This window comes from Paenibacillus sp. MSJ-34 (genome assembly GCF_018918005.1).
GTDB lineage: Bacteria > Bacillota > Bacilli > Paenibacillales > Paenibacillaceae > MSJ-34.
The window spans coordinates 57,672-101,207 of the sequence record NZ_JAHLPR010000016.1 but is presented as its reverse complement, the minus strand read 5'-3'; the positions used below and the strand labels follow the sequence as shown (position 1 = coordinate 101,207).

At 51.1% G+C, this 43,536-nt stretch carries 45 protein-coding genes and 1 other annotated feature (1 of these 46 cut by a window edge); of the genes, 9 read left to right on the top strand and 36 right to left on the bottom strand.

Features of this window, described 5'->3' with window-relative positions; all coding sequences use genetic code 11:
- Positions 1 to 279 precede the first annotated feature (279 nt).
- The 11 genes from KQI79_RS10320 to KQI79_RS10270 form a co-directional block, all read right to left on the bottom strand.
- Positions 280 to 933 (bottom strand): class D sortase, encoded by a 654-nt coding sequence (locus KQI79_RS10320; RefSeq protein WP_216538152.1) that lies wholly within the window; start codon positions 931 to 933, stop codon positions 280 to 282.
- 77 nt (positions 934 to 1,010) lie between these two features.
- On the bottom strand, positions 1,011 to 1,256 hold the full coding sequence (locus KQI79_RS10315) for a hypothetical protein (RefSeq protein WP_216538151.1): 246 nt from the start codon (positions 1,254 to 1,256) through the stop codon (positions 1,011 to 1,013).
- 28 nt (positions 1,257 to 1,284) lie between these two features.
- Positions 1,285 to 1,968 (bottom strand): DUF4956 domain-containing protein, encoded by a 684-nt coding sequence (locus KQI79_RS10310; protein ID WP_216538150.1) that lies wholly within the window; start codon positions 1,966 to 1,968, stop codon positions 1,285 to 1,287.
- A 23-nt stretch (positions 1,969 to 1,991) separates the two neighbouring features.
- Positions 1,992 to 2,696, bottom strand: a complete 705-nt coding sequence (locus KQI79_RS10305) for a polyphosphate polymerase domain-containing protein (RefSeq protein ID WP_216538149.1) — start codon at positions 2,694 to 2,696, stop codon at positions 1,992 to 1,994.
- The gene (locus KQI79_RS10300) at positions 2,668 to 4,368 is read right to left on the bottom strand and encodes a CotH kinase family protein (protein ID WP_216538148.1); all 1,701 of its coding nucleotides are present in this window, start codon (positions 4,366 to 4,368) and stop codon (positions 2,668 to 2,670) included. Before KQI79_RS10300 ends, KQI79_RS10305 begins: the two co-directional genes overlap by 29 nt.
- Positions 4,361 to 6,154, bottom strand: coding sequence for a CotH kinase family protein (locus KQI79_RS10295; RefSeq protein ID WP_216538147.1), 1,794 nt, complete (start codon positions 6,152 to 6,154; stop codon positions 4,361 to 4,363). Before KQI79_RS10295 ends, KQI79_RS10300 begins: the two co-directional genes overlap by 8 nt.
- Positions 6,141 to 7,556, bottom strand: coding sequence for an exopolysaccharide Pel transporter PelG (gene pelG / locus KQI79_RS10290; protein WP_216538146.1), 1,416 nt, complete (start codon positions 7,554 to 7,556; stop codon positions 6,141 to 6,143). Before pelG ends, KQI79_RS10295 begins: the two co-directional genes overlap by 14 nt.
- Before the next feature lie 5 nt (positions 7,557 to 7,561).
- A complete protein-coding gene (pelF, locus tag KQI79_RS10285) occupies positions 7,562 to 8,974 on the bottom strand; it encodes a GT4 family glycosyltransferase PelF (protein ID WP_216538145.1) in 1,413 nt (470 codons plus the stop codon).
- The gene (locus KQI79_RS10280; protein ID WP_216538144.1) at positions 8,971 to 10,806 is read right to left on the bottom strand and encodes a DUF2194 domain-containing protein; all 1,836 of its coding nucleotides are present in this window, start codon (positions 10,804 to 10,806) and stop codon (positions 8,971 to 8,973) included. The genes pelF and KQI79_RS10280 overlap by 4 nt, the downstream gene beginning before the upstream one ends.
- 12 nt (positions 10,807 to 10,818) lie before the next feature.
- Entirely contained in the window at positions 10,819 to 11,712 is an 894-nt protein-coding gene (locus tag KQI79_RS10275) for a hypothetical protein (RefSeq protein WP_216538143.1), read from the bottom strand.
- Positions 11,705 to 13,876 (bottom strand): NAD-dependent epimerase/dehydratase family protein, encoded by a 2,172-nt coding sequence (locus tag KQI79_RS10270; protein WP_216538142.1) that lies wholly within the window; start codon positions 13,874 to 13,876, stop codon positions 11,705 to 11,707. The genes KQI79_RS10275 and KQI79_RS10270 overlap by 8 nt, the downstream gene beginning before the upstream one ends.
- Positions 13,877 to 14,079: 203 nt before the next feature.
- Here KQI79_RS10270 and KQI79_RS10265 point away from each other — a divergent pair, with 203 nt between their 5' ends.
- Positions 14,080 to 15,144 (top strand): spherulation-specific family 4 protein, encoded by a 1,065-nt coding sequence (locus KQI79_RS10265; RefSeq protein WP_216538141.1) that lies wholly within the window; start codon positions 14,080 to 14,082, stop codon positions 15,142 to 15,144.
- Positions 15,145 to 15,234: 90 nt separating this feature from the next.
- Here the strand turns inward: KQI79_RS10265 and KQI79_RS10260 are convergent, their stop codons facing one another.
- Positions 15,235 to 16,371: a response regulator gene (locus tag KQI79_RS10260; RefSeq protein ID WP_216538140.1), complete on the bottom strand. Its 1,137-nt coding sequence runs from the start codon at positions 16,369 to 16,371 to the stop codon at positions 15,235 to 15,237.
- A 256-nt stretch (positions 16,372 to 16,627) separates the two neighbouring features.
- On the opposite strand from KQI79_RS10260, the gene KQI79_RS10255 reads away from it, so the two are divergent.
- Positions 16,628 to 19,627: a hybrid sensor histidine kinase/response regulator gene (locus KQI79_RS10255; protein WP_367398164.1), complete on the top strand. Its 3,000-nt coding sequence runs from the start codon at positions 16,628 to 16,630 to the stop codon at positions 19,625 to 19,627.
- 104 nt (positions 19,628 to 19,731) lie between these two features.
- Here the strand turns inward: KQI79_RS10255 and KQI79_RS10250 are convergent, their stop codons facing one another.
- Both KQI79_RS10250 and KQI79_RS10245 read right to left on the bottom strand, forming a co-directional pair.
- The gene (locus KQI79_RS10250; protein WP_216538138.1) at positions 19,732 to 20,175 is read right to left on the bottom strand and encodes an NUDIX hydrolase; all 444 of its coding nucleotides are present in this window, start codon (positions 20,173 to 20,175) and stop codon (positions 19,732 to 19,734) included.
- A gap of 12 nt (positions 20,176 to 20,187) precedes the next feature.
- Positions 20,188 to 20,649, bottom strand: a complete 462-nt coding sequence (locus KQI79_RS10245; RefSeq protein ID WP_216538137.1) for a nucleoside deaminase — start codon at positions 20,647 to 20,649, stop codon at positions 20,188 to 20,190.
- 314 nt (positions 20,650 to 20,963) lie between these two features.
- Here KQI79_RS10245 and KQI79_RS10240 point away from each other — a divergent pair, with 314 nt between their 5' ends.
- Positions 20,964 to 21,128: a hypothetical protein gene (locus KQI79_RS10240; protein WP_216538136.1), complete on the top strand. Its 165-nt coding sequence runs from the start codon at positions 20,964 to 20,966 to the stop codon at positions 21,126 to 21,128.
- An 870-nt stretch (positions 21,129 to 21,998) separates the two neighbouring features.
- On the opposite strand, the gene rpiA is transcribed toward KQI79_RS10240, so the two are convergent.
- Complete coding sequence (gene rpiA, locus KQI79_RS10235; RefSeq protein ID WP_216538135.1) at positions 21,999 to 22,667, bottom strand: ribose-5-phosphate isomerase RpiA; 669 nt, start codon at positions 22,665 to 22,667, stop codon at positions 21,999 to 22,001.
- A 94-nt stretch (positions 22,668 to 22,761) separates the two neighbouring features.
- Between rpiA and KQI79_RS10230 the strand changes: the two genes are divergently transcribed.
- Positions 22,762 to 23,193, top strand: a complete 432-nt coding sequence (locus tag KQI79_RS10230) for a FixH family protein (RefSeq protein WP_216538134.1) — start codon at positions 22,762 to 22,764, stop codon at positions 23,191 to 23,193.
- Positions 23,194 to 23,209: 16 nt separating this feature from the next.
- Here KQI79_RS10230 and KQI79_RS10225 read toward each other — a convergent pair whose 3' ends face one another.
- The 4 genes from KQI79_RS10225 to KQI79_RS10215 form a co-directional block, all read right to left on the bottom strand.
- Entirely contained in the window at positions 23,210 to 23,869 is a 660-nt protein-coding gene (locus tag KQI79_RS10225) for a sulfite exporter TauE/SafE family protein (RefSeq protein WP_367398163.1), read from the bottom strand.
- Between the two features lie 10 nt (positions 23,870 to 23,879).
- Positions 23,880 to 26,072: a heavy metal translocating P-type ATPase gene (locus KQI79_RS10220; RefSeq protein WP_216538132.1), complete on the bottom strand. Its 2,193-nt coding sequence runs from the start codon at positions 26,070 to 26,072 to the stop codon at positions 23,880 to 23,882.
- 131 nt (positions 26,073 to 26,203) lie between these two features.
- A complete protein-coding gene (locus tag KQI79_RS28455; protein ID WP_483311379.1) occupies positions 26,204 to 26,338 on the bottom strand; it encodes a WCX domain-containing protein in 135 nt (44 codons plus the stop codon).
- A gap of 19 nt (positions 26,339 to 26,357) precedes the next feature.
- The gene (locus KQI79_RS10215) at positions 26,358 to 26,843 is read right to left on the bottom strand and encodes a VanZ family protein (RefSeq protein WP_216538131.1); all 486 of its coding nucleotides are present in this window, start codon (positions 26,841 to 26,843) and stop codon (positions 26,358 to 26,360) included.
- A 138-nt stretch (positions 26,844 to 26,981) separates the two neighbouring features.
- On the opposite strand from KQI79_RS10215, the gene KQI79_RS10210 reads away from it, so the two are divergent.
- Positions 26,982 to 27,632, top strand: coding sequence for a helix-turn-helix transcriptional regulator (locus KQI79_RS10210; protein ID WP_216538130.1), 651 nt, complete (start codon positions 26,982 to 26,984; stop codon positions 27,630 to 27,632).
- 1 nt (position 27,633) lies between these two features.
- On the opposite strand, the gene KQI79_RS10205 is transcribed toward KQI79_RS10210, so the two are convergent.
- From KQI79_RS10205 to KQI79_RS10185, 5 genes are all read right to left on the bottom strand, one after another.
- On the bottom strand, positions 27,634 to 28,149 hold the full coding sequence (locus tag KQI79_RS10205; RefSeq protein ID WP_216538129.1) for a DUF2179 domain-containing protein: 516 nt from the start codon (positions 28,147 to 28,149) through the stop codon (positions 27,634 to 27,636).
- A 327-nt stretch (positions 28,150 to 28,476) separates the two neighbouring features.
- Positions 28,477 to 28,605: a hypothetical protein gene (locus KQI79_RS10200; RefSeq protein ID WP_483311377.1), complete on the bottom strand. Its 129-nt coding sequence runs from the start codon at positions 28,603 to 28,605 to the stop codon at positions 28,477 to 28,479.
- 117 nt (positions 28,606 to 28,722) lie between these two features.
- Complete coding sequence (locus tag KQI79_RS10195) at positions 28,723 to 29,451, bottom strand: ABC transporter permease (protein WP_216538160.1); 729 nt, start codon at positions 29,449 to 29,451, stop codon at positions 28,723 to 28,725.
- Between the two features lie 13 nt (positions 29,452 to 29,464).
- Positions 29,465 to 30,217, bottom strand: a complete 753-nt coding sequence (locus tag KQI79_RS10190; RefSeq protein ID WP_216538128.1) for an ABC transporter permease — start codon at positions 30,215 to 30,217, stop codon at positions 29,465 to 29,467.
- A complete protein-coding gene (locus tag KQI79_RS10185; RefSeq protein ID WP_216538127.1) occupies positions 30,217 to 31,128 on the bottom strand; it encodes an ABC transporter ATP-binding protein in 912 nt (303 codons plus the stop codon). The genes KQI79_RS10190 and KQI79_RS10185 overlap by 1 nt, the downstream gene beginning before the upstream one ends.
- 168 nt (positions 31,129 to 31,296) lie before the next feature.
- On the opposite strand from KQI79_RS10185, the gene KQI79_RS10180 reads away from it, so the two are divergent.
- Both KQI79_RS10180 and KQI79_RS10175 read left to right on the top strand, forming a co-directional pair.
- Positions 31,297 to 32,007: a response regulator transcription factor gene (locus KQI79_RS10180; RefSeq protein WP_216538126.1), complete on the top strand. Its 711-nt coding sequence runs from the start codon at positions 31,297 to 31,299 to the stop codon at positions 32,005 to 32,007.
- Between the two features lie 2 nt (positions 32,008 to 32,009).
- Complete coding sequence (locus KQI79_RS10175) at positions 32,010 to 33,386, top strand: sensor histidine kinase (protein ID WP_216538125.1); 1,377 nt, start codon at positions 32,010 to 32,012, stop codon at positions 33,384 to 33,386.
- 176 nt (positions 33,387 to 33,562) lie between these two features.
- Here the strand turns inward: KQI79_RS10175 and KQI79_RS10170 are convergent, their stop codons facing one another.
- Complete coding sequence (locus tag KQI79_RS10170; RefSeq protein ID WP_230191567.1) at positions 33,563 to 34,048, bottom strand: pentapeptide repeat-containing protein; 486 nt, start codon at positions 34,046 to 34,048, stop codon at positions 33,563 to 33,565.
- Between the two features lie 407 nt (positions 34,049 to 34,455).
- On the opposite strand from KQI79_RS10170, the gene KQI79_RS10165 reads away from it, so the two are divergent.
- Positions 34,456 to 34,668 carry a hypothetical protein gene (locus KQI79_RS10165; RefSeq protein WP_216538123.1) on the top strand — a complete coding sequence of 71 codons (213 nt, stop codon included), beginning with the start codon at positions 34,456 to 34,458 and terminating at the stop codon, positions 34,666 to 34,668.
- A gap of 201 nt (positions 34,669 to 34,869) precedes the next feature.
- Positions 34,870 to 35,502 (top strand): TetR/AcrR family transcriptional regulator C-terminal domain-containing protein, encoded by a 633-nt coding sequence (locus tag KQI79_RS10160; protein WP_216538122.1) that lies wholly within the window; start codon positions 34,870 to 34,872, stop codon positions 35,500 to 35,502.
- 48 nt (positions 35,503 to 35,550) lie between these two features.
- On the opposite strand, the gene KQI79_RS10155 is transcribed toward KQI79_RS10160, so the two are convergent.
- From KQI79_RS10155 to KQI79_RS10105, 11 genes are all read right to left on the bottom strand, one after another.
- Positions 35,551 to 36,306 carry a GNAT family N-acetyltransferase gene (locus KQI79_RS10155; RefSeq protein WP_216538121.1) on the bottom strand — a complete coding sequence of 252 codons (756 nt, stop codon included), beginning with the start codon at positions 36,304 to 36,306 and terminating at the stop codon, positions 35,551 to 35,553.
- 94 nt (positions 36,307 to 36,400) lie between these two features.
- A complete protein-coding gene (trpS, locus tag KQI79_RS10150; RefSeq protein WP_216538120.1) occupies positions 36,401 to 37,399 on the bottom strand; it encodes a tryptophan--tRNA ligase in 999 nt (332 codons plus the stop codon).
- A gap of 132 nt (positions 37,400 to 37,531) precedes the next feature.
- Positions 37,532 to 37,812, bottom strand: a binding site (T-box leader).
- 57 nt (positions 37,813 to 37,869) lie between these two features.
- Positions 37,870 to 38,655 (bottom strand): ABC transporter permease subunit, encoded by a 786-nt coding sequence (locus tag KQI79_RS10145; protein ID WP_216538119.1) that lies wholly within the window; start codon positions 38,653 to 38,655, stop codon positions 37,870 to 37,872.
- Positions 38,652 to 39,551: an ABC transporter ATP-binding protein gene (locus KQI79_RS10140; protein ID WP_253298065.1), complete on the bottom strand. Its 900-nt coding sequence runs from the start codon at positions 39,549 to 39,551 to the stop codon at positions 38,652 to 38,654. Before KQI79_RS10140 ends, KQI79_RS10145 begins: the two co-directional genes overlap by 4 nt.
- A gap of 7 nt (positions 39,552 to 39,558) precedes the next feature.
- On the bottom strand, positions 39,559 to 39,786 hold the full coding sequence (locus KQI79_RS10135; protein ID WP_216538117.1) for a PLD nuclease N-terminal domain-containing protein: 228 nt from the start codon (positions 39,784 to 39,786) through the stop codon (positions 39,559 to 39,561).
- A complete protein-coding gene (locus KQI79_RS10130; RefSeq protein ID WP_216538116.1) occupies positions 39,783 to 40,340 on the bottom strand; it encodes a helix-turn-helix domain-containing protein in 558 nt (185 codons plus the stop codon). The genes KQI79_RS10135 and KQI79_RS10130 overlap by 4 nt, the downstream gene beginning before the upstream one ends.
- A gap of 77 nt (positions 40,341 to 40,417) precedes the next feature.
- A complete protein-coding gene (locus KQI79_RS10125) occupies positions 40,418 to 40,954 on the bottom strand; it encodes a phosphatase PAP2 family protein (protein ID WP_216538115.1) in 537 nt (178 codons plus the stop codon).
- A gap of 295 nt (positions 40,955 to 41,249) precedes the next feature.
- Positions 41,250 to 41,876 carry a bis(5'-nucleosyl)-tetraphosphatase (symmetrical) YqeK gene (yqeK, locus tag KQI79_RS10120; protein WP_216538114.1) on the bottom strand — a complete coding sequence of 209 codons (627 nt, stop codon included), beginning with the start codon at positions 41,874 to 41,876 and terminating at the stop codon, positions 41,250 to 41,252.
- A 49-nt stretch (positions 41,877 to 41,925) separates the two neighbouring features.
- Complete coding sequence (locus KQI79_RS10115) at positions 41,926 to 42,300, bottom strand: rhodanese-like domain-containing protein (protein ID WP_216538113.1); 375 nt, start codon at positions 42,298 to 42,300, stop codon at positions 41,926 to 41,928.
- Between the two features lie 154 nt (positions 42,301 to 42,454).
- Positions 42,455 to 43,300: an MBL fold metallo-hydrolase gene (locus KQI79_RS10110; protein ID WP_216538112.1), complete on the bottom strand. Its 846-nt coding sequence runs from the start codon at positions 43,298 to 43,300 to the stop codon at positions 42,455 to 42,457.
- Positions 43,301 to 43,328: 28 nt separating this feature from the next.
- Positions 43,329 to 43,536 carry the 3' portion of a hypothetical protein gene (locus tag KQI79_RS10105; protein ID WP_230192758.1) on the bottom strand. 149 nt of this gene lie beyond the right edge of the window, so the window shows 208 of its 357 coding nt (coding positions 150-357); its start codon lies beyond the right edge, outside the window — the gene reads right to left on this strand; its stop codon occupies positions 43,329 to 43,331.

The following is a 43,536-nucleotide window of genomic DNA, read 5'->3' as shown; positions in this document are numbered from 1 at the left end:
TTCATGAAAATCACCCAATTCATTAGAAATAAAAAAAGCCTTCTCGGCGATTATTGGGGTGATTTTGAAAAGTCAAGAGGAATGTTTGTTCGCACCCCATGTTTGGGGGTGAAACAATAGAAGACCCTAGCTAGGAAGCTAGAGTCTGCAACGGAATGTGAATTCCGAGAAGCTTATTTTACTATAAAGGAGGGCACTGAATTTTTTCTGAACATTTCATGAAAAAATGAAAAAGAGCCGTTCATCCCCATTCCTAGGCGAACGACTTCTATAAATTCGCTAGCTTGCTGCCGAAGAATCTTCGGTCATCTTTCCTTTCACTATGAGGCGGTGGGTCGATTTACCCATCGGATGGCAAGTGACTAGAGTAATTTCCTTATCCTTCCCGTTTCCCTCCAATACCCAAACTTCATCCGGTTTGACGTATAGCTTTTCCACGACCGTGTAGGTATACTTTTCTTCCCCGTTGTCCACTTCAATCATATCCCCTTCTACCATCTCGTCCAGCCGATTGAAGTTTCGTCCGTAAGTGCGGTTTCGATGCCCGGCGATCGCGTAATTGCCGATTTGCCCCGCCTGTCCGGTATTGTCGATGCTCGCTACGGTTGTTTTCATATTTTCCTGCGTAGCCCCGTGCAATATCGGCAGATTCAAATCGATTTTCTCAATATGCAGCATGCCCTCCAGCCGATCGTCTTTCTCCACGTTTTCGGGCGGCGTTTCCGGCGCAGGTTCCGATTCAACCGCAACATCGACCTGCTCCTCCGTCCCATCCTGATCCGGCTCGTCAAGATCGATATTTTGAAAGCTTGCCTGCCATTCCTGGATCAATTTCTGTTGTTGGTAGTTGTCGTACGTCTCTGAAAGCTTCGGGTAAAAGAAGATCAAAATTCCTGCAATAATGAGCGCAAACGGCCATATTCTGATTCTCATCGTTCCTCCCCTTCCACGCCGGACAGCGCCAGTGCGCCGTATTCGCGGCAAAGCTCCTGACAAGGGCTTCCTTCGGACTACGTTTCCGCTCCTCCCTTTACATAGCAGCATTCGAAACTGTACATCACCATAAGCCCGCGCCGCACCAGAGCGAACACCGTATTGGTCGTGCAGTACCATTCCGGGGTCGGCGAACCGCAATGCCGTTCCCCGCTTGGTCTCGCCCCTTCAAACGTCCAAAACCCGCCCTTCCAGCGAATCAATCGCCCGCCATGTTTTTTCGCCATTTCGAGGGCTTCGCTTTGCATCTCGGATAACGGCATCGATAACTCTCTCCTTGAAGCAACGCCATTACGGCGCATAATCGCCATTATAGCTCACCAACATGACGTCGCGAACCCCTGCAATATTGGAAAGCTCGTTGACGAAAGCCGTGTTGTCGTCGCGCAAGCGCGTTTCTACCGTCATTTCCGTCAAATGTTTACTCACGGTTTTCGATTTCAGTACATATTGCAATTTGCGGAGACGAACCAATACTTCGTCCTGGGCGCTTTCCTCATATTTTAATATAAGCAAATAGGGACTGTCTTTCATTTTCCGGCGGGACAACCAATAAATGACGATCCCTACTCCGAGCGACCCGACGATGGAGATGGGATAGATATGAGCTCCGTTCGCAATGCCGACCGAAATGGCCCAGAACATATACACAATATCCATCGGATCCTTGACGGCCGTACGGAAACGAACAATGCTCAGCGCGCCGACCATCCCTAGAGAAAGGACGATATTGCTGCTGATCGTCATAATAATCAACGTTGTGATCATCGTCATCAATACGAACGTTATATTATAGTTATGGCTGTATACGACGCCTCTGAAGCATTTTTTATAAACCCAATAAATGAACATGCCGATCAAGAAGGATGATAACAATCCCCAAAAAATATCTACCCATGAAACTTTGTTAAACGCTTCTAATTGAAGAACGCTTTTTTTCAAAAAATCTGAAAAATTTAAAGTCGTAGTATCCATTGATTACAACCCCTTTCCCATCGTTAATAGGAGTACACTTTCCGGCTTTCCTTGCATATCGCGTATTTCGAAATCGTCGAACGCTGCTGCGCCGACATTTGCAACAGCTGAAAGATATGGCCCGGAACGATCTCGTTATATTTCACTTCCAGGATCGTCCGCGGGCCGTCGATCATGCTGCGGGTCGTCAAGTACGGGTCGAAGATGTCGAAAGACTGAATCCCGGCGGATAGTTGCTTGTCAAACGTAATTCTTACATCGGACACGTTGTAAACGTACGCTTCGCGTATATAATCGACGATAACGGCCGGTTTCATAAAGCCGTGCTGTACCGCATAGTAAAATTCCCGTTTCAAATCCGACTCCGAATCGGCGATAACTTCTGTTTTCCCTTGCAGGATCGCTTCCACTTCCGCCCGCGTGAGGGAAGCCGATTCCTTCGAAACGTATTGATTCCATTTGTTTTTCCGTTCCAGTTTGATCACGGAGTCGCTTTTATTGTAAATGCGGATGCGGTATTTTTTCCGGTCCAGAATCCCGTCGTTTTTCTCATGCAAAGCCGATTCGTAAACATTGTCGAAATAAAGGCTGCGGATATGGTAACCGTTCGCGTCGACGGAGTTCTCGTCCAATTTCAATATGGATTTGACCCGTTCCCGCAGCCCTGCGTATTCATGATTATGGATGTAAAATTTCAATTCATGCCTCAGCTTTCGTCTGTCTTGCATTGCTTTCCCTGCCTTCCGCATCATTTCGTCCGTAATATACCGGTTCATCGATCAATTGCGACCCTTCGCGCAGCTTTCGCTCCATCTCGGCAAAACCGAATTGACCCCATTCTTCGGCCGTCATGCCGAACACTTGCCGCAATTCTTCCATCAACAGAAGCGGACGCCGCTGTACGAACGTTTCCATCTCGGCCACCGCCGCTTCCCAACGATCGACGGAATCCCCCCATCGTTGGGCATGCCGCGGCATTTCGGGTGCCAGCGCCTCTTTCGTTTCCTCGATCGCGGATAGAACGCGTTGGGCGGAAAAGGTGCCTTCCAGCCTGAAAGCAAAGCGGCGCAGAAATTGCTCGCGTAACGCAGGCTGGCTCATGAGAACTTGAAACAGTCGGATCGACGGGTACTTGCTCATCTTGTCGGACATGACCTTAGCCGTTGCGGGATATTCTGCGTTCAGAAAACTCATATCCCCGTCATAGAAAATCCAGCGCCACTTGCCATCCTCTTTCTGCGGCTTCCAGTAGCGTATGTTATGATCCGGCCAATCCTCGTTGGCAATGTACAGTTCGCCGATCATGTAATCGAAGAAATTGTCAAGATCGATGTCGCGTTCCGCGAAGGAGAAATCGACCGACCGGCCGAGCCTGATCCGCTCGACTCGTTCCATCAAGGCGTCGAACGCCTCCCCCGATCCTTCCTTCACCGTACCGGACGATTCCAGCAAATCAAGTTTGCTCGCTTTCACTCCATGGCGCTGTTCCAAAAATTTATCCGATATTTTATCGCGTAAATCGCAAATACCGTAATATTCCCCGTTAATATAAACAACAACAGGGCGGTAATACTGTGCGTCGACCTCCGTATCCTGGAACAGCAAGCCGGAGATCGCGTCCCGCATATGCGTTTGCCCGAAATCCTGGCCGCCGTTGCGCAGCACAAGAGAGCTGTAACGGTGATTCGCCGCTTCGGGAAAGAAGGGGTATTCAAACCGTTTCGGGCCGTATTGTTTCTTCGCATACAGGGCCAACGATTTTTGCGGCTTTTCCCGCGATTCGCCGCCCATCACCCGTACGCCCGCTCCCGCTTCGTAACCGAGCGTTCCGTCGGGCTCATACCATTGGATATGAGCCGCAATGCGCGTATCGTCGCGTACGCCGCCCTTCGCGCCGTTCTCGGGACGCAATATACCCGCCTCGGGCGACCATAGATCATCCGGTTCGGCCGTTATGGAGACGACAGGCAGCGAATGGCGCTCGCCGGCGAAATATACGCCCGTCCGCACGTCCCCCATCGATCCGTCGCCGCGTATCATTCTTGCCCGGATGACAACCGTCTCGGTTACGGATATGGGCTCCGCATATAAATCCGATTCTTTGCCCGGCTCCGAACCGTCCGTCGTATATCTGATCTCGCTATCCGCATCCGTCCCTCTGCCTTCGATTTCCAAGGCAAAAGGCTTCTCAAAATAACCCGGATCGGCGGAAAAGACAAGCTCCTCCCTACCGGCCATCTCCATATCCGCCATTTCCCGCTCCTGCTCCTTTTCCGACTCGTTCTCCAAGACGGAGATTTCGGGCGGTTGCCCCCCCTCTTGATTCCACGCCCATAGGAGGGCAGCGATGATTACGCAAACGAGAAAACAAACAGCCGCAATCCGTTTCGCATTATTCATCTTCCATATCCCTTGGATGCATGACAACGGGTTGTGCCGCAGTGCCCGATATATAAAACTCGCGTATACCGTAGTATAAATGGCTTTCCAGCGTGTCAAACGCGACTTGCCGGTTGCCTTTGCTATCGGTAATCAATACCCGCCAATAATATTTGCCCGGCTGCAGCGTGTCTACTTGTTGCGACAGCACGGTCAGCCCGTCCCGATCCTCGACAAGTTGGGCGAAATCCGGCGTCCGGCTAACCTGAAAATGGTATACGATATCATCGCCCTGCAAATCGTACGAGTTGGACCATTGGAACAGCCATTTTCCGTCCTTCCGTTCGACGTCTGCCAAATAGACCGGCATCGGGTTTTCCAACGCTTCGAGGAAGATCCGGTAGTTTTTCTCGGGAAGTCCGATGAGCCGGTCCCATTCCTTCCGGTACGTTTCCGGCGTCCCCGGCAAATATCCGATATCCGGTTCGCTAAGCGTCACGGCCGGGGCGACCTTCCGGTATTGATCCAGCAATTCCTTCGTTCTTTCTGGCGTAACGATCGTCATCAACTCCTCGATTTTATCGATCAGTTGCCGTACATTTTCCGGATTCTTGAAAAACCGATGCTGCAGTTTGCTTCCCCAGTAATTGGAGATGCCTTTTTGCCACGGGCTGTTCTGCACATCTTCGCCCTTCTGCTGCGTATATCCCCACGCCCCGTCGTAATCCCACGGGAGGAAGAACCATTTCTCCGAATTGAGCGGCGAATACAGATAGAAATTTTGCGAGTTGGTATCCATGTTGTCGAACAATATATTCACCGCCATCCAGGTCAAAAAATTGTCGCGGTCGAAATGCTTTTCGAATACTTCGTCGAAATTCAGTCTTTCATCGTTCACGTCGTCGAGCATTTGCAGCAGTTTGGCGTGATCCTTGCTTCCCTTGACTTCGAGAATGCGTTCGAACGCAGCCAAATCGTATGTCGGATCGTCGGCCAATTTCAACGATTCCGGGTAACGCAGAAATTCGAAATAGCTCGCTTTATACAATTGCCCGTTCGGATCGAGCCCGTGCGTGCGCAAGAACGATTTGTTCGGTTGCTCGATTTGGGTGTACAGGCCGTAGTTCTCGAATTTCGGATTCGGCGCTCCCCCCGTTAAATCTTTGACATGCAGCCGGACGAATTGCGTCCGCAAACTGGTGAAATCGGGTATTTCCTTGAAATAATCGAAGCTTAATTTATTGCGGATTCGGGTCAAATCGTACGGATGTTTGATCAAATTGACCGTTTTCTGTTCCCTCCATAAGCCGCTTCCTTCGGTCAGTTTGATCTTGTAAGCTTTTTGCTTCGATCGTCGCGTAGAGTTTCCCCGGATCGTCACCGTCGCGTTCGGCAGGATGTCGTCAAAACCGAACATGCCGCTCTTCGGTCCCGTTTCATCCCCTTCTTGAAAAATCGTATCCAGAACGACGGCCGGCTCGGACGGTTCTTTCAATGTGATCTTATTGAGCTCCGCCCACGTCGCAGGCGGATTCTGCTGGATATTCGTCTCCGTTATCGTCAAATAGAGATCGACGATCGTATCGCCTCGATCTTCCTCATAGACCATTCGGTTCTCGACCAATTTCGGACTGTAATCGACCGCCAACGCTTCGATATTCGCCGTGGTTTCGGCCTTCACGGGTTCGACCGGCTCTTTGCCCGATGTTTGCGTTCCCGGCCCCCCGGAAGAACATCCGGCCAGCAACATGACGGCTCCTAAGCAGGCGGCGATCCATCGCCGGCGCGAATCATCATACCGTTTCACCGGTTATCCCCCCTTTTTGTTTCATTACTAGCGGTTGTGAGCTGAATGTGTAATACAATAAGTTTTTCAATATATAAGACAATCTGGCGAGCGCGAAAAGCAGCGATAGGGACGATGCGCAGAATACCGCAAAGCTCGGATCCGCTTGCAGCAAAGCGGCGCCCGCCGAAAAGACGACGATCATGGCAAAGAACGCGCCCGCCAGCGCAAGCACGCCTTTACGGTCGTCGAAATATAACAGAACCAACGACAAAACGTTGTAAATAACAAAGGCGTAAAAAGCCATGACGAGCACTGTATACGTTTCGATCTGCGTGGATAAAAATCCAACCATCGGCAAGAGCCTTATACCCAAAGCGATCGCGACAATGGAACAAACCAGCTGGATGCCCATAATCAGCACCAGCTCTTGCGTCAACATACGGCCAATATCCTTGTGCGCCGATTCGATATCGGCGATGGAGCCCTGCCCAAGGACCGAATCGTAAAATTCGCGGCATTTCGGATAGAAATTCGTTTCTAACGAAACGACGAACATCACCAAGGTTGGGGTGATGGACAAGAAGGCGTAAAAGACGGCCGCATCGTATTCCGGGGTCATCAAAAATGCGTCCTGCACCCATCGGCCGTTGGTAAGCCAATAGACGAATTGGTGCGAATATAAGCCGAGCGTGCCCAAAAGTCCCGCTGCGATAAGAGACGGGTATTGCCGCGCTCTTTGGAGCCAGGCGAAATCGGGCGCCTGAGCGCGCACTCGGAAAGATTCCTTGACGACGCCGAGCAGCCACAGCATCGTAATCAACCAGCCGCCGGCCAGGCATAGCGTCATATCCGCCGCGGTAGGCGCGTTGGTCCAGGACAACCAGCCCCACGCCGCCGCCAAAGCGACGGCCATACCGGTTAAGAATGCGTAAAATACCGCCTTAAACCGCTTGATGGCCGAAACGTAAACCGTCAAATGCCAGATGACGATCAGTTCCATAAAATTAATATAAAGCGGCAGCTTGTACGACACGGGCAAAGGCGACCATATCAAGAAAGCTCCCCCGCCAAGCGCGGCGGCAGGCAGCAATATTTTGAGCCCGCCGAATACCGAGGGGAGAATTTCCCCGTAGCGCTGTTCGTATATCATGTCCGATACCGTTCGCGTCATCAGCATCCCGATCGCGGAGTGAAAAATATAAGAAAAAACAAATGCATACACAAGACCGGAGAAAAACAATTCCCGTTCGTTGTAATGCGCTCCCCGCTCGATCATCATCCATTGGATGGCGGCGACGGCCAGCATACAGCTGCACAGCGGTCCGACCGTTATCACCGACGAAAAGACATATGCCTTCAGCCGGTTGAACACGCCTTCCTTTTCATACAATTTTCTTAACTCAAATCCAACCCCTGCCATAATGGTTACCTCTCACATGATTGATACAACGACTTATAAGCGTCGATAAAAGCTTTTTTGGTATAATACTCGCCGACCCGCTTCCTTCCGTTTTCCCCCATACGATTGCGCAATTCCGTATTTCGGCACAAAGTCAGAATCGCGCTGGCGATCCGTTCGCTATTCATAACGGGCACGACGATTCCGGCTTCGCCGTAATCGTCATGCGCGCCGTACAGCAGTTCCTTGCAGCTGCCCACATCCGTTGCGACGAACGGCTTGCCGGCCGCCATTCCTTCCAATACGGCCAGCGGCTGCCCCTCGCTGATGCTCGTAAGGGCAAGTACGTCCATTTTCCCCAGGTAAGAGAATAAAGGAACGTTCCCGGTGAACATTTCGCTGCCCAATCCCAAGTCTTCCGCCAACTGGACGCACTCTTCGTAATACTCTTCGTTTTCATCGAAAGGCCCCATAATGTAGAACGAAGCTTGCGGCATTTCCTGCTTCACCAGCGCAAAGCTTTGAACCATCGTCTTGATGTCTTTAATCGGAACAATACGGACAAAGGCGCCGATATGGATGCGCTCATCCCCCGGTTCCTTGCCCGGAAGCGCGGCAAAATCCGCCGTTTCGATGCCGTTCGGCACAATTTGAATTTTGTCCGGATCGCAACCGAGCTCGATTTCAATCTCCCTGTTGCGGTTAAAGAGCGTCACGACCCGGTCGGCGTAATGATAAGCGCAGCCCGCCAGCTTATAGAAATAATCGATCCATAGATCCTTGAAGTAACCCTTGACCCAACTTGCTTTAATAATTTCCTCCTCGCGTTCCCGCGAGTAAATGCCGTGTTCCGTCAACAGCATCGGCTTGCCGTACAAATGCTTGGCCAAGCTGCCGATGACGCCCGCGTAACCCGTTGTGACGCAATGATACAGATCCGCCTGCGGTACGGGCTCGCGCAATAGAAGGAACAGCGGCACGACCATGGAACGGGCCGTCCAGAACATTTCCGTAAACGGAACGTACAAGTACCGCTCTTGGCATAATTGATGGATAATGTCGAAAAAATCGCGGCTCATCAGAAAGTCGGCCACCGATTTCATATCGGCGTTTCGCAGCGTATCGAATACTTGCTTCCAGTCCGGCGCGTCCTCTCGTACGAACAGGCTTTTCAAGGCATGAATTTGGTTTGGATCGAGCCCATAGCGTCCGCTCGGCCGTCCTTCCTCCTGCAAGTAAGAATCCAGGAACACTTCCCTAATCTCTGAAACGTTGGAAGGGAGCTCGTATTTGAATTTTCCCCGATCCTTCTGTTCCGCCCCGATCGCGTAAATGACGAATTCATGCTCAGGCATAGACTGGAGCAACGTATGCAGCCAACTGGACACCCCGCCGGTTACATAAGGGTAGGAGCCTTCGGCAATAATCGCTATTTTCATAATGATCCCTTCAGTTCGATTTCGAATTTGGCGTCTTTCGCTTGTACCAAATACACATTCTCGTCCACCCGTTTGACGCTGCAATGCTTCAGCGCCCCGATTTTTTTGTCCGTACGGAGAAGGAAGTAGAGATCCCCGCTGAACCGGTTCACATAGCCGCGCAATTTCCCTTCTTCGCTCCTGTCGACATACACTTGCGCCGCGGCCGTCTTTTTGACTTCTACCGCCGCTTCCGCCGCTGTCATACTGCGTAGAAAACCGTAACGCTCGCCTTGAAACTGCAGAAAACGGTCCATACGTTCGTACAACTGCTCCCATGTGTACGGAAAACTGCGTTTAAGATCCAGAATATCGTCCGGATGGACGAAATGGGAAAATACGCCGACGGAAGAAGCTCCGTTCATGCTTACCCAATACATGTAATCTTCAAGCAGGAAGCCCGATGTCAGCCGCGGAAGCTCGACGATGCCGTCTTCCGCCACCTCGAATTCCTGCACATAGGCAAATTGTTTCTCATCCACGGTATAAAGCGACGAAATATTCGTTAAGTCCGGCAACGCCTTCGCTAGAATCTCCCTTCCTTCCGGACCGAGAACGTTGGAAGGCGGAACGTATGTTTGAATCTTGTTGGACGGAAACACGCTTTGGGCAAAGCGGAGCGCCGCGCCGAGCGACCCGGCCATATCATCGGCCGACGCCCACGGTTTATAACCGAAAGCGGCGGATATTCGCTCGCTCGTTACGAAAGATTGATGATTATATCCGTGCAGCCCGATTTCGCCGCCGCCTTTAAGGACTTCACGGCCCAACGTCGCCAAGCTGCTTCGATCCGCTTGCTTCGGCGTTAGAAAAGGCGGGGTTACGTCGTCTTCATACGTTTCGATTAGCACTCCCGTATATTTCACGTTATGCTTCTGGGCAAGCCGAACCATATAAGGCCACCATATTTCCTTAAAAAATCGCGGCTCGCTCCGTTTATAGGTCCGATACAATTCTTCGTTAATTCCGTTCGGAAACGGAGCAGGGAAATCGTCGATATAAACCAGCTTTACATTGAAGATGGAATACAGCATGTCGGGAATCAAAAGCCCCGTAATTCCGGTAATCAAGCCTCTGCTCGTCTTCTCGTCCAGCATCGTTCCGTTAAAGACAACGAATTTGCCCTTTCCGTACGGCGTTTCCCACAGGAGCGGATCTCCCGCCGCCGACGTCATATGCACGTTCGCTTGGTCCCCCAAATCCATGCGCAGGGATGAATTCGTAATAAAATCTTTATTGAGCTCATACCCCTTCATACCGATTAAAATATTGGTTTGAAACCGAACCCCTTGCGGCAATATGTATTCGCCTACGTCATAGGCCCCCAATTTGCGGTAAATGGCAAGCAAAACGTCGTCCAAATCCGGTGCGGTCGCGAGCAGCAAATGGCCGCCTTGTTCGACGTAAGGAGCCAGCCAGCTATGATCCGTTAACCGGCCGAGCCGCGGCATGGCGATGATGACCGCTTGATACCGATCCGGGCTTCCCTGCAGCTTGGCCGCCTCCATAATGTCCGCCGTCTGTTTCATATCCTTCAACGTTCTGGCAATATTGTCTTTCAAACGAATGCTGTAAGGATTATCGTCGTCATACAATATAAGAATTCGATCGGTCTGCAGCGAGGCGGCTTCTTCCGGTGAAATCGCATCCCGATAATCAAGCGAGTCCGGCGTCTTGGCTTGAAGTCGTCCCGTCCATGCCAATAGCTCATCCTGACGCGATATTTGCAGCGCAATTCCAAGAATAAGAACCAGCGCTAAAATGAAGTATATATTTTTCTTTTGCAGTCCCATGTCAACCTCGCCTCACTCACTGTTATGCAGCCAAAATCGGATGACGCCGAGCGCATCGGGCGTTACGCGAATCGGCGCGGCCCGCAGCGCCTGCAGCGTGGCAAGAAGCCGCTCCCGTTGGCCTAATTCATATCTCAGCTTCAATTCGGCCAAATACGGTTCCTCGCGGCCCGGATACGCTTCATAGAAGCGGCCTGTCCAATATTCGGCCCGGTCCCCGTTCCCTACTTGAAGCTCGGCCTCAATCATATCGGTATAGTGCGAGACATCCCCTTTGCCGGTTTCCAACAGCCGCTCGAGCACCTCCGTTTGCAGATGCCGGTATTGGGACTGCGTATGGCGATCCAAAAAACCGAGGTCCAAGAATCGTTTCAACGCATCGGCATACGACAACAACAACTCCGGATCGCCCGGTGACTGCTCGTAACGCACCGCCAGCTTCTGCAGCATGAGCGTCAGCTTGCGCTTCAGTTCCGTAACCGCCGAGACGGCGTAATGGGAGGTTTCCGTATCGTCGTTGCCGACGGCGGCCTCCAGCAAATCAGGACGCGCCTCCCTTTCCGTCTTCAGCAGATCGAGCAGCATGCGCCGCCGTGTCGTCACATCGCTATAGTATAAAGCTTCTTCCAGAGGAACGAGATTGATTTCCTGCCGGATATCGACCTGCCGCGGATTTTTCCCGTTGTCCGTTCCGCTGTACACGAGATGCGCAAACCGTTCCTCATCCGTCATCTCCTCCTTGGAACGCTTTGCCGGCATGGACGCCCATAAGGCTACGATCAGGCCGACAAAAGGGATGCACACGATCAAGGTCAGATCGGTGCGCCAAGGGCGGCGGTTGAAGATGAGGAAAGCCAAATACGCCAAGCTCAATCCAACATAAATGAGATAAGCCGTCTTATACATAAGATTTATCCCTGCCAAGCAGCGCGGCGTGAATGCCCGAAGAACTCAATCGGTCCGCAACGCGGGCGGCTTCTTCTGTCGTCGAATTCGACAACAGCACTTGGATATTCCGATTCCGATCCAGACCGATATAATCCGATTCGCGCAAGCATTGGGCGATCCGCATGACGGTCTGTCTCCAATTCGGACCGTTGTCGCGAATCTCTAGCAAAGCGTAATGGATATTGTAGGTTTTCCGCAGCTTCTCTTTTTGTTCTATCATTTCTTGCATGGCATCCATATTCAATAATGCCGAGTCCTCCACGTAACGTTCGCTGCGGACCGCTCCGGCAAATTGAAACGCTCTTGCCAAAGAACCGGAGATAAGCTCCGACGCCACCTTGAACAGATGCTCATGGTATAAGGTAAAACGTTCGAATTCGATTTCGTGCAGCGAGATGACGGCTACCGTTTCCCCCTCATGCACGATGGGAGCGGCCATCATCGGCATTTGGCCCGCCAGTTCGCGGTTAATGAATAGGTTTTGTTCGTCGACAACAGTCCGCCATTGCGGCGCGTCGTCCACATGCAGCGATTTCGGCAACAGGAAATCGTCCCGATTCGACCGGACCATGAGGCGCAAGAAACCGTTGGTTCGGTAGGAATAAATGGAGACCGAACGGTTGCCCATCAACTGTTCGATTACGCCGACGGCCGCGCCGACTACTTCTTCCGGTTGCAAACTTTCCAGGTTTCGGACAATGGCGTACAATCGTCCGAGACTGTCCTTGCTATTGACGATTTGCTGCTGCAACTGCTCCTTGACCTCGAGCGTATCTTCGTAAACCTTCTTCAAGACATTGTAATCCGCCAGCGCCGTCTCCATCTTCCCGTCCGCCGCAGCGATTTTTGTTTTGCGTTTGTCTGTCGTATACCCGATGATTAATCCCAAAAACAAATAGATAGCGACTTGGAAGAACGCTTCCGTATCGTATACGAGCGACAACAGTTCGCGGCCTTCCGCCACTTGCCCGTACAGGTAATAAACGATCGCCAAACAAACGGAAATCATCGATTGGCGGATTCCGTACAAGCTTGCGATGAGTATGATGTAGAAAAGCATGAAGTCCAAGGACAAGTACCGGAAAACCAGAGAGGAGTCCACTAATGCTACGATGGCGAACAGAAAAATATTTTCGACATAGGGAAGAATTTTCTTCCACGTTTCCGGCAGCGCGAATCTTTTTTTCTCGCGCTGCGGCCCGGTTTCGGCGCGTTGCTCGAACCAGGCGATCGTTTTTTGCAGCCCTTCCTGTACCGAATATAGCGGAACCCAGTCCAGGGAGCGTTTCAATCTGGTATTGTCTAGCGACGATCTATAAATGTCGCCTTTCCGCGCGTCCAAATAGCGGACACCTGCCGTCTGCTTCTCGGCCGAAAGCATGCGGATCAAATCGTTCAAACTCGTTTCCGTACTTGTCGATAAATTAAATACCCCGGTAATATCGCTGTACGCCCCGCGGTAGATGGCATCCGCGACGTCCTCCACGTAAATAAAGTCCCTCGTCTGGCCGCCGTCTCCGTATACGACCAGTTCTTGGCCGTTCATCAGCTTATTTAAGAAGATGGAAATGACGCCGCCCTCTCCCGTGTCGCTCTGGCGCGGTCCGTACACATTGGAAAAGCGGAAACAAAGCGTATCAAGTCCGTACATTTCTTGCCACTTGGCGCAGTACTGCTCGCCAAACCATTTATGCGTCCCGTACGGAGAAATCGGCGCGCACGGCGTATCCTCCGAGAGCGGGAGCCCTTCTTCCTGCATGCCGTAAACGGCGGCGGTCGAGGCGAATATAAATTTTTTCACCCCATGCTTGGCCGAGAGGCTGAGCATATTGGCGATCCCGAGCATATTCGACTGCGCGTCCTCGTAAGGGCGTTTCACCGAGCGCTGCACGTCGATTTGCGCGGCAAGATGCACGACGAGATCGAACTTGCCGCTGCGGAACACTTCCTCGCATTTCGGATCTTCCACATTCATGGTATACAATTGATGTTTAAACGAGATATGGTGGGTTTGTCCTGTAGTTAAATTATCAATGATGCTAACCTGATGCCCTTCCTTATGAAAGCGTTCGGCGACGAAAGAGCCGATAAAGCCGCAGCCGCCAGTAATTAGAACTTTCATTTTCCCCCTTAACCCCCGAATTCGTAATCTATGCCTTGCCGAGAACGATCGAAAGTTGTCGACACTGCAACAGTATCCAAGTGTAACCGAGCCTTCTAAACATTTTCTGAACATTATTGAAACGATTGACATGATGGAAATATCAATGGTAGCCTAAGTGGGATCAATCGTAACGAAACGCAAATAGGAAGGGGGTAACGAATATGAAGGCGATGAATGTTTTCGCTTGTTTGTTCTTATCGCTGATTGTTTTCATTCCCGGCGCCTCGGCCAAGGCCGCAGAATCATCCCAAAGCTCCGCCAAGGAGGCCGCTCCTTATCGATTGCTTATTTACTACGGAATTCCCGAGCAAGTTAACGATGCGCAGGATGACGGGAATGCCGCCAGCATATTCGCGCAATACGACTTTATTGTATTCTCGGCCGGGCTTGAGCAACCGCAGCATAAATACTCGGCATCGACGCGGGAGATTATGGCGGGGATCAAAAAGTTGAACGAGAACGCGCGCATTTTCGGATATGTGGATTTGGGGGTCACGACGAAATATAACTATACGACGGAACAGCTTGCAGAACGATATCAACTTTGGGCGGAGATGGGGGCCGACGGCATCTTCCTGGACGATGCCGGTCATGATTTCGGAGTGAGTCGTGCCAGATTGAATCACGCCGTACGGACGGTGCATTCGCTGAATATGTCGGCATTTGTTAACGCATGGAATCCGGACGACGTCTTTGCAGACCGGATCGATAAAGAGATGAACCCGGACGGATCGCCAACCGCTCTCGGGGCGCAAGACTATTTTTTGATCGAAAGCTTTTTAAAGCCGACCGATATCAGCGATTCAAACAGCGGCAGCGCCTATGGCAGCGGATTTCAAAAAAGAATCGACAAGCTGCTGGAATACCGAAAAACATACGGCACGAAATTGCTGTCCGTCAGCAAGATCGATTACCAATCGATCTCCAAAAATGATTTGCGCAAGTTCTTTCGCATGAACGAAGCCGCGGCGGGCGTTTTCTCCCTGGACGGATACGGAGTCGCCGCCTGGGAGTATAGTGCGGGCACCGTCAATCGGAATGTCGTCGAGTTGTTTCCATACTTTGAAAACTACATGGATTATTACAAAATCGATGCAAAATATCGGAAATTAACCGGGGGTTCCGATTACCAACGCAACGGATTTCGATTGCATTCCGAGGAAGGGGAGCACTTCTACAACATCCCCGAGCTTTATGGCAATATGAAAAAAGAACAAAAAAAATAGCCGGCGGCAATCGTCGAATCCGGCAGAACGGTCATCACGCTTTAATGGGAACGAACCTGTCTTGAATGAGAGTATTGCGATGGGCAAACGTTAGATGCTTTTTTTCCATTGCTCGTACCAGTCGCTTACCTCCTTGCCCGGTTCGATTCCCAACTCCTCTTTTAAATTGGCGCACAGCTGCAGGTATTGCTTCATCACATCCCGGTAATTGCCGAGTTCCGCATTAATTTTCATCAGACCGAAATATCCTTCCTCAAAGTAAGGACATTTCTCCTGTATGGTGATATATAACGGCACGGCGTCCGCATACTGTTTGGCGGCAACGTAATAATCGACGACTTGCTTGGCGTGATTCAGCCATACGATACGGAGACGCTCCTGTTCCCCTTCCGCCCAAATATAGTTATGCTCCGCCAAGTAATCGCCCTTGTACAATTCCAGTAAACTTCGATGCAATTCGATCGTCTCCGGAGCGGGAGCCGGCGCTTGGCGAACCCCTTTTTCCCATTCCTCCGTATCCAGCTTCATCTCTCCGATTTCAAGCCGGTAACCCTCGTCCATATATTTCAGTATAATGGGAAGCTCCTTCTGTTTAATGACTTGACGAATTTGATATATGGTCGTATGTAAATGAGCGGATGTTTTCTCCGCGTCATAGCTCGGCCACAACAGCTCTACGATCGATTCTTTGCGCACCGTCTGGCCGCAGTGGTGAATCAGAAACGCGAACAGTTCCTGCGCTCTGGACGTTCGCCATTGAAAGGATTGGGGGTCGCGATTCATGTCGACATAATGCAAACTGGATAAGCAGCATAACATCAATTCGCTCTTATCAGCGACGGCGGGCTTCCCATTTCCTACCCGTTTGTCGAGCCGTTGCAGCGTCTTGCTCAGTCGGTCGGTACTAACCGGCTTAAGCAAATAATCGAGTGCGTTCAGTTCGAACGCTTCAACGGCGTATTCGTTAAATGCCGTAACAAATACGATGTGGAGATGCGGTTGAATCTGCAACAACCGTTCCGCCAATTCCATTCCTCCGATCTCCGGCATTTCAATGTCCAGAAATACGAGATGCAGCGTTTCGCGTTTTGCCAACTCAAGCGCCATGCGCGGATCTTGATACGAACCGATCAATTCGATCGCCGGCCCGTCCCCTTCCCGGTCCTTCAACAGCTTTTCCATTCTTCGCAAAGCCAGCGGCTCGTCGTCAACGATAATCGTCCTCATGCTCTACCTACCTCCTTCGGATCCTTATGGCAATGTTAGTAGATACGGTCTCTTTTTTTGTCAGATAATGCTATTGTTACACGATACCGCTCTCCAAGACAAGGGGAATCGAGCGAATGATTCATAGTTTCGCGGTCTAAGGAGGAAACGCCTCAAATTTGTCGAAATAATCATAACTATGTCAAATCGAAAACTATTATTCATTACCGGTATGTTTATTCTCCTCCTCATAGCTATGCGAGTTGGCTGGCTGCACTTGCATAAAACGCCGGATCATCCGGCGGCGGTTCGAGGCGTATTGGATTTGCGGGATTGGGTCTTTGACAATCGGCAAACCATTACGTTAGACGGAGAATGGGAGTTTTACCCTAATCAATTAATCGATCCGGGTTCAGACAGCTCTTCCACGCCGTCTTCCCAAACCTATATTCAAGTTCCCGGGGATTGGAGTCCGGCATTCCCGGACGACGGCCGTGCTCCTTTAGGCTACGGATCGTACCGGCTTCGCATCCTGATTGGAGAGCCTAACGGACAAACGCTTGGATTTCTTGTCAATGAAATTCAAATTTCGTCCGAAATGTATGCCAACGGGGAACTAATTGCGAGAATCGGCCAGCCTGCGGAACGGGAGGATCGGTATACTGCGAAGAATACGTCCTACACGGCCGCTTATAAGCCCGATTCGAACGAGATTGAACTCGTCATCCATGTCGCCAACTTCGAGCGCCCTCTCGGCGGAGGTATTGTCCGTTCGATCAAGTTCGGTTCGCAAGCCGCTACGGATAATGAAAGGATGTACGCTGTCGGGTTTCAACTGGTCACGATTATCGTCTTGTTGCTGCACGGCGTTTACGCCGCCATCTTGTATTTTTTCAACCGGGGGCAGAAAGGGTTGATTTACTTTTTGCTGTTGTTAGTATCCGCAGCCCTCAGCGTTTCCGCCGATGACGATAAGCTGTTGCTCATCTGGCTGCCGCTTAACTATGCATGGCATGTCAAAGTTACGTTCGTTTCCTTTGTGCTCACGTCGGTATTCATGCTCAAACTGATCATGAACCTTCTTTGGGAAAATCGAAACAGTAAGCTATTGCGCTTGTACTTTATACTAAGCGGGGCATATGTGCTTCTTATCCTATGCTCCCCGCTGTCAGTCGTGTTTTTAGCAAAAAAGATTTATATCTTTTCAATTATTGTGCTTGCGCCCCTTGCCCTGATTCCTTTTATCATTTATCAAAGAATTAAGCGGCAGGATAACGATGCCATCTTTTTGCTGTTAGCCGCCGCCAGCATTACTTCGAGTTTATTAGGAGGATCGTTCAAAGGGCGGGGATGGATCGATACTTCTTTCTATCCGATCGATATTTTTGCGGCGATTCTCGGTTTTGCCGCCTATTGGTTCAAGCAATATTTCCGAAAAACCGAACAGACCGCTTCGCTTGCCGCACAATTGCAAAGGGAAGTGAAATGGAAAGACGACTTTCTGGCGAATACTTCCCACGAATTGAGAACGCCGCTGCATGGCATGATCAATCTTGCGCAAACCGTCGTTCATCGCGCGCAGCATACGCTGAACAAACAAAATACGGACGATTTGAATTTGATTATTACGATCGGACGCCGCATGTCGCTTATGGTCGACGATCTCCTCGATCTGTCGCAGCTTAAGGAAAATAAGATCGTGTTGGAGCGGAAGGAAGTGCATGTCCAGGCCATTGCCTCCGGAGTAGCGGACATGCTCCGGTTTATGGTCGAAGGCAAGCCGCTGCGGCTGACGATCGATATACCGAAATCGTTTCCGCCCGTCTCCGCCGACGAGAAAAGAATGATCCAAATCTTGTTCAATCTGTTGCATAATGCGATCAAATTTACGAACGAGGGAACGATCTCCGTGCGCGCCGAAGCGCGCGACGGCATCGCTTATATTCATGTCGCCGATACGGGGATCGGGATCGATGAAGAATCGAAACAGAACATTTTTCTCCCTTACGAACAAGGATATGCCGACAGAAGCGCGTCCGGGGGAGGAAACGGGCTCGGGCTCAGCATTTGCAAGCAATTGGTGGAATTGCACGGCGGAACGCTGCATGTCGAGTCCACATTAGGAGCAGGCTCGGTATTTACCTTTACGCTGCCGATCGCCGCGGAGCAAGTTTGGGAAGAAGAAGAGCCGCAGAACGAACAGGCCGGTGTCGAATCGTCCGAAGCGGAAGCGAGCGTCGCTTCCGAACAGGCGCTCAACGCTGTGGAGCAAAGTACGGCATCGAGTATGGCGAAACCGCGGATTCTGGCGGTAGACGACGATCCCGTCAATCTGAAAATATTGCGCGATATATTATCATGGGACGAATATTACATTGAAACGGCGACTAGCGGCAATGAGGCGATATCCAAGCTCAATGACGGACAGTGGGATCTTGTGATCGCCGACGTCATGATGCCGCATATGTCCGGGTATGAATTGGCCCGGTCCATTCGGGAGCGCTTCTCCGTCTCGGAGCTTCCCATTTTGCTCCTTACCGCCCGCAACCGGTTGGAAGACATTTATTCCGGGTTTCTGTCGGGAGCCAACGATTATGTAACCAAGCCGGCGGACGCTTTGGAATTGCAGTATCGGGTACGGGCATTGACCGAAGTCAAGCAATCGGTAAGCGAAAGGCTGCGAATGGAAGCGGCATATTTGCAAGCGCAAATACAGCCACACTTTTTGTTTAATACGCTCAATTCGATAACCGCTTTAAGCGATATCGACACGCAGAAAATGAGTCGCTTGATCGATGCTTTCAATTCTTATTTAAGGATCAGCTTCGATTATTGGAATGCGAAACGGCTCGTTCCGATTGAGCGCGAGCTTGAGCTTGTCCGTTCCTATTTATATATCGAAAAGGCCAGATTCGGAGAAAGGTTGACGATCCTCTGGGATATCGATCCGGACATCCATCTGCAGCTCCCTCCGCTCACGATTCAGCCTTTGGTAGAGAATGCGGTGAGGCACGGCGCATTAAGCCGTTCCGAAGGCGGAACCGTTCTAATTCGAATGAAGGATCTTCGCAACGGCACGGAGTTTATCGTTGCGGACGACGGAAAAGGGATGAACGAGGACAAGGCGCGGCAATTGTTGGATAGCGCCGAGTGGAATCAGCAGGGCATCGGGATCCGCAATACGGACCGGCGATTGAAGCAAATGTACGGTACGGGCTTGACGATCCGAAGCAAACCGAATGAAGGAACCAAAATCTCTTTTATCATTCCGAAGTAACAAACATTGATATTTATCGCATCAAATACGGCGAGGCTGTTCGGGCAAATGCGCGGACAGCCTCTTCGATATGAGCGAACGGAAGCGGCCATTCGCGCGATCCCTTATTCGATATGCCGCAGAATCATCGTTTTTATTTTCGGGTTCAAGTCATCAGGCAGAAGGTGTAAAGGATAGTAACGCAATTCGATCGATTCCACTCCATCCGCCTGCAAATTCCCGCCGACAATGTCATGCGTCGAATAAGCGATCGTAACCGCATACAATTCATCCCCGTTCTTCAACTTGACGAATTGATCTTGGCCTGACGCGACGCCGACCAATTTCATCGTTCCGACGCGCAGGCCGGTCTCTTCCAGCACTTCCCTTCGCCCCGTCTCTTCCGTCGATTCGCCAAGCTCCATCAAGCCCCCGGGGACGGCCCACCTGCCGCTTGTCTTCCGTTGCAGCAATAACTCGCCGTTCGGATTGAATATGAATACGACGACACCGACAAGAATTAACGGCCTATGGCCTACAACGGCTCGCAAATCTTCGACATATCCCATGAGTGCTCCCCTTCATGTTTCCCGTTTTTTCCACAATGCGAACGGATCGCTCGCGAAAGCGCGCTTATCCATCCGTCTTAGGTGAATATCGCGCTCTTCCTTCGGAAGAGCAATTTGTTCGTATACGTATTTCGTGCTGAGGCCGATCTGCGCCGCGTCTTCTTCCGTATAGGAATAGTAAACGTCCTTGATATTCGCCCAGTAAATCGCGCTTAAACACATCGGACACGGTTCGCCGCTGGCAAAGAGCACGCAATCGGACAAATCCGCCGTTTGCAGCGCACGGCTCGCCGCGCGAATCGCCTGCATTTCCGCATGCGTCGTCGGATCGTGGGTCTCCATCACTTCGTTGACGCCCGTCGCCACAACGTCTCCGTCTTTTACAATGACGGCGCCGAACGGTCTTCCGCCCTTCTCCTTTACGTTTTCGCATGCCAATTCGATCGCTTGGCACATATATTCATGACGATTCATTTCGCCTTACCCTCCTGTTTCGCTCCGGATCGGATTAGAATGTGTAACCTTTCCTTCATTTTTCACACAATCCGATCGTTCTACACAGCCGGCCTGCAACAAAATAAAGCAAGCCGGTTCCACATTCGAAACGCGGTTCCCCATCTCCAAGCACTCCGATAAAAATTTTTTTCAAGCGGTACCCCCATAAATGGACAGCTTGTCTCGTAATAATAAATAATAACCATTTATCATATGCGGCTACCGATTCATTCGAATCTTGGATTAGAACATTTACTTGAGAAAATACCGTTTTGAAAGGAGAAGATGAGATCATGGGAAGACGAAGATCGCCGAATCCTAGACTTTGCAACTTGGAAGGCTGCAACGAACGGCATTATGCCAAAGGCGTATGCAAACGCCACTATCATCAGTTCAGACGAATCGAGGGCAAACAATCCGACCGGGAAGACATGAAAAAACTTCAGGCGACGTCATAAGCAGTCGGCATGCCGGGAATGCGTCTTTAGACCTATGAACGTTCCCGGCGATACGCCATCCGTTGGCTATTTAGGGAAACAGTCGACCTGTCCCTTGTCGCTCGGAACGATCATCCGTTCGTTGTGAAATAGAATAACAAGCACCGGCATTGCATCGAAAAAGGCTGCGGATCTGAGAGTTCATGAAAGCTCTATATGGTGATTGGGACGGCAACTGTCCTTGGCAATACAAGTCCTACATTTCAAAGGCGCTTTGCGCGGCGCTTTGGCTTGGCGCTTACGAAACTGGTAATCGTTATTGGACTCAAAATGAGGACTTTCCCATCCTAATGAAAGTACGTATCGCTATTCATTGGAAATCGGCCGTTTTACCGCCGATTTCCCCTCATTAGCGTGTCCTAGTTTCGTTACACCGGCAAGAAGAACATTTACAGGCTATTAGCGTGAATACGTTTCGTTAGCCCGCCCGACGGATCGTCAGCCGGCTACGGTCTGATGAAATGGACTCTTATCACAGGCTTCGCTGCGGCAATAGATCTAAACGAGGTGTAAAAGAGCTCCTCCACTGCAGATTTTGAATAAAAGGGCCTGACGATTCACTGTACATAACTTTGATAATCTGCGAGAGGCCGCATAATATATGCGAAAAATCGTACACAATGTGCGGCGCACGGGTTGAATTCGTCGATTTTATTCGAAATTTCATACGCAGTACGCGATTTGAGCACCGGTTCTGCGAATTGTATCCGAAAAATCGTACAATGTGCGCGTACGGTCGAATTGCGCGGATTTGCACGCCGATCCTGATCGACTGCCCGTTTGCGGTCTTAGCGGCAACTCGATCCACTGCCGAAATCACCCAACGATGATCTATTTATCCAATCTTTCGATCGTTCCGTCTTTATATCCTACATACACTTGCCGGGCCATGCCGACGAACAAGCCGTTATCGACCACGCCCGGGATGCCGTTCAATTGCCTATGCAATGCGGCAGGGTCTTCGATCGTGCCAAAATCGCAATCCGCAATATAGTTTCCGTTATCCGTTATATAAGGGCCGCCGTCTTGCCGCCTTAGGACCGGCGTGCATCCGAGTTGCTGTACGTTTCGCAACGTGGCCTCCATGCCGAATGGAACGATTTCCACAGGCAGCGGAAAACGCCCCAGCGTCTTCACGATTTTGGACTCGTCCGCAATGACGATAAATCGGCGGCTGGCGGCGGCGACGATCTTCTCCCGGAGCAACGCCCCTCCCCCTCCTTTGATCAGGTTCAGGTCCGAATCGACTTCATCTGCCCCGTCGATAGCAATATCGAGATCATCGATCTGGGAGAAGCCGCTTAGCGGTATCCCGAACTCCCGGGCCAACGCCTCCGATTGTTTGGACGTGGCGATCGCCTTGATCCGCAACCCTTCCTTCACCTTCTCGGCGATTTTCCGGATCGCCCAATATGCTGTCGATCCCGTGCCCAGCCCTATCTTCATGCCGTCTTCGATTTGTTCTACAGCCGCTTCGGCCACCCGCTGTTTGGCATCCATCGCTCATTCTCCTTTAGCTGATCGCTTAACGGTTTTATTATACCAAACTTCGCATGTTTCGCATCGATTCGTCATAGGCATGGGAGAAGAATGTATGGATCGAGGGATAGGGATGAAAAAAATCGGGGTATGGATCCCGCTCGCGCTGTTGCTCGCCGCTGCGTTTGCCTATCTGGGCATGACGATGAATCAAGAAGCGGCGGCAAGCACCCTGTACATAGACGAATCGATTCGCATCGATATCGGCGCGAATACGGCGCCGGCCCATTCGATGCAAGAGGTCGAATTTATCGTCACCGTGTCGGACGTGGCCGGCGTACCGGTCGGCGGGCAAGATCTTCAAGTCGTATTATCGATGCCGGGCATGTTCTGCGGCTCTTTCCCCGCCGTCGTTACGGAGCGGGAAACGGGGACGTATGCCGCTGTCGGCGTGCCCGTCATGCGCGGAAGATGGCAGGCCGAAGTTCGGGTTGACATGGGCGGCAAACAGGTTCGAGTCGGCCATCCTTTTCAAGTGGTTTCATAGGCGCCGCCCTTGCCGCTCACCATAACCACGGATGTACGGCGGGAATCCAGCCGTTTGCGCTCAATCCTTTCATAACGGATAGCGTTCCCATCGCGAAAGCCAGTATGATGCCGGCTTTATTCAGGCTCTTCCTCCACTTTTTGCGAATGCTTCCGGCCGACAGCGCGGTGAAGACCAAGACGGGAAACGTAGATAATCCGAAAATCAGCATGATGAGGCCTCCGTCCGTCCATGAACCGGCTGCCGCCGCTTTCATTTGCATCGCATACGTTAACCCGCATGGAAGAAATCCGAGCGTCAATCCGGTCAGAAAGACGGCCGGAAGTTCGTAACGCTCGCGCAAGCGGCCAATGAAAGCTTGCGCGCGGCTCATTCCCGGCAATCGGATGCGCGAAAAGGGCAGCGAATATTTGCGAAATGCCCATAACAAGATAAAAACGCCTCCAAGCATGCTGGAGAAACCTTGAATTCCGACAAAAAGCCCCGCTGCGTTGACAAAGGAGCCGACAGCCCCCATAAAGCAGCCGATCGCCCCATAAGTAAGCACTCTTCCCATATTGTAAGCCAGCGCGGTTTGAAGCGAAGAGCTTCCGGAGCTTAATGCATACGAGGCGACGATGCCGCCGCACATGATGAAGCAATGCGGCGCCCCGGCCAATCCCGACATGGCGGCCATAATCATCTCGTTACCGGTAAGCGTCGCTCTCTCCCCCCTTCAATTTGAATCGTTGCAGCCTGAGCGCGTTGGATACAACGAGCACCGAGCTAGCCGCCATCATGACGCAGGCGATTTTCGGATCTAAAAAGCCGAAGGCGGCGAAAGGGATCGCCCCCACGTTGTAAAGCAGCGCGAAAAATAGGTTTTGCCGAATATTGCGCATCGTTTGCCGGCTCAACTTCATCGCTTCCGCCATGCTTGCAAGCTTATTGGTCACGAACACCATGTCGCCCGCCTGCATGGCGGAATCCGTTCCTCCGCCCATCGCAATGCCGATATCCGCCGCAGACAATGCCGCGGTGTCGTTGATCCCGTCCCCGACCACCGCGACGATGCGGCCTTTCCGCTGCAGCTTGCGCACATATTCCAGCTTATGTTCCGGGAGCATCTCCGCATGCCAGCGGCTTATCCCCGTTTCAGCGGCCGCCCGCTCCGCCGCTTGACGGCGATCTCCCGTCATCATCTCTACCTCTGCGTAGCGCCCGATATCGCGTACGGCAGCCGCGGCATCCGGTTTGATCCGATCCGACGCCGTCAGCTTGCCTGCCCAACGGCCGTCGATCGCCACGTAAAGCGCCGTCGAACCGTCATCTTCGCCGCTATCCGCTTCGTTCACAATGACGCCGTTCTGCCGCAGCCATCCGCGGCGCCCGATCATTACGTTCTTGCCTTCGACGACGCCTGCCATGCCGTTGCCGGGTATTTCCCGCACTTCCGCGGCATCCGGCACGATCAGGTTGGATTTGCGCGCCGCGTCCGCGACCGCTTGTGCCGCCGGATGTGCGGAATATTGTTCGACCGCCGCCGCCAGGCGAAGAAGGCGCGACTTCTCCCCCTGTAGGGAATAGACCGTTGTAACCGCCGGCTTTCCCTCCGTCAGCGTCCCGGTCTTATCCAATAATACGGAATCGACCCGATGAACGATCTCCAAGGCGCGTCCTTCCTTGCACAAAATGCCGGATTTGGCCGCGAGTCCCGTCGAAATCAATATCGATACTGGCGTCGCCAAGCCCAATGCGCACGGACAAGCAACTAGCAATACGGCCATCGCATGCTGCAGCGCCGCTGTCGGATCCGCGCCGTACCAGCCCGCGAAAGTGATCGCGGCACAGACGATCATGACAGGCACGAATACGGCCGCAACCCGATCGACTTTGCGCGCAATGAACGGCTTGCCGGCTTGCGCCTGCTCCACGAGAGCGATCATGTTCGCCAGTCTCGTTCCCTGGACATCGGTCAGCGCCTTGATGCGCAAGCTTCCGTTCACGCTGCGCGTGCCGCTGTATACGCGGTCCCCGGCCGCTTTGGCGACCGTTCGGCTCTCGCCGGTCAACATCGACTCGTCCACGTCCGCTTGGCCCGAGACGACCACTCCGTCCGCGGAAATCCATTCGTCCCCCCGGACGAGGACCAAATCGCCTGCGCGAAGATCGCTTGCCGCAATCCACTCCTCCGCTTGCCGGCGAAGTACGCGGATGAGCGGGACTTGCAGCCCGTATAGCATGCGAAGATCTTTCAAAGCCTTTCTCTTGGCGACGGATTCCAAATATTTGCCGAGCAGCACCGCCGTCATTATCATGGCGATCGTATCGAAGTAGTACGTCTGATGTTCCCCCGAATGCGAATGATCGGGGCGCATCACGAGATAGTGGCTGTAAAAGTAGGCCACCGAGGTGCTTAATGCGACCAAAACGTCCATATTGGCCGAACGTTGCTTCATCGCTTGGAAAGCTCTGTAGTAAAAAGGAAATCCGATATAAAATTGAAGCACGGTCGCAACCAGCAATTGAAACAAAGCGGATTGAAAGAGCGCCGGCGTCCACACTTCCGGCACAAAAGGAATATGGCTCGACATGGCCCAAAAAAGCGGGAGCGACAGTACTGCCGCGGCGATAAATCGATTGCGGTATAGCTGCACTTCGTTCTCGGACGACGAGTCCGCATCGAGCCGCTCGTCCTTGGCGCCGTATCCGAGCTGTTCAATTTTCTGCATAATTCGTTTTGCTTCGATGAACCGGGGATCGTAGCTGACGGCCGCTTGCGCCAAGGCGAGATTGACCGACGCCGTCCGAATCCCTTCCGTCCGGTTCAACGCTTTTTCAATTCTGGCGGAACATGCCGCACATGTCATGCCTGTAATTTGAAGCCGTATCGTTTTCATTGCCGATGCCTTCCTCCCCCGCTTGTCTAGATGGAGCGCGCAAGCGGCGCCAAATCGATTTGTCCTTTCATTGTATGATTCGAACCGGACAAACAGACTGGTTGGGAGGAGTGAAATATCAAGTCAATCCGCTACTTGTACTTGGCTATCATCTCGGAAAGCTTGTTTACAATATTGTCTATCAATTCCGACGGCTCCTTCACCGTCGCTTCTTTGCCTAATCCGATGAAAAAATCGGCGAGAAACGGAAGGTCATTTTTCGGAATACCGCCTTCAGTTGTTCGTTCAGGCCGAAAAATTTCCGTCCTCGTTCAACGGATCTTTGTTTGTTGCACGAGCGTAAAGCTTGTACAATATATATCCGGCAGAGGCGCCGATGGCGTTGAGAATAAGATCGTCGACATCCCCGCTTCCCGCACGCAGGAAAGTTTGAAGCGTTTCTAAGACGACGATGGCGACCGCGAAACGACCCAAGAATGGGAAATAGGTTCTGCATTTCGGAAAGACGACCGGCATCGCGGCCCCAATCGGGACGAATACGCCGATATTGCCGATGATATTGATCGCCCATGTTCGGAAGGTGAAAGATTGATAGTGCAGGAAATAGTCCGATATGGTGCGCAGCGGAATCAAGTTGTAACTCAGATCGCCGGATGAAAGCGCGGTACGGCCGAATCCGACGAACATCCAGTAGAGCAGGCAGGCTCCGTATCCGATCAAGATGATCCAGGCGGCCAACCGAACCAAGGCGCTTCGTTTTTCGCGATTCATATGTATCTCCTTCCTTTTCTACCTCGCATTATACTTCATTCCAGCAGCGTTCGCTTTCTTTTTTGAATTAATCAATATTTTTCTTTATAATGTAAGTAACGAGGTGCATTCATTCCTACGCCATAGGAGGGGATTGCGTTGAGCAAAAGCGATACGAAGAAAGAAGCGTCTGTAAAAACACGGAAAGCCATCGTTCATCTTCTTAAGCAGAACGGCCCGATGGATGCGGTTGCTCTCTCATCCGAGCTGAATGTAACCGGGATGGCCGTGCGCCAGCATTTGTACCGGCTGCAGGAAGAACGGCTCGTCGATTACGACGAAGAGAGCCGCCCGATGGGCCGGCCCGCCAAGCTGTGGCGCCTTACCGCCGAAGCGGCCAGGCTGTTTCCCGACGGATATATGGATCTTACCGTCAGTTTGATCGATTCGATGAAGGAGGCTTTCGGGGAGGCGGGACTGGAGAAATTGTTGGAAGTTCGCAACAAAAAAATGCAGGATCAATATGCCGTCCAATTAGCCGGCACAGAAGGAATCAGAGAAAAGCTCGAGATTCTGGCCGATATCCGGACGAATGAAGGGTATATGGCGGAAATCGCAGAGCATGAAGACGGAGACTTGCTCTTCGTTGAAAAGCATTGCCCGATATGCGAGGCGGCAACCGCCTGCACCCAATTGTGCCGGAACGAATTGAACCTGTTTCGCGCCGTCATGGGAGACAAGGTTCATATCGAACGAAGCGAGCATCTGCTGTCCGGCGGCAGCCGCTGTGTTTATAAAATCACGAAATAAATCATTTCCGCACGCTTTTGACCCAGAATCCGCCATGCAGTTGACTCGGTTCCAACGTAACGACGAACGCTTTCGGATCGATCGATAAAATGAGTTTATATAAACTGCGCTGGTTTTTCCGTTTGGTCAACACTTCTAATACTAACCGGTCGCCGTCTCTGCCGCGGCCGACCCACGACGTTACGCCGTACCCTTCGTTCCGCAGTTCATTCGGCATCATGCCGGCGATATCGTTCGTGATCACTTTCAACGTGACGTAACCGAGGGCGATTTTCCCTTCGATCCAAGAGCCTACGAGCACGCCGAGCGCATAGCCCGCCGCATACACGATGAGGCTCAGCACATGGTCCAAATATTGCAATACCATATTGAGGCCGAGCACATAAATAATGATTTCAAGCGAACTGATGGCGGCCGCATAATACTTTTGACCTTTCAACGTTAGAATCATCCGCAGCGTAAAAAACGAAACATACACAATTTGAATGACGAAAATCGTCGCCAATATGGAAAACATCTTCTGTCCCTCCTGTCTGATCCATATCGAACCCGTTACTATTCGATCCGCTTGCCCTATCCTTTCTTTCCATCATGCCATAATTTCAATCTGTTAACAAATTTGACAAAGCCTTCTTGATATATTCGTAGATTTTCCCGTCCATTCCAAACGGTGCCGCTTTTTTGGAACCCTATATTTCCTTCGTTTCATGCTTGTCGCATTCACTGTCATTATATACCTCCCATACCGGCAAAAGAAAGCGCATAAGACGAGCCGCCGCCGATCGGCGGGATTCGTCAACGCAACAAAAAAACACACCGCCCAAAAATAACGGTGTGTTCTCCTCTATTCTATCGTTGCAAACGATTCGGAGGCCAATCCGGTTTGCTGGTCTTCAAGCATGCGCAGATGAAAATCGTCATGCAGGAAAAAATGCGATTGCGCCGCAAAATCGGCAGCGGTAACCGCATGCAAACGGCCGATACCTCTTGAACCGTATACAGCAATGAAGATCGCCTCCTTCTGTCTCTAGCTTAAAGTTTCCCCTTAGAGGAGTGTCAAGCTTCCGCAGCAATTTATTTCCCTTCCGGGTCAAGCCGACACGTCCTTTTTCTTGAGTCTGCGAACGGCGATCAGGGAAACCGCCGCCAGGAAGAGGGTATTCATCGTCAAAAATAGAATCGTATCGGCCTGTGTCAACCGATCCTGGCTTATTGCGCCCATGCCGATCGTCAGCAACGAATGGGGGAACAGCATGCCGAGCTTCGCGACGTACATGCCTAATCCGATCAACGCGGCGCAAATGCTGATCCCGATCGGAACGGCAAAACTGCGGATGACAAGAGACAGCCATAATTGTACGGCGCTAATCGTAACGGAAGCCAGCCAGCCTCTCGCGATCCAACCGAACGTTTCGGCCGGGAACGCCCCAGTCAAACCGAATAATTTCCCCGCGCCATAATAAAGCAGCGCAAAGAACAATTGCACAAGGAAAACGAGCGCCGCAACGACGATTAATTTGGCAAGAAACAGATAGGCTATTCGGACGGGAGCCGTCATGATCATATTCCAATTTTTGTTCAAATGCTCGAGTCTGCATACGTAAGCGCAGCAAATAGCAATGAGGACAGGCAAAAAAAACTCCCCGTAAAAGAGGCTCGCTTGCGTCCACAAGCTGTACCATCCGTTATGCAATACGCCTTGATTCATATAATAATTGGCGGATCCGATCAAAACGCTAATCGCGGGAAGCGCCGTCATGATCAGCCAAATATGGGAATGGCGCAATTTCAACCATTCGGCGGAAATGCATCTTTGCAGCATAATGTACCTCCTAGTGAATATCTTGCCTGGATACGTGAACGCTTCCGGCAATATAGACGGCCGCTCCCATGAATAGGACCGAAGCGGGCAGGAACGCCACGATCTGACGGGGAACGAACTCCATCGTTTCATTAACAAAATTGTAAGTTACTGGGCTTAGCCCCGAATAATAGGACCAAATCAATATACGGCGCACCGCAGCCGGGAATAAATCGGCCGTCATGCCGATGAATCCCCCGATCATCCCGAGGCACAGGCCGAACGCTTGATTTTTCACGGCAAGCGATATCCACTGCTGCAATGCGATAACGACCGCATTGGTCAGCATCGTGCCGGCCAGCAGCTTGAACAGTTCGGAGAACGGAACAGGCATGCCGAACCCGCTCACGGCGCCAAATCCCGCAATCGCGGCCATCTGCGCGATAACGGCAAATAGCAGCAGTATGCAGGCGCAAGCGTATTTGGCGAAATATAGCCGGTGTCGTTTGAGCGATGCGGCCGTCAGCAGCTTCCATGTATTGCCTTTATGTTCCATATCGCAGAGGCGGGAAACGACCACAGCCGCAATGAGCGGAAGAAAAAGGCCGTTCAAGGATGCGATGATCACGAGCGCACCGTCCCACCCGGAACTGTCCGGATTGCGCGACATCGACTTGCTGACGGACAGGAAAGCCCAGCCGATTTCCACGGATAGAAACATCGAGATCATAAGGAGCAGCCGTTTGCGCCGCAATTTGTAAAATTCCAGCATGACCGTTTTCATTACAAGCTTCTCTCCCTTCCCGTCAGTTCTAGGAAGATGCTCTCCAAACTTTTCTGGCGTTCTTCGATTCGGATGACATCGATGCCTGCGCGAATGAGCGTCCGGTTCGCTTCGGCGATCTGCGGATCTCCGAGTCCTTTCAAGGTCAAATAGTCTCCGTTTGCCACCGGCGAATATCCTTGGCCGAGCAGCAGCCTTTCCGCCGTTTCGTTGTCTTGCGTTTTGATGGCGATATGCGCTTCGCTCCGGTTGCGCAGCTGATCCATGCCGCCCTGAAACAGCAGTTTGCCGTCGCTAATAATGCCGACCGAGGTCGCGACTTGTTCGATCTCCGCCAGCATATGGCTGGACAGCAATACGGTCATGCCGAAGCGTTGCGGCAAAGATCGTATCAGTTCGCGAATCTCGCCGATCCCCGCCGGATCCAATCCGTTGGTCGGCTCGTCCAGGATCAACAGCCTCGGGAAAGCGAGCAGCGCCATCGCGATGCCAAGCCGCTGCTTCATGCCAAGGGAATATTGCCCCGCTTTTTTATCCTTATGATTTTCCAAACGGACGATTCGCAACGCCTCGAACACATTCCGATCCGGAACGTTGCGAAGGCGTTGTACGACGCGCATATTCTCCAGTCCGGTGAGATGGCCGTAATAAGAAGGCGACTCGATAAGCGATCCCGTTTGGCTCAAAATCGAGCGGCGGTTTTTTTCAAATTCCTTGCCGAATACGATCACTTGGCCGCCTGTAGGCTTGGCGAGACCCAGCAGCATTTTCAGCGTAGTGGATTTGCCCGCTCCGTTCGGGCCGAGGAAACCGTACACGTCCCCTTCGTATACGGTTAAATTGACTTGATCGACCCGGCATGCGCTCCCGTACCGTTTCGTAAGGTTGCGGGTGGATACGATCGTGTTCATGCGCTTCACTCCAATCGGTTACTGTAATAACATTGCCTGGTTTCAGCATAAAGCCGCACCCCTACTTGTAGCTGACGGCAACCTTACGGTAACCTTAAATATGCGAAATCGGGGCGGATTGGGTGGAATCGCCGTACACGCCTTGTATAATGGAAATGGGTGAACGCTATGCAAAATATAAAATATAGAAAAGTCGTCATCGTCGACGACGAACCGGAAATCCGCCGGATAATCGACGGCTTTTTGCGCAAAGAAGGATTTTCCCGCATCTTTCACGCGGGAAGCTGCGAAGAAGCTTTGGCGATATGCCGCTCCGAGAAGCCGGATATCGCGATTTTGGATATTATGCTGCCGGACGGCGACGGCTTCTCCATATTGTCGTCTATTCGCCGATTCTCGCAGATGCCGGTGCTCTTCCTCTCGGCGCGAGGCGAGGATGAAGATCGTCTGCTCGGCCTCGGGCTCGGCGCGGACGATTATATGGTCAAACCGTTTTTGCCGCGCGAACTCGTCCTCCGGCTTATGGTCATTTTACGGCGCACGTACGCTTCGCCGACGGTTGAACGACAGCCGGTCTTCAAGCTTGGCGGGCATATCGTCGATTTGGAAGGCGCCGTGGTGCGCAGCGATCAAGGCGAACAGCCGTTAACGGCCAAAGAACATGCCCTGCTGCTGAAGCTTTATGAAGACAAGGGACGGATCGTGACGAGCGACGCGCTTTGCCAAGCGGTTTGGGGCGACGATTATTTCGGATACGAGAACACGCTGATGGTGCACATTCGGCGCATCCGCGAAAAAATCGAGACGAATCCCTCCGCCCCTCAATATTTGATTACCGTAAGAGGGCTGGGCTATAAGCTGATTGCGAAGGAGGGGTGAAGATGGACGGAACCGCCCGTATTTTACGCCGATTCGTGGGAGCGACGATCATAACGTCGGTTGCGCTTCTCATTGTTAATTTCATCATTCTCGGGGTATGGATATTCGGAGGAATGAATGGCAGCCATTCCCCTGGCCAGGTTGTACGGAACGTTGCAGAGGGTTTGCGATATAACGGCAGCTATACGCTCGATAAGGAAGCCGGCAAGCTGCTAAGGCAAAACAACGCATGGGCCATGCTGCTTGATCGCGACGGGCGGGCGGTGTGGAGCTTCGACATGCCGGACGAAGTTCCTCGCTCCTATTCTCTTGCCGATGTGGCCAAGTTTTCCCGCCACTATTTGCAAAATTATCCCGTTACCGTATGGGAGCGCGATGGCGGGCTAGTAGTCGTCGGATTTCCGCAGGACAGCGTCGCCAAATACCAGTTCAGCTTCCCCGTCGATTGGGTAAGCGGCCTGCCTTTCCGTTCCGCAGTCCTCGTAGCCGGAAATCTGGCGCTGACCCTCCTCTTATCGCTCTTCATCGGTTCCCGTCTGGTCAAATCGATTGCCCCGCTCATTCGCGGAATCCACGCCCTCGCCGAGGAGCGGAGCGAATATGTCGAGCCCAAAGGCGTATTAAGCGGGCTGGCGGCCAGTATCAACAATGCTTCATTATTGATGCAGCGCAAAAATGATAAGTTGAAAGCGAGAGACGAAGCGCGTTCGAACTGGATATCCGGCATATCCCACGACATCCGCACGCCGCTGTCCATCATGCTCGGGTATGCAAGCGAACTGGAAGAGAGCGAGGCCGTTCCGCCGGAACAACGGCATAAAGCCGGTATCATCCGGCATCAAGGAGAAATGCTCCGCTCGCTGGTCAGCGATTTGAATTTGGTCTCGATGCTGGAATACGAGATGCAGCCGTTACATTTGAAACCGATCCGATTATCGGCGCTTGTCCGTCTGATCGCATCCGAGTTTCTGAACCGGGGATGGGATGACAAATATACATTGGAATGGATCGTCCGGGACGAGCAGCTCAAAATCTACGGCGACGAGAAGCTGCTTGTTCGCGCCTTGGCCAATCTGATGCAGAACAGCATAAATCATAATCCGAACGGCTGCCATATCGTTTTGGAAACGAAGGGAGACTGCGAGGTCGGCAGCATCGTCGTTTCCGATGACGGAAAAGGCGTGCCTGCCGGCGATATTCCGGAGCTCTTGGAACTTCCGTATTCGTCCAAAAGGAAGCGTCCGGCGCAGAACGGCCATGGGCTCGGCTTGCCTATGGCGGCAAGCATCGCCAAAGCGCATCGCGGCCGGCTTATCGTGACGAGCGATTCCGGGGAAGGATTTCATGCGGAAATGGTTCTGCCGATCTTGAGAAACTAAACGTTGTCCGGCGTGCTCAAACATTCGTTTTCCCCCGTCTTCTTATATTCGGTTGCAGGGTGCTGCTTTATTGCCGGCTTTTTGATCGTGCTTCCTCTTTATCCGTGAACGGTCGATTCCGCACGAGCATAACGGGACTGCCGAGTTTTTGCTCGGGCAGTCCGCCCCCGCAATCATTAAACAACCGTTACATTTTTTAAATCCGCTTTATAGCCTTTAAGCAGTGCGTAAGTCAGCTTATCCATCGTCGCTCCGTCAAAAACCGTCTTCGCCACATCCGTTTTAAACGAGACATTGGTCAGCGTGGCGTTGCGGAACGTCGTATGCTTCAATTCCGCATGATCGAACACGGTGCCGACGAACGTCTGATGATCGAAGCATACGCCGGACAGGTCGGAATAAGTGAACCGGGTCCCGTCAAAAATGCATTGCTCGAAGCTCGCGCCCTTCAAATTCGATTTCACCAGCTGCGCGCCCGTCAGATTGGCGCGATTGAAGATCGCATCTTGCAAATTGCTTCCCTTGAAAGAGGCGTTCGTTAAATCCGAATGACTGAAGTCGGAGCCTTGAAGATTGCTGTAGTTAAATCTACCGTCATGAATGCTTACCGACTTCAAATCCGAGTTCGCCAAATCGCTTTTTGAAAAATCCATTACGTTCATAAGTAGTCTCCACCTTTTCATTTTATTATGATTTGCTTATCGCAACCTAACATCGTTAGCCAAACTAACAATGTTAGATTATAATATCCGTTTTATTTTGTCAAGGGGAAAAACAAAAAAACCTCTCAAAAGAGAGGGTTGTTTGTTAGATCGATACGCATGTTGTATAAAATGCAACATTGTTGGAGGATAAAAGGCAGACCGCCCGAACATGATGTACTATATACAACATAATCGCTACGCAAAGACTATTTTCCCTTTGTCTGTCCCCGGAATGTTGTAAAAATTACAACAATGGCATCAAAAATGCATGGAAAATCGATAAAATGTTGTATTTTGTACATCATCCCAAGCATAAGAATCGATGCTTTACCTCTTCATCAATGGCGTTGCATTGAGAAATTGCTATGCGGACCGTACGACCGTTATTTTGCGTCAAAACCGCTTATTCGCTGTTTCGGCGGACATTGGTTCCGTTATCCGTTCATCGCAGGGCTTATTTTTACGCTTTTGCCGCGAATAAAGGATCGCCTGTCCGCAAACTGGCCGAAATCGGGTCGTTTGTCACAATTAGCGTCTCCTGTGTCCGCGAACTTGGGGAGCAGGGCGGTAGAAGTTAATGCAACGCCAGTGCAGGATTCTTCTCTTAGCTCCCGGCCGAACACTCGGACGGCCCCCCCATCGACCGGAACCAAATTCATAATCGTCCGAATCGTCGTCGTCTTTCCAACTAAAAGCACAAACTAACGATGTTAGATTTAAACTAACATTGTTAGACTATAGCGAATATGTTATACTTGCCAAGTAAAGGAGGATATTTTGTGACAAGCGCAAATGGGAACCAATTAAAGAAAATAGACAAGTCGATTATTGTGCAAGCTGCGCTGGAACTGCTGGACGAAGAAGGAATCCGGCAACTGACCATGCGGAAAGTGGCGGACCGCCTGAATATTAAAGGAGCTTCGCTGTATTGGCATTTTCAAAACAAAAATGAACTGCTGGCATTGATCGCCGAAGAAATATGCAAACAAATTCAATTGCCCGACGAAGATCGGCCGTGGGAAGAACAATTGCTGGATCTGTCCGATCAACTAAGAAAAACGTATTTGAGCGTCCGCGATTCGGCGCATGTGATGGAAGAGACGATCCCCTCCACCCCTTATCGGATTTCATTGATCGAGAAGGTAAGCGGCATATTCGCCCAATCGGGGCTCAAGAACGAAGATTTGTTCTCGGCATCGTGGATGTTCAACAATTATGTTACTTCGTTCGTCATTGAGGAATATCGGATACAATCCGTAGAAAAGGCCGGCCCTACCGGAGAATTCGAGTTTCGCTTTCCTGTCCGGATCCCGGATATGGACAGAGAGTTTCGCTTCGGGATGGAAGTGTTGATTAACGGGTTGAAGAGCAAAGTGAGAACAAACGGGGAAAGGACAGGCGAAGCGACGTAAGAATGTAGCAGAAGCCAGCAGTTTGCCGCTGGCTTCCGACATTTCCATCTATTCCGCCTCTTGAAGAAGCTTCAAAAACTCTCGTTTAGTAATGGGATGATAGGTGAGTAGCTTTCCGTTATAAATGACATGAAAAGTGCCGTAAGCCGAGGGCGATTTTTGGGCGTCATTGCAATTTTCAATGTCAATGACATGTACGTCGATGCCTAGCTCATGAGCCGTTTCGGATATCGTTTGCACTGCGTTATCATTGAAAGGACATTGGTCCGATCTCAAAATGGTGATTCCCTTTTCATACTGTTTCGCTCTTTCCTCCCAATTATTCGGAAACCGGGGGGAAGGGCCGTCTATTAACTTTTTCACGATCAGTTCAAATCCGTGAGGAGTTTCGTCCACGACTTCAAACCCTTTATGGATCAAAAAAGATGTATCGGTAAGCCAAGTTCCTTTGCTGGCAACCATAGCTACCCCTGATTTTTGTTGAACGACGGCATCATGGATGCATTCTTCCAACAACCGCGAACCATATCCTTTGCCCTTTCCTTGACCGACCACCCAAAGGCAATGAATCATGATGTAGTTCTCCGCTTCCACAGCTCTCCATGCGTATTCGCTAGGTCCGTATTCAATAAAGCCTATGGGACGCGTTCCCTCTTGAATCATTTTAAGTTTGAAACCTTCCGCAAATCTGGCTTTAAGCCAATGGAGCTTTCGCTGATAACCGATATTTTTGGGCTTGCTTCTCATACAAAAAAATCCGGTCTGTTCGACATTTACTGAATTGACATCGATCATTTTAATCATTGCATCGTCACCGCCACTTTGTCATTCTATCACGATAGTCATATTATACCATAAATCCTTTGCTGTTTTGATCGGCCTGTCCTCTTCTTTGCGGCTAAACTTTGTCAAAATAATCGATGCCCATCGCTTCCCGCACTTCTCTCATCGTCTCGCGGGCAATCGCCCGGGCGCGGGACGTTCCGTCCAGAAGAATCTCGTCGACGCGTTTCGGCTTAGCCGCATAATACGTCCGGCGTTCCCGCATCGGTTCGAGCAGGCCTTCAAGAGCGGTTACGGCAAGCTGCTTGCATCCCGTGCAACCGATCAGCCCTTTCTCGCAGCCTTCGCGAATTTCCGCCTCTCCTTCCGGACGAAAAGCGCGGTGATACGCATAGATCGGGCATACGTCCGGATGTCCCGGATCGTTCTTGCGAATACGGGCCGGGTCCGTAACAGCTTTGCGTATTTTATAATCGACTTCTTCCGGAGCGGAGTCGAGTGCAATCGCATTTCCAAGGCTTTTGCTCATCTTGGCGTTCCCGTCGGTCCCGACAAGCCGCGGCATCTCGCCGACAAGCGCCTTCGGCTCGACCAGCACCGGGCGATACAATTCGTTGAACCGGCGCACGATTTTACGGGTTAACTCGATATGCGGCAGTTGGTCCTCGCCCACCGGGACGACCGTCGCTTTGCAGAATGTAATATCGGCCGCTTGGCTGACCGGATATCCGAGGAAGCCGTAATACATCTCGTCAAGACCCCGGTATTTCGATTCCGCTTTGACGGTTGGATTATGGCGCAGCGCGTTAACCGTGACGAACATGGAGTAATATACTGTGAGCTCCGCGATTTCGGGAATCATGGATTGGACGAATATGGCGGAAACTTCCGGATCGATTCCGACAGCCAAATAATCAAGCGCAATTTCCCGCAGATGATCGCGTATTATTCCTGGGTTCTCGAAATGCGTAGTCAAGGCTTGAACATCCGCCAGCAAAATAAAAGATTCGTACCGATGCTGAAGCTCGACGCGGTTGCGAAGACTTCCGACGTAATGGCCAAGGTGAAGCTTGCCGGTGACTCTGTCTCCCGTTAACATTCTTTCTTTCGACATAGTAAATCCTCCTCATTGCAATAACATTGCAGATCAAATGCCGTTTCACAAAAACATACATAGCAGCCAGCCGCCACCACCAACCGTCATCCATTGCCATCACCTCCTTAGAAGACCAAAAAACCCCGTCCGTATAAGGACGAGGTTGTCGCGGTACCACCTTATTTGATCGTCGGCCATATGTAGAAATGGCATCCGATCTTCTCATACCGGTACGGAGACTCATAAGCAATCTCGATACCGTTCCCGTGATAACGGCGGGAAACCCGGCTCCGCCTACTGCTTCGAAGCGAAGGTTCGGCCAAGCAACTCGGAAGGCCATTCGATCATACGCCGGATACCGGTTCGCAGCAACCACCGGCTCTCTGCTCATCCTGCACGTCTGTCTACTTACCCTTCTTCATCGTTGTTCCAAAAATATGATTCATCATATCGCAGCCGAACGGATATGTCAATATCAATCGGGCCGATTACATTGACGGCAATTCTTTGCGGGACAAATACGTTTTGGAGAGAAGCAAGAGCATCGCTATCAACACAAAGGTAAGAACCGCCGTGAGTACAAAATGCGGCAATACTTCCCCGGCAACGATCAAGTTAACCGCATGATTCGATAAAAAAGCGGGATTGAAGCTTTGAAAGCCTGCGCCTAATCCGGTTACGGTTTTCATCGTCAAGAGTAGCACAATCGATAAGACGGCAACCGCGGAAACTCTTGACAACAGAGCGCCAAGCGTCAGAGTCACCGTTAATATAAACAGACACCAGACGTAATAAACGGCAAGCCCGGCGGCAAGCCTGCTTATAGGCACGGCATGATATAAAAAAGAGGTGTACAACGCCGACATCATAAAACCGGCTGCGATCGCGACAGCCAGTATCGCCGCCTGTCCGATCCATTTGCCGATCAAATACTCGGTTAGCGTCGTGTTCCTCGTCGATATAAATGTCAGCATACCGTTGTTTTTATCGGTAATAATCAATCCCATCATGCTGATGACGAGAATCAGCAGTCCCAGTTGGTCGAATTGGCCGGTCAAGGTGGAAGCCATCGCATCCTCCGCCGAATACGCCGGAAGATTCAGCTCCAGCCCTTCCGGCAGACCGTCCATCATTTGCAATATTTGCGGCATATAATAATAGACTAGCGGCTGAAGCATGCCGAGAAGCATGAACACAACGGGCAGCCACAACAATTTATAGCTCCTGCCGGCTTCCAGCCACTCCTTCTTCAACAATACCGTCAAATGTTTCATGACTGCCTCACCATCCTGATAAAAATTTCTTCAAGACTTTCCTGCACCAATTCAAACCTTTGAATCGGCAGCTTCATTCGTTGAATATTGTCCAGCAGCCAAGCTCTTCCCTGCTCGATGTTTTTCACCCTTATTTTGGCCGCTTGACTGGTCTGCTCCATCGATTCGACGATATCCCGATGAACGAGCTTGGGAGCCCATTCGTCGGCTTGTGGGGCTTGAATAATAAAGACAGGCTGCTGATTTTCGGATATGACATGCTCAATCGAGCCGTTGACGAGCAGTTTGCCTTGATGCAAAATTAAAATTTTGTCGCAAAGCTCTTCCGCATCATGCAAAATATGAGTGGAAAACAGGATGGTAGATTCCTGTTTAATGACTTTAAGTAATTCCAGCATATCCCTGCGTCCAAGCGGGTCCATCGCGGACACCGGTTCATCCATGATGAGCAGCTTGGGCTGATGGATCAAGGCTTGCGCGATGCCTAATCTTTGCTTCATCCCGCCCGAATACGTTCCGATTCGCTTGTTCATCACAGGACTTAGTCCTACGAAATCCAGCAGTTCGTCCATGCGGCGGTCGATCGTTTGCTTATCCAAATCGGAGAGCCTGCCCATAAAAACGAGAAGTTCTTTGCCGGTCATCCATGGATAGAAAGTCGGATGCTGCGGCAAATAACCGATATGACGGCGCATTTGGCCGTGGCTCTCCCCTTGGAACAAAATTTGTCCCCCGGTAGGCTTGGCGATATCGATCAACATTTTAATAATCGTCGTCTTCCCGGCGCCGTTCGGACCCAACAGGGCGACGCACTCGCCGTCTCCGATCGCGAAATCGACGTTCTTCACGACTTCTTGATCCCCATATTTTTTGTATAGTCGGTGTACTTGCAGCATGTCCAACTTAGCGTCCTCTCCTTCCGATCGCAAAATATAAAATCGGCCCCAACAGGGAGACGCATACGGAGAGAGCCGCCCATAGCCATTTGCTTTCCCGGTTGCGGTCGCTTCGTATGATATCCCATAGCGCCGCGGCGATTAAGATCAAATTTAAAACGATAAAGGGCATTAGGATCGGCAGCCACTCCGCCAATTGATCCCATTCGATTTTATAACCGTAATGCATTTTCATTGCGACTCCCCCTCATCTTGTCCCTGTGTCATTTGCGGTATAAGCATCGATGCAAGAAGGCGGGTTTTGCGTTCCGTCGACGGTTCATGCTGTGCCGCCTTTTGCACAAGTTGATTGATCGATTGGATGAATTCCTGAAATTCTTCATCCGTCAAGTGCAGCGGCGCATACGAATAGCCGAATCCGTCTTCTTGATACCGCTCGGGCGATGTTTGCATGATGTAGGATGTCGCCAGTTGCAGCAAATTGGCATGATAGGCCGTGAAATAGCGGACATGTTCTTCCTGGGAAGCCGTGTTCAATTCATTTTCAGAGATCATCAAGTTTTCTTTCGCAACCGAATACACGCGCTCTTCCCTGCCTTGAACTTTATGCGTCTCGACCACCTCGATCAAATTCGCCTCGTGCAATAGCTTCATATGACGGTAGAGCGTCGCTTGAGGAACGTCGCCGAGAATCTCGACAAGCTCAAGAATCGTTCGCGGTTTGCCTGTCAGCAATTGTTGTACGATGCGCATTCGCACGGGATGAAGAAGCAAGTCGGCTTTTTTCATGTTTCGATCCCCTCCATGCTATTATCATTATATAAAATGATAATAGCATATTAGAGCAGTCCGCGCTACTCTCATTTTTAACCGACAAATAAAACGACGAATAGCGCGGTTACTGTACCCACAATGCATCCGGCAATGCAATCGGACGGATAATGAAGTCCCAAGTAAATGCGGGATAAACCCACTAGAGTGGCGAGCAATACCAAACATAAGGCAAACCAGCCTGAAATAAATAGAAACGGGGTCATGATAGAAAAAATGGCGGTGGTATGCCCGGAAGGAAAAGAAGGATCCTTCAGCGGATTTCTCCCAACCTTCGTATACGGCAAAACCATATATGGTCTTCGTCTTCGAAACTTTTTCTTGACGATCGTCGTTATGATAAAACTGGCCGTTAAAGCAATCGCGCTTTGCAAGCCGGCAAGCCCCCACTTCCCTTGCGCAAACAGGGCCAGAGATAATGTGCAAGCAATCGCAAACGCCGCGCCGCCCATATGGGTGATCGTGCCAAAAAATCGATCGAGCGCAGCATGGCTTATCGTTTGATTAAACCAACGAAACACTCTTCTCTCATAAGTATGCAGCCATTGTAAATACCGATTATTCGTCAACATCGTACCAATCCTTTTATGATTTGAACTAAAAAAATGAATGCTCCCTATATATTAACCTAACGCTTCAGCGCCAAAATAACAACGACCTTTGGTATGAATTGTCCCCCCGTCTCAAGGAGGAGGCGTACATACAATATAAATAGGAGCATGCTCGAAGTCCGTCTTAAGACTTTTGGAACAGCTCCATTATAAACGAATCCCGGAACCTTTGTTGCTTATTTTTGTTATTCCGATGTAAAAATAATAAAACAGTCCATAAATGCGAACACTTATGGACTGCATGCACCATTTCGTTTTATCCCGCCGCTTCTATGCCGGATCTCAGTTCCTCATACGCTTCCGCGAGCCAAGGATGAACGACTCTCAATTTATCCCGCTGATCCCATAAATAACGAATATAGGCGAATGCCGCATGATTGAGCGACATTTCCATTTGTTGAACGATATGGTGCAAATACGGGGGCGTCCCCGATTGGTCCCATTCGATTTTATCGGCAACGAACAAAATTTTGTCCAGCTCGCCGGCCCCTTTTCGTAGTGTCGTATGGCAGCCGACCGCATTCAAAATCGCATCCTCTTCGATCTGAAAAAGCTGCCGCGCCATCGCCTTCGATATTTTCTGATGAATAATCATCGGAAACGTTCTTTCTTCCGGCAAAACTTCGATGCCAAGCCGCTCCGATACCCGAATCCGAATCTCGTTCGGGAACACTGCGCTAATATCGTGCAAATAACCGGCATATTCGGCCGCCTCCGGATCATGGTATCCGTACCGCCGCGCGATCTTTCCCGCTTCCTCCCCGACCTTCATGCAATGCTCCGCCGTCTGCGAGCAATGATTGCGGACAAGGAAGCTGTAAATATCGTTACGAATATTGCCGGTTAATGAGGGAATGACGAGATTGTCATAAACCGTTTCCATCGCATCTCCTTTACTGCGCGAGGGTTAAGCTTTGCATCCCCGTCCCCCATTATGCGCACTTCTTCTCCCGCAACGCATAAATTTGCCGGAAACCTTTGTTTTTCAGCATACGAGCCGCTTTCTTGCTTTTATACGGACTGTCGGAGAAAATTAAAACCGGTTCGCCCGGCGATAGTTCCTTTTTCCAAACATACGGCAATCGTCCGATTGATATATTAATCGCACCGGACAGATGACAGGTTTCGTAATCTGCTGCGTCCCGGACGTCGATAATTTTCACATCCTCCCGACCATTCCCTCGAGCTTGAAGCATATTCGAATCGACGGAATCGACGGAATCGACGTACGTTACGCCCGTCACCGGCCAAATCCGACGGATGAACCAGATTGCGGTCATAATAAGCAATACAATGAGAATAGCCATATCGAATCTCCTTGTTAGCTATATTGCTCAGCCGTTACATTCGGTAGGGCTTTTTCTTACTTATACCGATAATGGCATATAAACAATATAGTACGACCGCAGTCGTACGTCAAGGGGGGCTTGCAACCGGCTATTTCGTCTTCGGATATAGGATTTATTGAACGTATTTTCCATAATCGGGAACGGCGAATCGATCGAAATTCCGATCCAAATTCCGCAATCCTTCCGCCAGCAAGTCGCCGGACACCGGCAGTCCGTGGCCGGTAACGGCCGCTGAGGGCTTCAATGCGGTCAACTTATGAACCGATTCCTTCGCGGCTTGCCAATCGGGGGTTAAATATCTGGGCGGACCGCTAATTTCCTGCTCTTGGATCAACACTTTATACAGCGAATCCTGCCTGACGGTAACGAACGCATCGCCCGCGATGAGCGTCCGATCGGCGTCCCGGAAGAAGGAAACATGGCCCGGAGTGTGCCCCGGCGTATGGATCCAGCGCCAACCGGGCATGCCGGGAACGGTTCCGTCGGACGGAAGCTTGTTCGCATAGCGGCCAAGGTTGATCGGCTCGACCGGAAACATCGGGGACATCTTGGCGACGAAGCCGCCCTCGACGGCCGGATCGGGAGACGGATAGCTGCGTTTGCCTGTCAAATACGGCATCTCTAATTCATGCGCATATACCGGAACGTCCCAATGCTCGATTAATTCGATGATCGCTCCGACGTGGTCGAAATGCCCATGAGTCAACAAAATGGCTTTCGGTTTGCCGTTTGCGCCGAACCGGTTGTTGGCGGCGGAAATGATGCGGTCGGCAGAATCAGGCATTCCCGCATCCACCAATACCCATTCCCCGCGATCCGGATGGCCCGCAAAAACGACGTTTACGATTTGAACGGTGAAACAGAGCAAGTCTGACGAAACTTCGTGTGAGGCGCCGCTTTCCAGCGAAACGGCGGGTATGGCATGGTAGTCGCTTCCGTAAGACAGGTTGATATCCATATCCGGACCTTCCTTCCGTATCCGTCGGTTATGCAGGCGATTTCTGCGTTTTTCCGCTTCGGATTAACCAATGGTGTACAAAATATTCGATCGCGGCAAGCAGAATTCCCGTCAAGATGGCTCCAAAAAATGAAACCGATGCTCCCGCAAACAAGTTGGACGCAAAATAAACGATGATCGCCGAGGCGATAAAATCCATTAGCGTACTGATCCATAACGTTCCTTTCTTAAGGAAC

Excerpts from the sequence above, each read along its gene's own strand:
- KQI79_RS10245 (WP_216538137.1), bottom strand. The coding sequence starts at position 20,649 with ATGAATCGTCATGAATATATGTGCCAAGCGATCGAATTGGCATGCGAA.
- KQI79_RS10310 (WP_216538150.1), bottom strand. The coding sequence starts at position 1,968 with ATGGATACTACGACTTTAAATTTTTCAGATTTTTTGAAAAAAAGCGTT.
- KQI79_RS10170 (WP_230191567.1), bottom strand. The coding sequence starts at position 34,048 with ATGAACGTAATGGATTTTTCAAAAAGCGATTTGGCGAACTCGGATTTG.
- KQI79_RS10145 (WP_216538119.1), bottom strand. The coding sequence starts at position 38,655 with ATGAAACATTTGACGGTATTGTTGAAGAAGGAGTGGCTGGAAGCCGGC.
- KQI79_RS10155 (WP_216538121.1), bottom strand. The coding sequence starts at position 36,306 with ATGATTAAAATGATCGATGTCAATTCAGTAAATGTCGAACAGACCGGA.
- pelG (WP_216538146.1), bottom strand. The coding sequence starts at position 7,556 with ATGGCAGGGGTTGGATTTGAGTTAAGAAAATTGTATGAAAAGGAAGGC.
- KQI79_RS10260 (WP_216538140.1), bottom strand. The coding sequence starts at position 16,371 with ATGAGGACGATTATCGTTGACGACGAGCCGCTGGCTTTGCGAAGAATG.
- KQI79_RS10300 (WP_216538148.1), bottom strand. The coding sequence starts at position 4,368 with ATGAATAATGCGAAACGGATTGCGGCTGTTTGTTTTCTCGTTTGCGTA.
- KQI79_RS10250 (WP_216538138.1), bottom strand. The coding sequence starts at position 20,175 with ATGGGATATGTCGAAGATTTGCGAGCCGTTGTAGGCCATAGGCCGTTA.
- KQI79_RS10225 (WP_367398163.1), bottom strand. The coding sequence starts at position 23,869 with ATGGCCGCCATGTCGGGATTGGCCGGGGCGCCGCATTGCTTCATCATG.
- KQI79_RS10165 (WP_216538123.1), top strand. The coding sequence starts at position 34,456 with ATGCGGACCGTACGACCGTTATTTTGCGTCAAAACCGCTTATTCGCTG.
- KQI79_RS10190 (WP_216538128.1), bottom strand. The coding sequence starts at position 30,217 with ATGAAAACGGTCATGCTGGAATTTTACAAATTGCGGCGCAAACGGCTG.
- KQI79_RS10320 (WP_216538152.1), bottom strand. The coding sequence starts at position 933 with ATGAGAATCAGAATATGGCCGTTTGCGCTCATTATTGCAGGAATTTTG.
- KQI79_RS10140 (WP_253298065.1), bottom strand. The coding sequence starts at position 39,551 with ATGCTGCAAGTACACCGACTATACAAAAAATATGGGGATCAAGAAGTC.
- KQI79_RS10220 (WP_216538132.1), bottom strand. The coding sequence starts at position 26,072 with ATGAAAACGATACGGCTTCAAATTACAGGCATGACATGTGCGGCATGT.
- KQI79_RS10315 (WP_216538151.1), bottom strand. The coding sequence starts at position 1,256 with ATGCCGTTATCCGAGATGCAAAGCGAAGCCCTCGAAATGGCGAAAAAA.
- yqeK (WP_216538114.1), bottom strand. The coding sequence starts at position 41,876 with ATGGAAACGGTTTATGACAATCTCGTCATTCCCTCATTAACCGGCAAT.
- KQI79_RS10270 (WP_216538142.1), bottom strand. The coding sequence starts at position 13,876 with ATGAAAGTTCTAATTACTGGCGGCTGCGGCTTTATCGGCTCTTTCGTC.
- KQI79_RS10185 (WP_216538127.1), bottom strand. The coding sequence starts at position 31,128 with ATGAACACGATCGTATCCACCCGCAACCTTACGAAACGGTACGGGAGC.
- KQI79_RS10125 (WP_216538115.1), bottom strand. The coding sequence starts at position 40,954 with ATGTTGACGAATAATCGGTATTTACAATGGCTGCATACTTATGAGAGA.
- KQI79_RS10275 (WP_216538143.1), bottom strand. The coding sequence starts at position 11,712 with ATGTATAAGACGGCTTATCTCATTTATGTTGGATTGAGCTTGGCGTAT.
- KQI79_RS10180 (WP_216538126.1), top strand. The coding sequence starts at position 31,297 with ATGCAAAATATAAAATATAGAAAAGTCGTCATCGTCGACGACGAACCG.
- KQI79_RS10240 (WP_216538136.1), top strand. The coding sequence starts at position 20,964 with ATGGGAAGACGAAGATCGCCGAATCCTAGACTTTGCAACTTGGAAGGC.
- KQI79_RS10175 (WP_216538125.1), top strand. The coding sequence starts at position 32,010 with ATGGACGGAACCGCCCGTATTTTACGCCGATTCGTGGGAGCGACGATC.
- pelF (WP_216538145.1), bottom strand. The coding sequence starts at position 8,974 with ATGAAAATAGCGATTATTGCCGAAGGCTCCTACCCTTATGTAACCGGC.
- KQI79_RS10280 (WP_216538144.1), bottom strand. The coding sequence starts at position 10,806 with ATGGGACTGCAAAAGAAAAATATATACTTCATTTTAGCGCTGGTTCTT.
- trpS (WP_216538120.1), bottom strand. The coding sequence starts at position 37,399 with ATGTCGAAAGAAAGAATGTTAACGGGAGACAGAGTCACCGGCAAGCTT.
- rpiA (WP_216538135.1), bottom strand. The coding sequence starts at position 22,667 with ATGGATGCCAAACAGCGGGTGGCCGAAGCGGCTGTAGAACAAATCGAA.
- KQI79_RS10305 (WP_216538149.1), bottom strand. The coding sequence starts at position 2,696 with ATGCAAGACAGACGAAAGCTGAGGCATGAATTGAAATTTTACATCCAT.
- KQI79_RS10265 (WP_216538141.1), top strand. The coding sequence starts at position 14,080 with ATGAAGGCGATGAATGTTTTCGCTTGTTTGTTCTTATCGCTGATTGTT.
- KQI79_RS10130 (WP_216538116.1), bottom strand. The coding sequence starts at position 40,340 with ATGAAAAAAGCCGACTTGCTTCTTCATCCCGTGCGAATGCGCATCGTA.
- KQI79_RS10215 (WP_216538131.1), bottom strand. The coding sequence starts at position 26,843 with ATGAATCGCGAAAAACGAAGCGCCTTGGTTCGGTTGGCCGCCTGGATC.
- KQI79_RS10135 (WP_216538117.1), bottom strand. The coding sequence starts at position 39,786 with ATGAAAATGCATTACGGTTATAAAATCGAATGGGATCAATTGGCGGAG.
- KQI79_RS10230 (WP_216538134.1), top strand. The coding sequence starts at position 22,762 with ATGGATCGAGGGATAGGGATGAAAAAAATCGGGGTATGGATCCCGCTC.
- KQI79_RS10205 (WP_216538129.1), bottom strand. The coding sequence starts at position 28,149 with ATGTTTTCCATATTGGCGACGATTTTCGTCATTCAAATTGTGTATGTT.
- KQI79_RS10110 (WP_216538112.1), bottom strand. The coding sequence starts at position 43,300 with ATGGATATCAACCTGTCTTACGGAAGCGACTACCATGCCATACCCGCC.
- KQI79_RS10115 (WP_216538113.1), bottom strand. The coding sequence starts at position 42,300 with ATGGCTATTCTCATTGTATTGCTTATTATGACCGCAATCTGGTTCATC.